Here is a 47,322-nt window from a genome sequence, read left to right as displayed (position 1 = left end):
CCGCAGAGCTTTTCTTTACAAGTATCTATTGATACACGACAATTAACCCCTTAACGTCCCGCCTTGTGGAGTGCTCCGGTGATATTGCTGTAACTAATAGCTATATTGATGCTACTGGCTCTGGAGATGTGGGAGACGTTGTTCTGCTAGCCGCAGATAGAGTAACGTTTAGTGGGCAAAATGATGTGGCCGTAGGCGCTTTCACTGGCATTACAGCTTTTGGGGAAGGGGTCGGTGGAAGTCTGCGCATTCGGGCAAATCATCTAGAAGTTCTAGACGGAGCTCGACTGGTTACATCCAGCTTCGGTTTGGGTAATGCTGGAAATGTAATTCTAGATATCAGCGATACAGTCCGTTTAAGTGGTATTAATGCCCGCAATGACTTGTCAGGTGGGATCTTTAGCACTATGGGAATTTTTAGTGATGGAGTAGCAGGAAATTTACAAATTAATGCAACCAACCTGGATGTTACTGATGGGGCTCAATTAGATGCTACAAATGCTGGCCCCGGTAACGCTGGTGATATTAGCTTGAATATTCGTGGAACTGCTCGCTTTGATGGGAGTGTAACCATCAACGGATTCTCTGTTCCTAGTGGTGTGTTTAGCAGTAGCAGTCTTTTTGGACAGCAAGGGACTGGCGGTAATGTGCGAATTAATGCTGCTAATCTTGAGGTCACTAATGGTGCCAGGCTTGATGTTTCAAGCTTTGGAAATGGGCAGGGCGGAAACCTGATTTTAGATATTCAGGAGGTTGCTATATTCAATGGGATAAATGCTACTGGAAATAATGCTAGTGGAGCATTTAGTAACTTCTTGGGTGATGAGGGCAGGGGTGGAAATGTGCAAATTAATGCCAATGGTTTAGAGGTTAGGAACGGGGCGAAAATCGACGTCACAGGATCAGGTTCTGGAAGGGCTGGCGATATTATTCTGAACATTGCAGAAACTGCTCGGTTTGATGGTGTGAATTCCGTGTGGAATTTACAAAGTAGTGGGGTTTTTAGTAGCTTTATTGGTTCTGGTGGGATAGGTCAGGGAGGAGATATTCAGATTTATGCTGCTAATCTTGACGTCACTAATGGAGCTCGAATTGATGGGTCTATATTTGGAGAAGGTGGTGGGGGAAATATTCGACTGCAAATCAGTGAGGCGGCTCGATTTGATGGAGTGAACCCCTTCCTGAGTGCATTGGCCAGTGGAGTTTATAGTCTTAACCTAGGGGGTGATGGGGTTGGGGGAGACTTGAAAATTGAGGCAAATAATTTGACAGTGACTAATGGGGCTCAAGTAAATGCTTCTAGCTGGAGCAATGGAGATGGCGGAAATATTCAAATAGAAATCACTGGTAGTGCGCGCTTTGAAGGTGTTAATCCTTTTGTTCCTCAACTTTCGAGTGGAGTCCTTAGCAGTGTTTCATCATCAGGGATGGGTACTGGTGGGGATATTCAAATTAGATCCAATAGCTTAGATGTCTTGGGTGGAGCAAAACTGTCTACAGAAAACCTGGGTAGTGGAGATGCTGGAAATATTGTACTTGTACTGCAAGGGCAGCTATTGGCTAATGATGGTACCATTGGCACCAATGCACAATTTGGATCGGGAGGGCAAATTGTAGCCTCTGCTAGAAATATTATTCTGCGCGGGGATAGTGACATTCAATCTTTTGTGCTGAGAGGAAGTGGTGGAGGGGGTAATATTGTTCTTAGGGCCAATTTAATCATTGCTTTGGGCGATAGTGATATTTTGGCTTTTTCTGTTGACGGTACTGGTGGTAATATATTCTTGGATACTCCTGCCTTTTTTGGCGAAAATTTTCAGCCTGCTCCTCAGCTCACCAGTTTAGAAGAACTGCTTGCTCTTGATGGTAATGGTCGGGTTGATGTTAACGCTACTGGAGCAATCGCCTCAGGCACTATCACTATTCCTGATGTGAGTTTTATTGAAAATAGTTTGGCAACCCTTGAAACAACGACCTTAGACACGGCTGCCCTGACTGCCGGCAGCTGCATTGCCCGCAGCGATGAAAGCCTAGGAGACTTTGTGGTTACTGGGGGAGATGGCCTACCCCAAGGCCCAGGGGATTTGCCAATTTCTGCTTATCCCACTGGCACTGTCCAGACTGTAGACAACACGACTGCTCTGCAAGAGCCCGATGGGGTCTACCACTTACCTGATGGTCGCCTGGTGCTGAGTCATCGTTGTCCCTAGTTTTGCTTAAGTCCCCCATCTACCACCTTGATCTGTGATGCCGTTACTCCATCCCTTCCTGGGTGCCCTGGTCCTGTCGCTTCCCTTAGCTGGCGTTGCTCAGGCTCAAACGGATACACCGCCACCGATTCTGCCCCTGCCAGATCCCACCGAACCCACTCGCCCTGTTCCCCTGGACCCGCCCATTCCAGATCCAGACCCGCCAGAGGTACCTCTACAAGTGCCTGACCAGCCCCAGCCCGAGCCCCCAATCGTGCCACCAGAGCTGGAAGAAACCCGCTTCCCGATCGAGCGCATCGAGGTGATCGGCAACACGGTTTTAGCGGATGACATTGCCGCCCTGGTGCAACCCCTAGAGGGCCAAGACTTGACCCTCAGTCAACTGCTGGACCTGCGTACAGCGATCACGGATCTCTATATCAATAGTGGCTATGTTACCTCTGGGGCCTTCTTGCCCAGTGGGCAAGATTTGAGTGATGGTATCGTACAAATTCAGGTGGTTGAGGGCAGCCTTGAGACCATTCAGGTGAATGGGTTGAGTCGCCTACGGCAGGGGTATGTGCGCGATCGCATTGCCCTAGCCACCCAGCCTCCCCTGAATATTTCCCGCCTGGAAGATGCCCTGAGACTCTTGCAAATTGACCCCTTGTTGGAGCGGGTGGATGCTGAATTAACCGCTGGTAGCCGTCCGGGGCAAAATTTGTTGATTCTAGATTTAGCGGAGGCCGATCCCTTCTCGTTGGCGTTGACGACGGACAACTCGCGATCGGTTAGCATTGGCTCGATTCAAGGGGAAGCCCAGCTGTTGCACCGGAACCTGCTGGGATTTGGTGATGCTGCCAGTGTGCGCTATGGCTTGACCGAAGGGCTAAATCTGTACGAACTGCGCTACAGCGTTCCTTTGAATGCCCGGGACGGCACCTTGCAAATGCGCTACGAAAACGCCGACAGCCGCATTGTCACCCCCCAGTTTGTAGATGCTGGCATTCGCAGCGACAGTAGAACCATGGGCCTTAGCCTGCGTCAGCCCCTCAGCCGCTCCATTAACCAGGAATTTGCCCTGGGTTTAGCCTTGGATCTGCGGGAAAGTCGTAGTTTTATTCTGGACGATATTCCCTTCTCCTTTTCCATTGGTCCTGAAAATGGGGTGGCCCGGGTGACCGCCCTGCGGTTTTCCCAAGATTGGCTGGCCCGAGATGTTCGGCGGGTGGTGGCAGCGCGATCGCAGTTTAGCCTGGGGCTAGATCTCTTCAATGCCACGGTCAATGACACCGGGACCGATGGCCGCTTCTTTAGCTGGCTGGGGCAGTTTCAGTGGGTGGAGCAGGTGTCCCCCCGGTGGTTATTGGTCAGCCGCGTCAACGCTCAACTTACCCCCAACTCCTTGCTACCCCTGGAGAGGTTTAGCGTAGGCGGGGTTGATACCGTGCGGGGCTATGCCCAAAACCAACTGGTTACCGACAACGCCGTGGTTGGCTCCGTCGAACTGCGGGTACCGCTCTCGGCCAATGTCAACGAACTCCAGCTGATTCCCTTTTTGGACATTGGCACCGGCTGGAATAACCAAACCGAAACGCCTAATCCCTCCATGCTGCTGGGCACCGGTTTGGGGGTCCAGTGGCAACCCATCCCAATGGCCAACCTGCGCCTAGCCTATGGCATTCCGCTGATTAACGTGCCCAACCGGGGCGGCTCCTGGCAGGAGAACGGGGTGTATTTTTCAGTGACCATGCAGCCGTTTTAAACAAGGGTAGGGGCAGACCCCCGTGTCTGCCCTGTAAAGCAATGTAGACCCAGCGCAAATGGCCCCAGGACAGGAATGGTAAGGGCGATGGAACAGACCCACCTGTCTGCCCCAGACTCAATACCCTGAAAAATTGCAGTTTTCTGTAATTTGACTGGCTGAATTCTGTGCTGATAATAAACAGTCAAGGCGCTATTTTAAGAGTCTGTTTTGCTGGGTATAAGTAGCCGGGGCTGATCAAACGTCACACCCGCCGCTGATTTTCTCCCGAAGGGAGACGCTCACGCGAACGACTCCGCTCAATCAGCTAGATCCTTTGTCCGACAAGGGATTGAGGGTTGAGCGAAGTCGAAACCCCTCTACAAGACAATTGAGCCTACCTACTTAGGCTCCGCTCTGCCTTCTGCCTTCCCCCTTCTGCCTTCCTCAAGGAGTCATGTTGCTTGACCCAACCTTCCCATCCCATAACCGACCCGGCGCAGTTGTTGCGGTGGTGGCATTGGCACCAGGCCCAGTGGCTCACCTGCGAGGCCGATCGCATTCGCAATGGCCTGCTGCAAGACCTGTTTGCGGTGCGGCGGCAGCTTGAGCTGCAAAGCGGGGAAAATGGCTTAGGTACGGTCGAGCAGTTATACGCTGATTTGGACGCGCTGGGGAATCGCCTCAGTTCTCCCTATGCCCAGGAGTCATTACCCCTGGCGATTCAGCACGCTTTACAGGACTGGCCCCCGGCCCTGGCCCTTAAACTGAACCTACCGACCGATTGGCCCGATGAACCGACAGAGCACATTAGCCTGTTGCTGTTAGGCTTAGACCACCTGCGGTACACCTTGATGGCTCAGGCTAGCCTGCCCCAGTCAATCTGTATCTGTTTGGTGGAGCAGACCACGGGCAAACAGCTGACCCTTGACGTGACATACGGTGACGCGGTGCCCCCCGGCTTGCTAACCCTATGGGAAGCGGAAGATTGGCTTTACCCAGTCGCTACGTTTGAAGTTCTTAGCCAGGGCCGGGTAAGTTATCGCTGCGAATCTAACACCCTTGAGTGGATTTTTGATTGGTAACTCACCTATTCTGGTGTTGAGCCCCAGTCACTGCATCTCCTAACCGCCATGACTCCTCCCCAACGCCAACAATTGCTGGTTGTCGATGACCACGATGCCGTATTACAGGGTACGGTCAGTGCCCTGAAACAAGACTATCCGGAGGCGGATATTCGCACGGTGCGCACAGCGGCGGAGGCGATCGCCAGTTTGACCACCGTCTTACCAGCCTTACTGGTGATGGATTTGTCGGTTCCACAGCGGACCGGGGAACCTTCCCAAGTGGAAACTGGGATTAGCCTACTGCGATCGCTGATGCAGCAGTACCCAGACCTCAACATTGTGGTCCAGAGTGCCCATGTGAAATCACTGGTACGGCTCAAGCCGGCGATCGATAGCCACCGGGGGGGCTTTACCATTGTCGACAAGAGCCTGCCCCTAAAAGAAATGCTGATTAAGGTGGACTGGGCCATGCAGGGGCTAATTTACACCCCCCGTGATATGCGCACCGGGCTAGAGGTAAAACCTGAATGGCTGCAAGTGTTGCAATTAGCCTTTATTGAAGGGCTGCAAGATAAGGCGATCGCCGAGCAGATGAATGTCTCAGAGCGTACCGTGCGCCACTACTGGACAAAAGTACAAGACGCCTTGGACGTGTACCCCGACGCCGGTAAGAATATCCGCATTCAAACCGAAATTCGCGCCCGCGAAGAGGGCCTGATTGACTAAATTTTTTCTATGCAGGTTGAGCTGTACCTTGGGCTAAGTTTTCAGAAATATACTGCGGCCATCATCGATCCCAGGATGCTGTTATCAACTTTGCTGCCCAACGGGAGCTATCGCTAGAACCCTGGGATCTTGACCACCCAAGCTATTCACAGGCGTGGCTCAGCCCCAGGCGGCCATCGGTTGGCGTTTTTCGGTAACCAACAGGACTCAACATTCAAATCCTGGCAGTTTTCGGCCATCCGGTTCAGCCTTTTCCACCATCAACCTGGCCTAACTCTGAACCCCTTGCCCATGCACCCTTGCATAGACTGAGGCTAAAGGTTCGAGAAAACCCACGGATCGAGGAGCAGAATCATGACTACCCTAACCCCAACCTTCGATAGCCCAACCACCAGCTGGCCAAAGACGATGCTCGTTAACCTAGGCCTGTGTGGTCGTCGCCAATATGCCCTGGTTCACTGCCTACGGGGGCTGAGCTACTTTCACCAAGGGGTTTATTCTCAGGCCATACGGTTTTTTAATCAGACCTTAGCCTTGATCGAAACTACGGCCCCTGTGCCCTTGCTAGAGGCGATTACCCTGGGCTATATGGGGCAGGCCTACGCTGTACAAAGTCAGTACTGGTTTGCCCTGGCCTGTTACGATGCGGCCTTGGATGTGTGCCACAGCCAGGACTCCCCGGCCCTGCGCTACTGCCAGATGAACCTGTTGGGATGGTTGGCCGATTTGTGCCTCTGCTGTGGCTATCGGGAGTTGGCCAATACCTACGCCGCTGAAGCCTTGCAACTCAAAAAGATGATATCGACCGGTGGCATACTCGATAAACCCGCACCGTATTCTGTTTTCCCCGCAGGGGAATCTCTCCCCAAGACTCTACCTGGATTTGATTGTTTAGATGCACCAGCGTTTCGTGGGCAATCAAAATCCGGCATGGTGTTGGCTGGCGATGTTTAAAGCAGCTTTCTAAGCGAGACGCGGTATTGACGCTGTCTCCCACAACGCCATATTCCAACCGCTGACTGCCCCCCAAGCTACCAACCATGACCGGGCCAGTAAAGATGCCAATCCGAATTTGGATCGGGAGATAACCTTGATCGCTCCACTGCTGATTGAGCTGGGTTAGGCGTTCTGCCATTGCCAAGGCACAGTCGACCGCCTGCTGGGCATCAGTGGCAATGGCGACGGGGGTGGTGCTTGGGATAGGTACCCCAAAAACAGCCATCAAGCCATCGCCAATGAACTTATTCACCACCCCATGGTGACGCTGCACCTCCTCCGTCATCGCCATAAAGTACTCATTTAGCCAGCCCATCACCTGCTGGGGGGACTGCTGCTCCGACAGGGTCGTGAAGTTGCGGATATCTGAGAACAAGATGGTGGCGGTCAGGGTTTGGGCCGGTAGTCGCCCCTCCTCCGTCAGCCGCTGGCGTTCGTCCCAAAGGGCTTGGGCAATTTCTGGAGAGGTTTGTTGTCCTAGCAGACGCAGCGTCATCATCTGTTGTTGCTGGGCTTGGCTCAGGCGCAGGCTGGTGGTGATAGTACTGGTGATCACAAAGGCGATCGCGGGAACCACCATGGGCACCCACACGGCCATGCCCATCAGCCCCACCCCAGCCCCCAGCAGACAACCTAGCAGGGCTGTACTGCCCAACACCGATATCCACAGACGTCGAGCCATCAAGGACCAGCCAATACCCAGCCCACCCCAGACGACAATCCAGCCGTATTCCAACCCCGGGGACCACACCTGTAGCAGGGGCCGATCATCGAGTACAGCACTAATAATTTGGCTCGTGGCATGGGCTTGAATCTCCACGCCGTATACCAAGCCAGGGTTCTCAGAACTGACCGCCGCCGAGTTGACCAAATCTTTGACGCTCAAGGAAGTAATGCCCACCAGGACAATGGCATCTTCGATCCAGGCGGGGTCAACGGCCCCAACCATCACCTGGCGCAGGGAGACTTGGCGAAAGGGGGTTGCACCACTGCGGGGATTAAGCAGCATCTGGTTACCGGCGGCATCAGCCCGGACATAGCCTCCGGTGTGGGGGTGCACCCGGGTCAGCTCGGTGGTGCCAAACCGCATCGCCTCTGGATCGCGATAGCCATTGTCCATCGCCAAGCCATACTGGGCCAAGTATTGTTCCGCCAGGCGGATGGCCAAGGCAAAGCGGTATACCCCGTCTGCCCCATACACCCCGAGCAAAATCCGCCGCACAAACCCATCGTCATCCAGGGGTAAATCCACAAACCCAATTCGGTCGGAGGGGAGGGTCTGAGGCGGAGCAACCGGATTGGCTAACACCTGCTCAATGCCCACGACGTAGGGGAAGTCTGCCCAGGCTTGAACTAACGCCCCGTGGCCAGGATTAACCGGGAAATCACGGTAAATATCGATGGCTACGGCCCTGGGTTGATGGCGATCTAGCCGGTGCAGCAAATCCGCTAGCACCTGGTCTGGCACCGGATAAGTGCCCAGGGCTTGGATATCCGCTTCGTCGATACCCACAATCAAGAAGCGGTCATCGGTGGGTTCTGCCGGACGCAGGCGGAGTAGGGTATCGAGGGTTTTTAGCTCCAGCCCCTGAAACCCTCCGGCCAGACGCATCAGCACCACCAAGGCCAATAGGGCTAGCCCTGGCCAGGTCGATGATCCGTAGGTTTCCAGTAGCCGTCGAAGTATTCTCATCATGGAGCAACCGGTTTAGTCTACCCCTAAAACCACTTGGAGTTGGCGGGGGGCGGTACGACAATATAGCCCGTCGTCGGGTCGCCCAGGACCCAACTTTGGGGAACGGCGGTGGCGGGTCCAGATAGACCAGTGGGCACCGGGCCAGCCCCCCAGTGCCACCAGTAGGCGGCTACATAGGCACAGGTGAGGCTATCGAGTTGGTCTTCCACCGCCTTCATCGCTTTACCCGTGGCGGGAATGGGGGGTAGATCGGTGGCGGCCAGGGGTAAGGTGGGTTCGAGGGTGGGTAGAATCTGGAGCTGCAACTGGCGCAGCTTTTCTAGCTCCGGGCGGCGCTGAGCCAGGGTGCCTTTTTTGTACTTGAGAATTCGACTCAGGCCAAATAAATGCACCGTCGCCGGATGGGGAAACACCTCTAGCTGGAAGCGACCTGGGGGCTGGGGGGCCGTCTTAGGGGCATGGCGAAACCCCCGCTCCTCTAAGGCTAGGCCAAAGGCGATCAGCTTTTCAGCAAAGGGGCGATCGCGATTGGCTGGATAGCAACCGGCGTCGTAGCGACCAAAGTATTTGTGGGCCAGGCGATCGGGCAGCCGCATCCCCGTTTGGTTGGGAATCAGGGTGGGGGCATCCACGGCAATCACCCCATCGGTGTCGGGGGCGGTCCAGCGATCGACCCAGGCTAGTACTTCAGGGGTGGTGTCGAAGCGATCCAGGTGGCTGAGCTGCAGGCCACTGTCCCCCAGGGTAAGGCAGCACACCCCCGTTGGCCCGGATTGCCAACCCAAGTCAATCCCTAAAAATCGCCTCACTTTTCCAGCCGCACCACGTACCACTGCATGGTTTCCCCAGGGCGTAGCTCTAGCTCACAGGCGGTATCCCGCAGGTGTTGGGCCTGTTCTGTAAGGTCGCTAAACCGTTGCAGATCTCTGGGTAGGTTATCCTGTCGTTCCGCCAGCAGGGCCGCCAGCTGGACCAAGAGCTCGTCAGGGGTCAAAAACACCTCGGCCTCACCGGGCATCAGCACTACAAACATATCCTCCTGATACATGATGTTGTCGGGCATGGGGAACTCCGGGTGGGGGGAAGAAAGGCAGAAGGTAGAAGGTAGAAGGTAGAAGGTAGAGCCGCTATGGTCAGTCAAAAAAGAATGACGGGAGATGTGACTTGGGGTTCACGGTAAACGGCAAGCGGTTTCAGGTAAGCCGTGCACCGTTTACCGTAGGTCGTGCACCGCTAGCTTGACAGCCCCCAGGAAGTGAAAATGGCCACAGTCTGCCAAAGATCATCCTAAACCGGGGAGAGCATCTGTGCATCAGACTGTGAATTTCCTTTGGGAATAGCACTAATCCCCTGGATCCGGTGGTAGGATAAAAGAAGTATTCACCGAAAACCCGACCGGTTTACCGGAGTTTTCGGGATCTAACCCTCCCCTAGACATGGCGATTTATGCGGTGTCTGGCCTGGGTTTTTCTGTGTTATCGCGACTCGTAATCCGCTCTGGTGCTATGGTTCAGACTCCGCTTAAATCAACCCCGTCAGCGTCTTCAGCAGAGGTGCAGAAGCGCTCTAAGCTCGAAGGCATTAAGGAACGCAGTAACTTTCTGCGCCAACCCCTGGCCAGTGAACTGCTGGAAGATACTACCCACTTTACCGAGGATGCGATTCAAATCCTCAAGTTTCATGGCTCTTACCAGCAAGACAACCGCGACAATCGGGTGAAGGGGCAGGAGAAGGACTACCAAATGATGTTGCGCACCCGCAACCCCGGCGGGTTTATTCCCCCTGAGCTCTATCTCACCCTCGATCGCCTGTCGGACCAGTACGGTAACGGTACCCTGCGGGCCACCACCCGCCAGGGGTTCCAGCTCCATGGGGTGTTGAAGCAAAATCTCAAGGCCACCATTGCCGCGATTGTTAAAAGCCTGGGATCTACCCTGGGGGCCTGTGGCGATCTGAACCGCAACATCATGGCCCCCCCTGCCCCCTACAAAAATCGGCCCGAGTATGCCCTGGCCCAGGACTATGCCAACCGGATTGCGGATTTGCTGCGGCCCCAAACTGAGGCTTACTACGAAATTTGGCTGGACGGGGAAAAGGCGGTTTCGGTGGAAGAACACCCCGATGTGGTGGCAGCGCGGCAGCGCAATGGTAACGGTACCCTGGTCCACGGCAGCGAGGAGCCGATCTATGGCACCCACTATATGCCCCGCAAGTTTAAGTGCGCGGTGACGGTACCTGGCGATAACTCCATCGATGCCTATACCCAGGATGTCACCCTGGTGGTGATGACGGATAAAAAAGGCAATCTGAAGGGGTTTAACGTGCTGGCGGGCGGCGGCCTAGGCCGCACCCATAATAAAGAGGAAACCTTTGCCCGCACCGCCGATGAAATTGGCTATGTGGACAAGGACGATGTCTATGACCTGATGAAGGCGATCGTGGCCACCCAGCGGGACTACGGCGATCGCTACAATCGCCGCCATGCCCGCATGAAGTACCTGATCCATGACTGGGGCGTCGATCGCTTCCGGCAGCAGGTGGAAACCTACTTTGGTAAGCCCCTAAAGGCGTTTAAGAAGCTGCCAAAATGGACCTTCTACGACTACCTGGGTTGGCAAGAGCAGGGGGACGGCCACTGGTTTGTGGGGGTGCCGATTGAAAATGGCCGGGTGCTCGATCGCGAAGGGTTGCAGCTAAAAACGGCCCTGCGGGAGATTGTCCAGCGGTTTAACCTGCCGATGCTGGTCACCCCCAACCAGAGCGTGCTGTTCTATGACATTAAGCCCGAGGACAAGGCCGCCATCCAGGAGATCTTGACCCGCTGTGGCGTGGTCAAAGAAACTGAGCTCGATCCCCTGGTGCGCTATGCCATGGCCTGCCCGGCTCTGCCCCTGTGCGGCCTAGCGATTACCGAGGCCGAGCGAATTATGCCCACCACCCTGGAGCGGCTACGGACCCTGTTAACTAAGCTGGGCTTACGGGACGAGCATTTTGTGGTACGCATGACCGGCTGCCCCAATGGCTGCGCCCGCCCCTACATGGCGGAGCTGGGGTTTGTAGGTAGTGGACCAGAGTCGTACCAGGTATGGCTGGGGGGCTGCCCGAACCAGACTCGACTGGCTCGCCCCTACATTGAGCGGATGCCGGATCGAGAGATGGAAACTACCCTGGAACCGCTGTTTGTGTTCTTTCGGGATGGCCGTAAGCAGCGGGAAAGCTTTGGCGACTTCTGCGATCGCGTGGGGTTTGAAGCCCTGCGTCAGTTCGCTAGCACCTATGACCCCGAGCAGTACACCCCTCGCCATACCAAGGAAGGGCGGCACCGGTTGAGCGTGTCCCACGATCTGTTTTTGACCCTGCAAGCCACCGCTGATAAAGAAGGGCGACCCATGGCCCAGGTGATGGCTGATGCCCTAGGGGTATATTTGCAGCAGCGATCGTAGGGGTCCCGTAGGGTGACCATCTAAGGAGATTTCCGAGCAAGATAATCCCGCTTGTTGTCAGCGATCGTAGCTTTCGTAGGGTGGGCATTGCCCACCACTCGGTAGAACGTTTCCTAGAGGTCACCTAATCAAAAGCCGGAGCCACTCGTGGGAGGAGTAGCTCCGGCTTTGTACTGGCGTTTTTTCACCCTGACTGAAATCTTGCCTGGGCAAACCGAATGTTTAGTTGGCTGGACGACTGCGATCAGGCAGTACCCATACCAGCATTGGGCAAACAACTAGGGTCATCACTGTGATCACAGCAATAATTTCGAGTCCAGAAGTCAATGTCGTATCCATCATGAGCCTATGCCTCCACAGGGCAGCGGTAGATTGGGCGTTCTCTTCAATAGGGTTCCCTGGCCTGGGTTAATCTACATCATTGACCGTAGGCTTTCCGGAAAAAAGAAAAACGTCGTTTTGTTGTGCTGTATCTATAGTTACAGTTTAGCGCGATAAATCGCTGGTGACGGCCCCATGGTGATGGTTCTATGACAGAGAGCTGATGTCTGACTTTTGTACTGGATGTTGCCACGGCTATAGGTAAACCATCTATTTATGCCTAAGTTTTTCCAGCTTCGATTAGCAGTAAATGAGGATATCACTTAACTCCATAAGCTTAAAAATACAACTTGGCGTCAAGCGATTGGCATCGCTGACCTCTGCCCTGGCACTGCTACTAGCTGCCTGCCAGACTCCCAACGGTTCTCAAGCGGGGGGAGAGATGACCGGAGTCGGGGCCAGCTACCCTATGATTTGCTGATTACCGGCACTGAAGGCTGGGAAGAGCTCCAGCGGAACTTCGCTGAGTTCCAAGCTGTGATGCAGGACATCCTGGAACTGGATGTGGAATTCTTTGCGGTCAGCGATCGCACTGTGGCTGCTGCCGCCGTCGCCGCTGACCTGTTAAGGACGCTGCCCCTAGAACACCAGGGCAGAACCCTGGGTTCTTGACATACTGTACTGACGCTCCAGCCACAGTTCTATCGTGCTGAATTAGCCCAGTTGTTGGCCCATCTAAATCAGCCAACCGAGCAACCGTCGCGATCGCAGGTGACGGCCGCTGCTGCGCTCTCTGGAACTACGGTAAAGCCGCCAACACTGACCCCCGCAATTCCGTACTGCTCCCGCAGCACCTGGTTAAAGCTAGCGATAATGTCGGGCAACTGCTGCTGTAATACCGACCGAATTTGATCGGCTTCAGGGGGTGGACTACCAACGGTTTCAACAGGCATAAGCTTTGGCGAATAGGTGACGTTTAAATTGTAAAGGAATGAGTAGACTGATACGGCCTCGGCTTCATGGCTCTACACATGAGCGCTAGATATCCAGGTCTTCTAGCTTGAGGCGAGGGCCGTGGGTTTCAATAAACTCACGCCGGGGGGCGACCCGATCGCCCATCAAAATCGTGAAAATGCGATCGGCTTCGGCGGCATCTTCAATTTCTACCCGCTTCATCATCCGGGTCTCTGGGTTCATGGTGGTATCCCATAGCTGGGTGGGCATCATTTCCCCTAAACCTTTGAACCGCTGCACACTGTAGTTGGCGTTGGCCGGAAACTCCTCAGCAATTAGGGTTTGCAGTTCTCGGTCGTTGTAGCAGTACCAGTGATTACGCCCCCGTTCCACCTTGTACAGGGGCGGACAGGCAATATATACATAGCCCTGATCAACCAACTCCCGCTGATAACGGTAGAAGAAGGTGAGCAACAGCGTACGAATGTGAGCCCCATCCACGTCAGCGTCAGTCATCAGGCAGATCCGGTGGTAACGTAGCTGAGAAGCATCGAACTCTTCTCCTTTTATGCCTAGGCCTAGGGCCGTAATTAGCGCCTGAATTTCGGTATTTTTGTAAATCTTAGCGTCGTCGGTTTTTTCGATATTGAGGATTTTGCCGCGCAGGGGCAGAATGGCTTGGAAACGGCGATCGCGCCCTTGCTTGGCACTGCCTCCCGCAGAATCTCCCTCTACGATAAAGATCTCTGACTCGCTAGGGTCACGGGTGCTGCAATCAGCTAGCTTGCCGGGCAGGGTAGAGGACTCCAGCACCGACTTACGGCGGACCAGTTCTCGGGCTCGGCGGGCCGCCTCGGCGGCGTTAAAGGCCTGGATCGCTTTTTCTAAAATGGCATCGGCCACATTGGGGTGAAAGTCCAGATATTCGGTCAGGGCTTCTCCCACCAGGGAATCGACAATGCCCCGCACCTCCGTGTTACCCAGCTTGGTCTTAGTCTGGCCCTCAAATTCTGGATCTGGCACTTTGACTGAGACAATCGCTGTCAGCCCTTCGCGAATGTTTTCTCCGGCCAGGTTAGATTCGCCGTCCTTACGCTTGTTTCGCTTGCGGGCAAAGTTATTGAGGGTGCGGGTCAACACCGCCTTGAGGCCCTCCAAGTGGGTGCCTCCATCAATGGTGCGGATGTTGTTGGCGAACCCCAGCAAATTATCAGAGTAAGCATCTGCACACCATTGCAGCGCCGCTTCCACCTGCACCCCATCCCGCTCGGCGGCAATGGTAATGATTTCGTCGTGGATCGCCTGCTTGTCTACATTGATGTAGCCCACATACTCGCTAATGCCGCCCGCATAGTGGTAAGTGGTGACCCTGGGCTGATCCGTCTTCAGTAGCTCTAGGCGGTAGTCGGTAAAGGTGACTTCGATGCCAGCATTCAGATAAGCCAGCTCTCGAAAACGACCGACCAGGGTATCGTAATCGAACTCGATACCAGTGGTGAAAATCTGGCGGTCGGGCAAAAAGGAAACAGAGGTGCCCTGGCGCTGCTCTTGGCTGGGGGCAACTTCTAGCTCCCCAATGGGCGCCCCCCGCTCGTAGCGCTGCTTGTGGACCTTACCCTCGCGCCATACGGTCACTTCCACCCATTCCGATAGGGCATTGACCACGGAGATACCGACCCCATGCAACCCCCCTGATACCTTGTAGCCGCCACCGCCAAACTTACCGCCAGCATGTAGGACGGTCATCACCGTTTCCAGGGCCGACTTGCCTGTGCGAGGATGGACATCGGTAGGAATGCCACGGCCGTCGTCGGTGACTGTGACAGAACCATCCGCATTTAGAGAAATTTGAATAGTTTTACAGTAACCCGCCAGGGCTTCGTCCACGGAGTTATCGACAACCTCGTACACCAGGTGGTGGAGACCCCGAGGTCCAGTGCTGCCAATGTACATGCCTGGACGTTTACGGACAGGTTCAAGCCCTTCCAGCACCTGAATCTGTTCAGCACCGTAGTTGGTTGTCATGCTATATGCTCCAAAAATGGGCTTAAAGCCCCATAACAAGCTTGCAGGTCAAAACACCTTAAAATTATATCACAAACCAGCCGTAGAGGATTCTAAGGCAACTTGAGATGAAGATTAACCGAGGGGTGGAACCTCTAAATTTTCCAAAATTAGCACTACCCCAGGAAACATCCTGGCCACATGGTTCAATTGTACCATTTTTGCTGGTAATTGGTGGTGCGACTGCTACGGGAAAGTCGGGATTGGCTTTGGCCCTGGCCCAGCGATCGCCAGGGGTGATTCTCAGTGCCGACTCTCGACAAGTATACCGAGAGTTTGACATTGGTACCGCAAAACCTTCCCTCCAGGAGCAGCAGCAAGTGCCCCACGCGCTGATCGACATTTGTGACCCCACAGAGTCCCTGACTCTGGCAGAGTACCAGCGCCAAGCCCAGGACTTAATTCAGACGATTCATCGCGATCGCGCCGTGATGCCCATGCTGGTGGGCGGCACGGGGCTCTACATCGATGCGGTGGTCAAGGGGCTGAGGATTCCCCCCGTCGCCCCCCAACCGGCCTTACGCCAGCAGTTAGCAACCCTGGGGCAGCCCCACTGCTATACCCTGCTACAAACCCTAGACCCAGTTGCCGCCCGCCGTATTCATCCCCATGACCCAGTCCGCACCGTGCGCGCCCTAGAGGTGTTTTACGTCAGCGGCCAACCCCTGACTACCCTGCAAGGGACCGCCCCTCCGGATTACCCCATTCTCTACTTAGGCTTAGACAGCGACCCAGACAGCCTGCAGCGCCGCATCGCCCAGCGCACCCAGACCATGATCGAAGTTGGGCTGAAGCATGAAGTGGCTACCCTGGCCCACAGGTACGGAACTGACTTGCCCCTACTGCAAACCCTCGGCTACGCCGAAATGCTACGCCACTTACAAGGGGATTATTCTCTGGCCGTGGCCCAGGCAGAGATTGTGCGCCACACCCGTCAGTTTGCTAAGCGCCAGCGCACCTGGTTTCGCAACCGCGCCACCGTCCAGTGGTTTGACGCTGACGCCGCCGATCTGGTGGATCAGGTGTGGGGAACCGCTTGCCAGTGGTTGGATGGCCATGCAACCCTCTAAGCCCCTGCCCCGGAGGAGCATAGCTCTATGGGTCAGTACTGCAAGAGGACCGTCACTGGAGCTTCGGGTAGCTTAGACCGCCCCTGCAAAGCCAACAACTCAATTACAAAGCCAAAGCCTGCTACGGTACTGCCAGTTTGAACGACCAGATCAGCGGTAGCCGCTGCTGTGCCCCCCGTGGCAATCAGGTCGTCGATAATCAACACCCGACTCCCGGCCGGAAACGCATCCTGGTGGAGCTCTAGGGTGTCGTTGCCGTACTCCAACTCATAGGTGGCCGAGTGAACCGCAGCGGGCAACTTGCCAGGCTTGCGCACCGGGGCGAACCCGACCCCCAACTTATAGGCCAGGGGCATGCCAAACATAAACCCCCGCGATTCGATGCCAGCGATATAGTCTGGCTGTAACCCCGCCACCTGCTCAGCAAACAGATCAATGCTGTACTGCATTGATGTGGGGTTGGCCAATAGGGGGGTAATATCGCGAAATAAAATCCCGGGTTGGGGAAAGTCAGGAATGTCGCGAATATGGGATTTTAGATCCATAGTTGGGAAGTCACAGGTCGCAGGCCGTAGCTATGCTACCACCTTAGGGCAGACACACCGGTCTGCCCCTACGCCCCATCACTCCTACCCTACGGGTAGACTCGGAGCGGTTTCCCCTCATCACCCCCCTCTCCGTTTGCCAACCTTTCCCTAGATCACGCCGCCCCGGGGAAATGATCAATCTGGGCATAGCCGCTAAACACCAGGCGATCGCCCTTTGTCTCTAGCCGGTTGACCCGCAGCAGCACCCCATCTAGGTCAAACCGCTCTAGATCCACCATGCGGTTGAGCACCATAGCCAATCCTTTGGTGAGGGTTGCCGATAGGGAACGCACCTCCTCTGGGATGCCTTCAGGCAGAAATTCAGCATCGGCAAAGATAATCCGCCGCCGTTTTTCCACGGTAATTTTGGCGGTCAGCTGCAAGGGCAGGTTCTGACGATTGGGCAAATCAGTTTTAGCGGCAATTTTAATCGCTTGGTCCGGCAACAAAGTCATTTGTAGATCGCGGAATGTCACCGGATCCCCTCCCGATAGGTTAGTGACCTGATCATCGGTCACCCCCTCCAGGTGCTGACGGACCAATTTAGCCTTAAAGGCCTGGTTGATAGCCGCCTCTGTGAGCACCACCTGAGCAATGGCCTGAGTCGGTTGGCGAAGACGAATTTTGCCGCCAATGGCCGCCCCCACATCAATGGCCACGGCATCGGTTTCAAACATCATTTCCGCCGCTTCAAATTCTTTGCGAATCACCAGCCCCTGGCCTTCCATGCGAAAGCTGTCGACCATACCCTGGAGCAGTTTACTGGGGGGAGAGCAGCGCACGGCTACATCCATTGACTCGCTCCGGCTAAACAGGTGACGCAGCGATTGGGTGACCACAGAATTGATCATCCGTTCACCGAAATCATTAGCTGCATTTGCCTGGAATCCAGTAAAGCCGCTAAACATAAAGGTTAATACCAACCCAACTTCCCTCTTGTTGTAACAAAATATGAAGCGTAGTGACAGAGTTTTTTGGTTAAAGAGGGCTAAGACTATCTATGGTAATCATAGGCTGGGGGGCAACAGCATCCACTGCGCTTCACCTAACCTGCGGGAATTCTAAATTACAGTACTCTGCGGCATCAGTCAGCCAACCCGTCCTAAGACCTGACACCCTCAGCCATAAGCTTGCTGGGCTACAGCTGGGCACAATCTGCAATTTTGAGTTGGCTACCCACGGCCACTAGGGTCGGTGCGGCGATCGCGGTTCGACTCCCCTCGCAGACCAAGGTAGAGATCACAGCATTGCCGCCATTGTCGGTGGTGGTATAGACCAACCCCGCATACCCCTTGAGCTCATCATTGGCTGGGGCAGCCACAACCACGGTGGTGCCATTGTCAGCCAGCTTAACGGCATAGCCATAGTCCGGGGCTGCATCCAGGTGATTAAACCCCAACTCGGCCAGGGAACTGGCGAAGCGAGCATGCTCTAAAAAATAATACTGTTGGGCTCGGCTTAAGCTGCCCACATACTTCAAGGCATTGGCCTGCCGAGCCCGGGTTGTATATCTCATGAAGCTGGGCCATACCAGGGCACTCAGCAGGCCTAAGATCACCACCACAATCATCAGTTCCAGCAGAGTAAACCCCTGGGACTGAGCCTTGCGATTAGCTATCCTGAAGCCGCCAAGGTAGTAAACGTTACCGAAGGTCATAGGAAATAGGGCCATTGGGCCATTGAACAATCAATAATGTGACAATCAAATCAGGACAGCACCAGGATGGCACTCCCTTTTACGCAATGTCACTGAAAAGACCGGATAGTAATCGTGAACTTTATCTGGGCTTTATGGACGCTCTGGCTAAATCCACTGATCGGAGTCTGGGGTAAATCATGACCAAAGAGCTATGTTAGACATTGGAGCTAAATCAAAGATGGTTGCCATCTACAGGGATACTTTGTTGCATACTGATGAAGCAAAGTGTCACAGGACTAAGCCCCAGACCATCAACTCATCAATACCGTCTAACCAATACTGTCGAGTTATTTCCGTTGAGCCTAACTAACGATTTGGACACCTTGGATTCATCTTCCCCAGAGACTGGCCGACCGCGAATCTTTATCACCGGTGCCAGCGGCTGCATTGGGCACTACATCCTGGAACTGTTGCTGCAAACTAACCGCTATGAGCTCTTTTTGCTGTTGCGCCACCCAGAAAAGCTGCGCCTGCCGGTGCAGGATAATCCTCAGGTGCATATTTTGCTGGGTGGGTTAGGGGATAGTGATCAGTACGCCGATCTGCTGCCCACCATGGACATGGCTATCTTGACCGCTGCCGCTTGGGGGGGGGAGCCAGACTATGTGTACAAGACCAATGTGGACGATAACCTGCACGTGCTGAGTCTGCTTGATCCACAGCGGTGTCAGCAGGTGATTTATTTTTCCACCGCTAGCATTTTGAATCAGCAGAGTCAGCCGCTGCCAGAAGCGGCGCAGCTAGGTACCGACTATATTCGTAGTAAGTACAACTGCCATCAACGACTGCCGGAACTAGCCATCTACGATAAAGTCACTACGGTGTTTCCCACCCTGGTGTTTGGCGGCGATAAGGACAAGCCCTACTCCTTTATTTCTGCTGGGCTGCAAGATGTTACCAAGTGGATCGGCTTGATTCGATTCTTTAAGGCGGATGCTGGCTTTCACTTTGCCCACGCCCAAGACATTGCCACCGTGGTCAATTATCTGCTAGAACATCCTTCCCAGGCGGGTTACCGAGAGTTTGTCTTAGGCAATCCTCCCCTGTCAGCCGATCAGGCGGTACAGCAAACCTGCGACTACCTGGGCAAGCGCATTTGGTTTCAAATTCCTCTCTATTTTTGGCTGGCGGATGTGTTGATCACCCTATTTCGGGTGCAGATGGCCCCTTGGGATTATTTCTGCTTGCAGTACCGTCACTTTGTCTACAAGGGGACGGTGAACCCGGCCACCTTTGCCATGGAGCCCTATTGCTCTACCATGGCAGACCTACTCCGGGTACACGGCATTGCTGAGGGGTAGTACGGAAAGGCAGAAGGCAAAAAGGGGAACTTCTGTATCCTAGGATCTCCACTTTTTAAGCATAGTTTTCGTAGGTTAGGTGGCGCGATCGCAGAACTCCACAAAACTGACTGCTGCAATGCCTTGGCGCTATTGCAAGCGAATTTGGTAGGGCATGAGCAAGTAGAGCCCCCTGGGATCGTTGAGGGTTTGCAGCAGGCTGACTTCGTCCCACACGTTGAGCAATTGGTTGGTGACAGGATCGGGGCTATCTGTGGTTAGCCAGCTGGTCCACTGGGTCTGGGTTGGCTGAGATACAAACAGGGTAAAAAACCGCTGCCAGTCGTCCGGTTCAGGATACTCCCGTAGACGCCAGTCATCATCTAAGTCGGCCAGGTCTGCGGCGATCGCGATCGCCTGACTCAACCCCCCCAGTTCATCGACGAGGCCCAGGTCCTGGGCGGCGGTACCAGACCAGACCCGTCCTTGGGCCACATCGGTCACCGTAGCCCGGGGCAGGTCCCGTCCGGCTTCCACCCGGTCTAAGAAGGTGTCGTAGATGTTGTCGACGGCGGTTTGCAAAATCGCCAGTTCCTGCTCAGTCTTAGGCCGCGTCGGTGAAAGAATATCGGCCAGTTCCCCAGTTTTGACCCCATCCCAGGAGACGCCGACCTTGTCCCCTAGCTCTTGCAGGTTCAGAAACAAGCTGTAGACCCCAATCGAGCCGGTAATGGTTGCTGGTTGAGCCACAATGCTGTCCGCCAGGGCCGAGATCCAGTAGCCACCAGAGGCAGCCACGTTGCCCATGGACACCACCACGGGTTTATCGGCCTCTTGCAGCAGTTGTAGCTCCCGCAAAATCACATCTGAGGCGGTGGCGCTACCGCCGGGGCTATTCACCCGCAGAACAACCGCCTTGACAGTGTCATCTTGCCGCAGTCGTCGGAGCTGCCGGGCCAGGGTGTTGCCAGCAATCACCTGGGGTTGGCCAAAGCCACCGCCGCTTTCACCGTCCACAATCGGCCCCTCGGCATAGACCACCGCTATCTGGTTGCTGGAGCGACGAGTCACCAGGTCATCGTCGATGGTGCGGGCATAGCGACCTAAGCTAATCTGGCGAAAGCTGGGAGCGTTGGGGCGATCATTGCGATCGCCCTCCTGCCCGGTAATGTCCCGCAAGGCTTCGATCACCTCATCTTCGTAGGCGATTTCATCCACTAGATTTTCGGTCTGGGCCGCTTCCCCAAATAAAAATCCCTGGCTATCGGCAATGGCTTGCAGTTGCTGGGGCGCTAGCGATCGCGGCTCAACTATATCCGTCACCATGGTCTGCCACACATCATCCAGCAACTGTTGAATTTGCGTGCGCTCCTCGGAGCTCATACTATCGGCAATAAACGGTTCCACCGCCGACTTGTAAGCCCCCACCCGGGTCACCTGCACCCCAATCCCCAAATTGTCCAGGGCCTCTGCCTGATACATCACTTCCGCATAGAGACCATTCATTTCCACGCTGCCCAGGGGGTTCAGGTACACCGTATCGGCCAGGGCGGCCAGATAATATTCCCGCTCACTCCAAGCGACGTCATAGGCCAACACAGGCTTATCCGCCTCTCGAAAGGCTTGAATGGCGGGGTAAAGCTCCATTTGATTGGCTAGCCCGGTGCCGACAGTGGCTCCCCCCTTAAGATATAACCCGGCAATGCGAGGATCCTCAGCGGCTGCCTCCAGGGCAGCCACCGCCTGGCGCAGGGATAGGGCCGTGGGGGTCGCTGGAGAGGCCAGGATCATTGACCGGGGATCGGCCAGGGCCGGACCATCGGAAATGGGTGTAGAGAGGTCATACACCAACAAGGTCTGGTCAGCGATGGTGGGCGGATCAGGGCCTCGGGTCAAACTGGCTAGCAAAACCCCCACCAGGCCCACAGCCCCCACCGTCAGCAAAAAACCCAACAGCATGAAAAATAAGATCGACCCGGTCAGGCTAGCCAGGGTGTATTTGATAAATTGGCGCATGGCCCTGTGGTCCTCAATGGCACTTACCGATAGACATCTGCATCTTCGGCATCATCATAAGCGTCGAGACTGTCTGGATCGGGAGGTTGGTTCATTTCGGCTTTAAAGCCTCGCAGGGTCTTCCCCAGGGCACTACCCAATTCTGGAATTTTCTTGGGACCAAAAATCAGGATGGCGACCCCAATCACAACAATAACCTCGGTCCAACCTAGATTAAACATGGCGATACGCGGCTTAAGAGTATGTTCACTATATACCGTCAACCCTGGGATTAGGATTTACACCGAGGCAGTGACTGGCTCGAAACGAAACCCCGCCTGACGGATGCGATCCATGGCCTGACCCAGGCGATCGCAGTCGGCAATCAAACTCACCCGAATGTAATTTTCGCCCCCAGGGCCAAAGGCATTCCCCGGGGTAACCACCACCCCAGTTTCTTGCAACACCTCCAGGGCAAAGTCCGTGGAATTAATGCCTGGTGGGCAGGGCACCCACAGGTACATGGTGGCCTGGGGCTTGGTCACCGCCCAGCCCAGGGAGGCAAATTGCTCAATTAAAAAGTCCCGCCGGGTAGAGTAGCGGGTTTGCACCTCCTCTAGGTAGCGATCGGGCAACGAAAGAGCCGTTTCTGCCGCCCGCTGCAATGCCGCAAAAATCCCATAGTCTAGGTTGGTTTTCAGGGTGCGTAACCCTTGAATAATGTGAGAGTTGCCCACCACAAAGCCCACCCGCCACCCGGCCATATTATAGGTCTTCGATAGGGTGTGAAACTCGACCCCCACCTCTTTCCCCCCCGGAATTTCCAGCAGGCTGGTGGGTTGGTAACCGTCAAAGGCCAGTTCGGCGTAGCACAGATCATGCACCAGCAAAATTTGATACCGCTGGGCAAAGGCCACCGCTTGCTCAAAAAAGGACCGGGGAGCGGTGGCCGCAGTGGGATTGTTCGGGTAGTTGAAAAATAAGGCTTTTGCTGAGCGGGCGACCGCTGGGGGAATGGTGTCAAAGTCAATCAGCCAGTTATTCTCTGGCTTTAGGTGCAAGTGATGAACCTTAGCCCCGGCAATCGCCGGCCCCCGAAAATGGGCTGGGTATGCGGGGGTGGGCACTAACACCACATCCCCTGGGTTGATGAACGCCATGGCCAGGTGGGTGATCCCTTCCTTTGACCCCAACAGGGGCAGGGCCTCAGCGGTGGGGTCTAACGGTACCCCGTAGCGACGGGCGTACCAGTCTGTAATGGCGGTGCGAAAGCTGGCAGTACCCTCAAAGGGAGGATAACCGTGATTACTGGCATCACCAATCGCCAGACGGGCCGCTTCTACCACCGGGGCAGGGGTAGGGCCATCGGGGTTACCCATGCCCAGGTCAATTAAATCTAACCCTTGCTCTCGAGCTCGGGCTTTGAGTTCATCAAGGCGGGCAAACACGTAGGGGGGCAGGGCGCTGAGGCGATCTGCGGGCGGTATCCAATCTAGGCTCATGGCTGCACCTCCGGGGCAACAGTAGCGGCAGAATCGGCCAACCGAGGCCGATCCCGCAGTTCAGGACAGAGGGGCGACACCATGGCTGCCACCACAGCGTCAGGGGTGACCACAAAAGGCAGATGGTGAATGTCAGACCCCTGGCGACAGGCAAATTCTGCCACCTGCTGCAGCTGCCGTAGGGAAATATCCCCCAAGCCTAAATCAGCTAGGGTCGTAGGTAGCCCCGCCGCCCCATAAAACTGAATTAGCTGTTGACGGGCAGTTGTGGCCAGGGCGGCCTTACCCGCCAGTTCTTCCAGGCGCAGCTGTACCAAAATGCCGTAGGCCACTTTCTCCCCATGCAGGGTGCCATGGCTAGCGGCTAGCTGGGTCAGCCCATTATGCACCGCATGGGCGGCCACTGTGCGGCATTGGGCACCCCCCACCCCACCGATCACACCAGCCAGTAACACCGTGGCATCTACCACCTGTTGCCAATCGTCTCCACCCCAGTCTCGGAGCGCTCCTGGGGTCTTTTGAAACAAAATATCCCGCAGGACTCGGGCCTGCTGCACCGCTGATACAATCAGGGTCTGCTGGGAAGCGCCGCTACTGACGGAGGCCTCGTACCACTTAGCCAAACCATCGCCAATTCCCGCCACCAGGGTACGGCGCGGGGCGGTGCGCACCAGGGCATAGTCTAAAATCAGCAGGTCGGGGCAGCGGGGCAGGGTCACATCGTATAAAAAAGCCCCCTGCTCGGAATAGACGTTGGATAGAGCTGTCCAGGCCGCACAGGTGGCCCCAGAGGTGGGCACCGTAACCACTGGGCAGCGAATCTGGTAGGCCAATAGTTTGGCCGCATCCAGGGCTTTGCCGCCACCGATGCCAATCACCACATCGGTGTGATCGGTGGTGGCCTGTCGCCGTAAGCGAGTTAGGGTGACTTCACTGCAATCGCTACCGTAGTGCGCTGTATGGGCGGCCAACCCCGCCTGCTGAAGGGCATCCCGCAGGGGTGCAGCCAGCGCCAAGCTGTGATTACCGCCGACGATTAACGGTCGTTGCCCTAAAGCCGCGATCGCAGCTCCCTGGGACGCCAAGATCTCTGTACCCCGCACCACCTGGGCTGGGGCAATGGTTAGGCTGGGTAAAGCAAACGTAGTCATAGATGGCCGTTGACAGGAACAGGGAGAGAGGTAAGCAAACCATGGGGAGTCCTAAGCATTCCCCTAGCTTTCATGGGTCGGCGATACCGCCGCCAGGGCCGATTGGTCCACATGGACCCGGTAGGCCGTGGCATTGTCACCTTTAGCAGCAGGCTGCACCTGGCCCACATAAACCAGCTTTGATACCCCCGGCTGGTCATGCACAATCACCCGAGCCCGAACCGTGGGAACTTGTCCAGGTAGGCCCAGCCGGTAAGGCTTAAACAGGTTACTGGCCGCCTGCTGCAGGGTAGCATCAAGGGCATCCGGGGTAATGGTGGATGGTACAGCAATCACAATTTTGCTGGCCCCAGAATCGTAGACCGTGGCATAGGATACGGCCCCCGGCACAACAGTCCGACTAAAGGGCTCAAAACTTAGCCCTAGCAACCCCACCGTCAGCACTATGGAAAACCCCGCCGCCCCCACCAGCCGGAAGCGGATTCCCCACTTCAGCACAAACGCTAGAACCGCTAAAGCAATTAGGGCCAGGGTGCCAAGAGCGGCCCACTGGGTGGCAACTAGAAATTCATCCGGAGTCGGCATGCTGGGTATGACTCTATAAGAAAGATAGATAGACTGATCAAGATATCGTAGATAGTAACTTCTATCTACAGTGAAGCTTGCTACAGTGGAGCTTGATAGGGCGATCCCAGCTTAGGACAGTCCCCTCTGCTCCGGTGTAGACCGTTACTTTTAGATCCTATCAGCTCCTCAGAGTAGATTCAGAGTAGATTTTCTGGGCATGGTGATCAATTGTCCGATTTATCTTCTGGGCCAGGCTAGTTGTAAAGCCACCCAAGACAAGGTAAAACTTGAAGCCGTAACACCATTTGATGGCGGCAGCTATGACGACAGGATTGATGCAGGATAGATGGGGGTTCACCACACGCCGCCGCTGGGGGGGTGGGGTGATGGGTGCCTTAATGGCCCTGTTGCTAGTGGGCTGTGGTCAACCTCGGGTCGCTCAGTGCAATCAGCTGGCGGATGTGGTCAACCAAACCCAAGGCTTTATGCAAGAGTTTGAGACTGAAATTCAAGCCTTTAGCGAAAGTGCTGCCCAGGTCAAAGACCTCGATGATATTAAGCTGGCGGCCAGTCAGTACACGTCAGCCGTCGATAAAGTGGTGGTTAACCTGAATGGGCTCGTGGATGATCTGGAGACAACCTCTCTCCAAGATGAAACCTTGGCTGACTTTCGGGATAGCTACATCGATGTTGTCGAAGGATTTAGTGAAGCCTTAGACGATGCTCGTCAAGCCATGGACCTGGTGGTAACGGCTGAATCAGAAGCCGATCTGCCCGCTAGAATCGAGGAATCTCAGGAGCAGACCATGAGAGCCGTGGCTGCCATTGAAGAGTTATCTCAAACAGAATCTCAGCTGATCAATGAAGTCAATGCCTACTGTGGGGCCGCCCAACCGGCAGAATAGGCTAAGGCCTTCGCCTCAAACTGAAGTACCCGCTAAAACAGTTACCCCATAACGGATTACCGCCTGTGCGGGAATGATGTTGGGTCCTGGTTAACTTGCGAGTCCTTATCCTTAATGTCGATTCTACTGGATGTCTACTCCAGATTATGGCTAACCTCTAAACGCTGTTTGGTATCGGCGACTGGCATAGTCACCATCATTGCCAGACAGTGACTACCGCCAGTTTTAGAGGCCAAGTGACAAGGGGTTTGCGTCCATCCTGGTCTACTTCCTGGGGAGTTTTATCGTTAATTCCTACAGATTCGGCGCTATTTTTAAAACCTGAAGTAGACTTAAGACAATTGGCCTTAGTTCGCTCAGATTGATTGATTTTTTAGAGATCAAACCCATACAGCCTTGACGTTATGAGTGAGGTACAGCCGCTCCCTTGCCACCCAGGGTTGGCTGGGTATTTCTGTACTTCACTGACATCAAGAACGCTGTATTTTGAGTTTCACCAGGATCTGAGCGATTAATGGCTCACCTGATTTGAACTCACTATATGTTTGGACACGTTGTTATATTGTGACCCATCAGTCCCAAGTTCCGCCCCAGCTCAGGCAGCATTTACTCGAGGCCATTCACCCCAGCCCTGCCGATCGAATTTTGTTTGACCTGGCCCTTAGCACGATGAAAATGGGCGGTCATCGCTACGGAGCTTTTTTGGATGCGGCCACGACGGCAGCTAAGCTAGCCATCTATAGCACCTTCATTGAGCAAGGGGAAAATATTCGGAAAACGGGTTTTCTTTACCATGTGGAACCCAAGCGGATCAAAGCGATCGTCAAAGAAATTGAGGCTACCCTAGCTGAGGGCCAAAGTCTGAAGGTGCTCAACTCCAAGGAACCTTACTACTTAATTGCCCTTCCCTTTCTATGGCAGGATAAATTTCCCTGTGGCGACGATCAACCCCGCGTTCGTATTCAAGGGTTGACCCCTGGAGAGCGCAAGGCGATCGAGGCAAAATTGCCGGAAGGGTCACCAAACGCCAGAATTTTAGACCAGGTAGAATTCAATGAATTAATTGAACTACTGCATGAGGTATCCCAGACTGATTTGCCCAAGGGGCAGCGAATGCCTTGCAGTGATGCCCTCATGTCCCATATTAAATTTCGCCTGCTGCATTCAGAAACGGTGATTCAGATTGACTCGCCTCTGGTGGATATTCCCCTGTTTGCCTTGGTCAGCGAGTCCTACTCGCCTAAGGGGGAACGGGCGCGGGTATTTGCCATGATTGACGATGTTGCCCGCTACTTTAATTTACTGCAAGCTTGGGTGCGAGAAGAGGAGGGGGTATTGCGAGGGGTGGAAGTCTTCGACATCGACCCCGATCGCCGACAGGCGGCTTTGGATGAACTGGATGAACTGCTCCGCAGTTGGGCCGACAAATACCATCAAGACCAAGGGTTTCCCATGGTCTTGCAGTTTGCAGCAGGTACCCGAGAATACGACTAAACCCATCAGCTGCCGTGGCAATGGGGCTAAAATGAGTAATATGTAACAAATTGTTAACTCATGGATGCTCCTGCTTCATCGTCTAAAGCTGAGTCAGTCGTGGTCATCGGTGCTGGCATCGGCGGATTGACAGCTGCTGCCCTGCTAGCACGGCGGGGCTACCGGGTACGGGTGTTTGACCAGGCGATCGTGCCTGGCGGCTGTGCATCGACGTTCAAGCGACGGGGGTTCACCTTCGATGTGGGGGCAACCCAGGTGGCCGGATTGGAGCCGGGTGGCATCCACGCCAGCATTTTTGCTGAGCTAGACTTGCCCCTGCCCCAGGCCACCCCCTGTGACCCGGCCTGCGCTGTCTTTTTGCCGGGGGAAGCTGAACCCATTCAGGTGTGGCGGGACTATTCGGCCTGGCAAGCCGAGCGGCAGCGGCAGTTTCCCGGCAGTGAGCCCTTTTGGCAATTGGTTCAGACCTTGTTCCAGCCCAGTTGGCGGTTTCAGAGTCGAGAGCCCGTACTGCCCCCCCGCAATGGCTGGGATCTATGGCGACTGGTGCGGGCGGTGCGGCCCGATACGCTGTTCACCCTGCCCTATACCTTTTCTACGGTCGGCCAAGTGTTGGACCGATTGGGCTTAGGGGGCGATCGCCGCCTGAAAACCTTTCTGGACTTACAGCTAAAGCTTTACTCCCAGGTGAGTGCAGACGAAACAGCCATGCTCTACGCCGCCACCGCCCTCAGTGTGTCCCAAACCCCCCAGGGTTTGTTTCACCTGCAAGGCAGCATGCAGGTGCTCAGTGACTATTTAGAAAAAGCCCTGGGACGGGATGGGGGACTGCTACAGATGCGTCACACTGTACAGCAGATTCACACCCAGCCAGGCCGAGTCATCGGGGTGACCGTACAGGACCCCAAAGGACGCACCTGGCTAGAGCCAGCCGACCACGTCGTTGCCAATGTGACCGTCCATAACCTTGTTAGCCTCCTAGGGGAGTCAGCTCCCGCCGGTTACCGTCGTCGCGTCCAGTCTCTCCCCCCCAGTAGTGGGGCATTTGTGCTGTACCTGGGGGTAACCGCTGCCGCTATTCCCGCCGATTGTCCACCCCATCTGCAGTTCCTTTACAACTATGACGGCCCCCTAGCCGAAAACAACACCCTGTTTGTCTCCGTCAGCCGCCCAGGGGATGGGCGCGCCCCCGAGGGCATGGCCACCATCATTGCCTCCACCTTTACCGATATTGCCCCCTGGTGGCAGACCCCCGACTACCCGCAAATGAAGCAGGCCTATACCGACGGGGCCATTCAGCGACTATCCAGCTATTTTGACTTAACCCCAGACCACCTGATCCATGTGGAAGCGGCTACCCCCCGTACCTTTGCCCACTTTACCGGGCGCCATCAAGGTAGCGTCGGTGGTCTGGGCATGCGGGTCAGCACCTTTGGCCCCTTTGGTTTTGCCAACCGCACCCCGATTCCAGGGCTTTGGCTCGTGGGTGATTGCACCCACCCTGGGGAAGGTACTGCTGGTGTGAGCTACTCAGCCCAAACGGTGGTACAGCAAATTACAGCGGGATAGATCGCCAAAATCTACGCAATCTTTAAGAATGTATCGTAGTTATCTCCGAAATTTTGCGGAAACATCTGTAGAATAATTTAGATCTCGGATTGTGCCGATTCAGCGCCCTAGACTAAGTCCAACTCAGGTTTGGAGTTGTCTTACAGGCAGAACTCTAACTTTGGGCTGGGGTTTGATTTAATTCAGGGGCACTCCCCCTCAGGGGTTGAGTTGGCCTCATCCTAGGCTGAGCATTGAACTCGCCGATCTAGAGATCGATTAGGTTTATGGGTGTCTAACCCATTGTGGTTTGCCCCTGCCCTCGCACACAATCAGGTCATCGCCATGAGCCCTTGGGATTCTCTAGACTCTTGGTCCAACTATTCCAGTCATCCCCCAGCCAACCTAGAAGAGGTGCTGTATCAACATTGGCAGCATTGGCGTCGGGTTGAGCAACCCCACCAGCTAATCGAGCGATTTCGCCAGTTGTTTTTAGATGTGGCCCACTATCCTGACAGCACGGTGGCCAATGTCTTAATCCAACTATCTTGCCAATCGACGGCAGACCGTGAATTTAAATATGTGCTGAATCGCTGCTGCTACACCCTGATTAACCCCTGGTACACAGAATCTCGCAACCACTGGGCGATTCCTGAGTTGGTGCAAATCTTTGACACCCTGCCCGAGTTCAACTCCCTGGAACCTGAAAATCAGCGTATTCAGGCGTTGGTTCGGGAGTTTGTGGCTAGCGAGCAATATGCGGCCCTCTGTCGTCTACAAAAGATTTTTAGTCGCCACAAAGAGCCAGAAATTGCCTCAACCCTGATGGCTGAGCAACCCTTGGGGTATCGCATTCGGCACTATCCCTTTTTGTACGACAGCAGCCTGCTGACCAAAGACAGCGGCCAAGAGCAAAAGCAAAACATTAGTGATTTACGACGCAAGACTGAAACCGACCTGGCCATTCGTCTCGCCCGCTATCAAACCCACCGGCAAGCGGCCACCACAACTGTTAAGGCAGTCAATCCTACACTTCTGGACGAACCCCGGTTAGAGCAGGCTCTCACCTACTACACTGGCAAAATTGATGGTCGCCGTAGCCATAGGGACCAGGCCCACTGGTTTGCGACCTACAGTAAAACGGTGCGCTCTTACCGAGACTTTAAAGATGAATTCGTGGACTACTTGATCAATCCCATTGCCTCAGCCGAGCCTAAATATAGCAATAACTACTTCACGCGCAACCTCCGCCAGTATCTGCGTGAAACCCTGGCTGAATTTGATGGACAGCCGCTGAATAGTTTTATTGTGGTTGAAACCTGCCGTCGATTGTTGAATTTCTTGGTGGTTGATAGTCCCAAACGTCCCGTGTTTCGTAACTTCTGCCACCTGGTGAACGATGTGGGCTATGCCTTGACCATGGGGTTGCTGCTGCGGGTCGTGCTGTTTTGTACTGCCGCTAAGCCCTGGCTGGAACGCTGCTTTTCGGTCCTATTCAATGTGCACGAACGCCGCTACTGCAAGGAAGTGCCCTGGCTAGTGACCAGCCTAGAACATGCTAATGTTGCCCTGATCACCAACTTTAGTGACGTTGGCTATCAGTTCTAAGCCCCTCTTACTCCAAGCGGGTTCCAGCGCAAGACAGGTATTTTCATGACCACACAATCCTCCCCTAGCCTGGACGCTGAAGCTTGGGAACGCCGCTACCAGGAGGGTACCACGGGCTGGGATTTAGGCCAGCCAGCACCGGCTTTTGTCACCCTACTGGCGTCTCCTCAGGCACCGCCGCCGGGGTCGGCGATTGTTTTAGGGGCCGGGCGAGGCTACGATGCCTTGTTATTTGCGCGTCATGGGTTTACGGTTACAGCGGTAGATTTTGCCCCGTCGGCTTTAGTGGCTCTGAACCAGATGGCTGCCGCGTCAGGGGTAACGATTAATCTGGTGCAGCGCGACATTTTTCAACTCCTGCCGGAGTTTCAGGGCCAGTTTGACTATGTGATTGAGCACACCTGCTTTTGCGCCCTGGATTTGGCCTTGCGGGATACCTACGTGCAGTTGGTGTCTGGCCTGCTGGCTCCCAAGGGGGAGCTATTGGCCGTTTTCTTTACCCACAACCGATCTGGGGGACCGCCCTTTGGCAGCAGCCCGACGGAGTTGCGCCAGCGCTTTAGCCCCCAGTTTGAGCTGACCACTCTGGAGCCTGTGGCCAATTCTGTCCCCGCCCGCCAGGGGGAAGAATACCTGGGTCGCTTCCAGCGGCCTGGCCTAGGCTATATACTAAAAGAGTAACTGTGACAATATGTAACATTTCTGAGAGATATCATGGCCCCGGTGGACTTAGACCAAATTGCTAGTCAACTTAACAGCAAAGACTCGAAGGACCGCATGTTGGCCCTGGCCTCTCTGCGGAATGTACCGGCGGACCAGGCGGCCCCGCTGATTAAGCGAGCACTTCATGACGAGAACCTGCAAATTCGCTCGATGGCGGTCTTTGCCCTGGGCATCAAGCCCGATGAAGAGTCCTTAGAGATTTTGACCAAGTTACTCAAAGCTGACCCAGACTACGGGATTCGGGCCGATGCGGCAGGAGCGCTGGGGTATCTGGAGGATCCCCGGGCGTTTGAAACGTTAGTGCGCGCCTTTTATGAAGACACCGACTGGTTGGTACGGTTTAGTGCGGCGGTGTCCTTGGGCAATTTGAAAGATCCCCGGGCCCACGATGTGCTGATGCAGGCGCTGAAAAGTGACGAAGCGGTGATGCAGCAGGCGGCCATTGCTGCCATTGGCGAAATTGGTGACATAGCTGCAGTAGAGGAGATTTTGACCTTTGCCCAGTCTGAGGACTGGCTGGTGCGTCAGCGCCTGGCGGAAGCCCTGGGCCATTTACCCAGTCCTAAAACCGAGCCCGCCCTACGCTATTTGGAAAAAGATGCCCATTTTCAGGTGGCGGAAGCGGCCAGAATTTCGCTGATTCGGCTCCAAAAACGAGGGTAAAATTGAAGGCCTAGGGACTATCCAGGTACTGGAACCGTCCCGAATTCCTGGGGCGACCTACCTTGAGTACCCTGACGTTATCTTCTCCACTGGCCCATTACTCGCTATGGTGCAAACTAAACTCAGGTTTCAGAGCTTTGAGGATTATCTGGCCTACGATGACGGTTCAGATCACCTCTATGAGCTCTTTAATGGAGAACTGATTGAAGTGCCCCCTGAGTCAGGCTACAACACCAGTATCGCGTTTTTCCTGGCGCTTCAGTTTGCCAATCTGGTTGGGCACTTGCGGGTTAGGCCCCATGGCCTGGAACTAGAGGTGCGGGGCGAACCCAAAAACCGTTACCCAGATCTAGCCATTATCCGTCCTGAGCATGTGGAGCTGCTGGCCCCGCGCAACACTATTCGTCTATCGATGCCGCCACCGCTGCTGGTGGTGGAGGTGGTCAGCCCGGGCGAGTTACAGTGGCAGCGTGACTACGTGGCGAAGCGCGCCCAGTATGAAGACCTGGGCATTCCCGAATACTGGGTTATTCACCCCGCAGACCAAACCGTGTTGGTGCTGGCCCAGGCAGGGCAGGGGTATGAGCCAGTTGGGACTTATGGCGGCGATCGCGCCATTACTTCTCCCCAGTTTCCAGAGTTGCACCTCACCCCGGCACAGCTTTTTGCCGCTGGGCAGCCGTAACGATATCCCCTTTCTAGGCAAGACGTAGAAAAGCCAAACATGATGTCCTGGAGCCACTGCACCAGCGTCACCCCAGCCATAAAGACAACGTTTGGGTTCTAGGTTCAACCAAGGCCGCCGGACTCGATAAGCGGAAATCCCTAGCGGCGAAACCCCAGGGCAAAGCGATCGCGCCCTGCCAAATCCTTGATAATGTCTACCCCCCAGTAGTCCCCCTGCTGGTGGAGTCGGGTCTGCACAGCGGCCCCCTGGCCAGCCATCATTTCCACCAGCCACAGCCCGCCGGGCACCAGATACCCTGGAGCCTGGTGAATCAGCGTCTGGATGGCCCGTAGCCCATCGTCCCCCCCATCCAGGGCAGCGGTGGGTTCATGGTCAATGACCTCGGGTTGAAGGGTGGGCAACACCGCCGAGGGAATGTAAGGAGGGTTGGAGACCACCGCCCTGAGCTTGCCCCGATAGGCGGTTAGCGGGGCAAACCAGGAGCCCTGGACTAGGGTGATGCGATCGCCCAGGTTATACCGCTGCACATTCTCCTTAGCCACCGCCAGGGCGGCTGGGCTGAGATCCACCGCCAGCACGCGAATGTGCGGCAGGGCTCGGGCCAACCCCAGGGCGATCGCCCCACTACCGGTGCCCAAATCAACCCATAGCCCCTGTTGTAGGTGGGCGGTGCGATCGCCCCCCGCTACCACCGCCTGCACCGCTATATCCACAATCAACTCAGTCTCGGGACGGGGAATCAGCACCGCCGTTGATACCGCTAGGGTCATGTCCCGCCAGGGGGTTTCGCCTACCAAATACTGGATCGGTCTGCGATCGCCCAGGCGTTGCTGCCACAGCCGATTCAGATCCTCCAGGCTCATCTTCAGGGGCACCTGGGGCTGATGCCGAAACTGACCCAGGCGCAGGGCCAGGCCATCTAACTCACTCACCGCCCGTAGCAGCCAGTCTAGTTCCTGGGGGTTGACGCCAGCCGTCGTCGCCTGGGTGCGGGCCATTTGCCACCAGTCCCACAGGGCTTGTCCTGACACGACCTGTGGCGATACCCTAGCTCGGCCCATGATCACAACCGTCCTCAGTCTCAATCGGCATGGTGATTCACCGTCCCCCTCATGTTTTTCCAGCCAGCATGGGCTCGACGTTATTATCCCCTACCCCTAGCCAATATCTAGACAAAGTTGCACATAGTGGGTAGTGGCTGGCGGCAGCAGTTGGGAGACGGTTAACCCCAGGAGACGCACCGGCTGCCCTGGGTCCAAGTTGTTCACCAACATGGTTTTAGCCCAATCCAACAGGGGGGAGTCTGGCCCAATGGGCTCCATCAGGGTACGGCTGCGGGTAATTTGGCGGTAGTTGGCGTATTTAATCTTCAAGGTCAGGGTATAGCCCTGGCGACGCTGCTCGGCCAGACGGGTACTCACCGCTTGGGCAATGGGCGCTAGGGCCGCTAACATTGCCTCTAGGGTAGTCAAATCCTGAGAAAAGGAGCGCTCGGCCCCGATGGACTTGCGGATGCGATGGGGGTTCACAGGTCGGTCATCCTGACCCCGGGCCACCCGGTAGTAAAACCGACCCACCTTGCCAAAACGCTGAACCAGGTCAGCTTCGCGCCACTGCCGTAGATCAGCCCCGGTATGGATACCCAGACGATGCATTTTGCTGGCCGTGACCCGCCCAATGCCGTGGAATTTTGCAATCGGTAAGGCGGCCACAAAGGACTCTGCTTGGTGAGGCCAAATCAGGGTGAGGCCGTCGGGCTTGTTTTGTCCAGAAGCCATTTTGGCTAAGAACTTGTTGAATGAAACCCCCGCCGAGGCGGTTAATTGGGTGGCGGCCACAATGTCTTGTTTAATCGCCCGGGCCAACCGCAGGGCCGAGGGGTCTTGCCGGTGGTTGGTGGTGACATCCAGGTATGCTTCATCCAGGGATAACGGCTCCACCAGGTCGGTGTAGCGGTAAAAGATGTCACGAATTTGTTGAGAGACCACCCTGTACACGGCAAAGCGAGGGGACACAAAAATCAACTCGGGGCAGCGCTGTTGGGCCACCCGGGATGGCATGGCGGAGTGGATGCCATACTGGCGGGCTTCGTAGCTGGCAGCAGCGACGGCTCCCCGCTGTTCGGGACGGCCCCCAACCACCAGGGGCTTCCCCCGATAGGCAGGAAAGTCTCGCTGCTCCACCGCCGCGTAGAAGGCATCCATATCGATATGGAGAATTTTGTGCTGTCCCATGGTTGATTCAAGCCGCCAACGCCAGAGAGCTCAGGATGACGGTTATACCCCCTTGGTCAGGGGGCTTACCCAACTGTCAACCCCAGGGGCAGAAGGCATGATCTAAGTATGACGGGTACTGTCCCAAACCGGGTAATGGTCATGACTGTCCTGAGACCAGAGCCCTATACCCAAGGGGAATATCCGGTACAAAGATTGTACGTGGTAAGGGAGTTGAGTTATGCCGATGACATCCTGGTCTACTTCATCCTGGCCTACCATGTGGGGGTTGACCGCCGCCCAGGCCCAACGAGATGCGATCGCGGCGGCCCTGATGCCTGTGGACCTGTCCCCCTCTGGGCGACTGCAAGTGCCTGCCATTGAAATTCAAGATACCGGAGATCGGTTAGTGGTCACCGCCTTTTTGCCCGGTGTAGACCCCGAGGCGGTACAGGTGCAAGCCAGCCGCCAATCGCTGACCTTTTTTGGTCAACGACAGTCGAAGTATCACAGCCTCCTCGGCTATGGCCTTGGCATTAACCATTTTCAGCAAACGGTGGCGCTACCAGCAAGGGTGAGCGATCGCCAGATGCAAGTCGCCTATCACCAGGGGGCAATCGTGGTTACCCTACCCAAAGCCAAAACCGGTTGGCCTACCTGGGCGTCGTCGCCAAACTTAGACAACTGGGGTGACACAGCCCGCCACCAAGGGCAACAGCTAGGCCACCGATGGCGACAATTCAAAGGCTGGTTAGGGCGTACCCTGCGCACCTGGGGCGATCGCTTGTTAGAAGAACCGTAACGATTCTAAAAGCTTGATTAGAAAGGGCAGCCCTCTGCAGCCATTGCTCCACACTAGAAAGGGTAATTCGTATGTTGACTTAATCTATCCATGTCTGATTTTGACGATTTTTTGAAGCATAAATACGCCTACGTTGCCATTGGCGAATTTAAGCCAGGCTGCTTTTCGGAGGCTCGCCAGCTTTACGAAAAAGCTGTTTCCACTTACACCAAAGGGTTTCAAGGGGCCTACCTGCTCCAGGAACCCGGCACCGATCGCGGTATCGCCATTATTCTCTGGGATAGCATTGAGGATATGGACGCCCATCAAGATACGATCTATGCCCAAACCCTGGCTAAGATTGCCCACCTATTCGAGACACCACCCGTCACCACCTTCTATGAAGTGTGCAGTGAAATTGGTCTGCCTCAGGTCTTAGCCACCGCCCAGGCCACCGCCAGTGCCAATTAACCTCAACCGCAATGGCGATTCTCCCCTGCAGCTCTGGCCCAGGGGAGATTTATGTCTGCTTGAAAGGGGCTGCCCGGTCTTCCCAGTTCCAGGTTACAGTTAGCAGTAATTGATCATTCCCCGTTTTTCTATGTCTGAACATGCCGGTGACATTTTACTTGTAGACGATGAACCAGGGTTGCGCGAAGCGGTGCAAGCCTATCTAGAAGATAGTGGCTTTACCGTCAGAGTCGCCAGCAATGCCAAAGAGGGTTGGGATTTATTGCAGCAAGCCACCCCAGATGTGCTCATTTCCGACATTATGATGCCCCAGGTAGATGGCTACGCCTTTCTGGCCCAGGTGCGGGATGACATTCGCTTCAAAGGGTTGCCAGTTCTGTTTTTGACGGCGCGAGGGATGACCAGCGATCGCATCCAGGGGTATAACGCTGGCTGTGACGCCTACCTCTCTAAGCCCTTTGACCCTGAAGAATTGGTTGCGGTGGTGGGAAACCTGATGGAGCGCCATGCCGCCCAAACCCCCGATACCGGCGATCTCCCCGACATTGCGGTAATGGCCCGGCAGATTGAAGAAATCAAAGCAATGCTGACCCAAAAGGGCGGCATTACCAAAGTGCCCTCCGATATTCGCATTGATCTAACCGCCCGGGAGCAGAGTGTCTTAGACCTGGTGGCCGAAGGGTTGATGAATAAGGAAATTGCCAGTCGTCTGGAAACCAGTGTGCGCAACGTGGAAAAGTACGTCAGCCGCCTCTTCGGCAAAACCGGCACCAACAGCCGCACTGAACTGGTGCGTTTCGCCCTGGAACACGGGCTGGTGACCACCTAGTACTCTGAGGCAGGAATGACTCACCTACTTCTGTCGGTGCAAACCTTTACGTAGAATGGGGTTCCCTTTCTGCCTTCTGCCTTCTGCCTTCTGCCTTCTGCCTTCCTGTACTAGTGGCATGTAAAGTACCAATCTAAGGCCAGGCGTCCCACCTGACAGCCCTCTGCTGTTTCCATCCGATGGAGATGGATAGGGGTGCCCTGCCCCAGGGCCGCCAGAGCTGGGGCATAGTCATACAGGTCTTGGTTAATCAGCGTCATCAAATCGGCGATGGTTACAGGTTCCTGATCGTAGCCTGCCAGCAACCTCACGACAGTCCCATGCTCTAGGGCTTCGGGGCTAGCTGGTAGCAGCTTGCCACTACTGAGATCAATCACCCAGCGATGGCTCTCGGTGGTCAGGGACATCAGCGATCGCAACTGTAAACTACCCCGCTGCCAACCGCCTCCTGGGGTTAGCACCTGAGCCGATAGGCCTCCCATCCACTGCATCAGCCGGGCCGAGGTTTGGGCCATATGCCAGCGCAGCCGGGGCCACACATCAGCCACTAAAACCGGTTCATGCACAAAGGTCTGCTTAAACAGACCGTTAGGCCCCACCACCCCACTGGCGGCCCCATAGGCCCGCTGCACCCAAGTTAGAGCAAGCTGGGTCGCCTCAGCCGCTGGCCCCTGGGACAAGCCGGATACCTGTTGCCCCAGGAGCCGCTGACCATAGCAGACCAAGAAATTATGGATCCATATTTCGTCGATAAAGGTGAGCCAGTCCCCTAGAATCCCAGGAGACGGTGTGCCACTATCGGGTAAGGTGTCGGCAAAATCATCTAGGGTAAACTCGCCCGTTGGCCCATCAATCCCTGCTACCCCCTGGGGGGCCACGCTTGTTGGGGGCGGGGTGACAGCTGTCATCGCCATCAGCAGGGCCTTAGCTTCTTGGGGGCCCATATCGGCTAAATACAGCCGCAGCCGCACTCTTGCTGGTTGCCAGGGCTGACCAGGAATCAGGGCGGTGATCTCGCTACCAGCCCCCAGCCAGGCCGTTAGCTCTGGTTGGGCTTGGCCCATCACCTGGACCAGCTGTTGGCGGAGTTGGTTAACCGACAGCGGTTGATTATCCAGGTCGTTGTCTAACAGACGCAAGGTGGCGTGTCCCGATAGATAGAGATGCGTTGCTGGAGCCTCTAGGGTGACCAAATCGATTGCCGCCTGGCCGCTCTCTGTGGTTAGCTCTAGTACCGGCACCAGACGAATAATTCGCAAGCTGAACTGGGCATCGGTGGCATAGACCCGAGCCCGCACCCCTTCCAGCAGGTGCATGGTTTCGTAGCTACTGCTGGCGATCAGCCACAGTAGGGTGGGGACCAGGTCCAAGAAGGGATGTAGGGTGGGGGGAGGACAAGGAGCCGCTGGGGTATGGGCCAGAACGTCTAGGAGCACCTCCACCTCTTCGCTGACATAGGGGGCCAGCTTGTCTGGGGTTTGGGGAATGTCAGCGGGCCAGCCCCCCGTCGGCGATCGCAGGCTAATCACCAGCTCGATCAACTGTCGCACCGCCGCTACAACTGCCGCCGACTGGGGCTGATCGAGCCTAAAGGAAAATCGCTGCGCCGCCAGTGGCACCATCCGACACACCGCTTGCTTTAAAGTCGCCACCGGGATAATCGCTCCACCCTCTGGCTCGGGTGACGGATCGACGACTGGGGCCAGGGCAGGGTTGACGACCAACGGCCAGGGCAATGATCGTACAGCTGGAGAAACCATAGGGACAGCCTGTGATGGGAGATGATGTGCACACACCTGCTTAGAGAGTGCCTAGGGCACGAGTCAAACCAACAGCCTGTTTGCAAATCTATGAAAACTCAGATCACCAAGCGACATAGGGTAACTTGGCTGCCGTCGCCCGAATGGCCTCTTCATTGGCCACTAACTGCCCACAGGCATCCCAGGTACCGGCTAAAAACGCCTGTCTCACCCCGGCAGGCATGGTGACGGCCACCGTGGTGGCCCCGTGGCTGACGGTGAGTTGGTTGAGATCCACCTGCATCGGGGTACCAGGGTCGGCCTCAAGGCCAGCTTGCAGTTGGGCGATCGCAGGGGTTTCAGCCGTTAAGCAGGGAATACCAATGGCGACACAGTTGCCAAAAAAGATTTCGGCAAAGCTTTCTCCCACCACTGCTTTAATGCCCCAGCGAGCCAAGGCCTGGGGAGCATGCTCGCGGGATGACCCACAGCCAAAGTTGCGGTTGACAACTAATACAGTGGCTCCCTGGTACTGGGGTTGGTCAAAGGGGTGCTCTCCGGCTAGGGCCGCGCGATCGTCGGCAAACACCTGCTCCCCTAGGCCATCAAAGGTGACACACTTAAGAAACCGAGCCGGGATAATCCGATCGGTGTCAATGTCATTGCCCCTGAGGGGAATTCCAGCACCCGCAATCTGTTTAACCTGTGACACGGCAGCCTCTCCTTAACTGAAACTGAAAAACTGAAATCAGCCGAAATGGTAGCGTATGGCCCTGGGTGGGGCGATCGCCGCCCAATGGCGCGAGATCCATCCTAACCTTCTCTGGGATCGGCTGAATAAAGAGCGGGGGCAACAGGTCTAGTACTCTGTGGCAGAAATAACCCACCCATCTGTCCCACCCACCTGTGCAAGGGTAAACCTTGGCATAGGGTAGAATCTCTCTTCTGCCTTTCCGTACTACGGGTGAGAGTGATACTTAACCGAAAGATAAACTTTGGTATCATCAGTAGCCAACAGATTCCTAGCGAGCTATTGTTAATAACAAGAGGAAAGCAATCCGTTAAACAACGTTTTCTCCCTCTTAAATCAAAAGTTCAGGTTTCGTTAAGCAGGAGGTTATTATCTCGTTAACGTCTGAATTTATCTCTCGAATTTCAGCAGCACTTTACTCCGTTGTTGATATTTCCTCCCCTTAATTGGTTGAGAGCTCTGCAGTAGATACCCAGAGACGCCACATCCTTAGACAAGGGTTCTTAAACGACGGTATCGAATCATCTCTAGAAAATCTAATCCCATTTGAGGAAGACTCAAACGATTAGGAGGATTGCTGTAAAGTTCAATCTGTTTCACAAGTTTCATGAATAGGAGGTGAGCTATTTCCCTTCTTGCTCAGATGATTCTAGTCCCCTCTACATAGGAGGTTACTATCTCGTTAGTGACTGAATCTATTCCATCAAAGACCAGCAGTACCCACTCGGTTGTTGATATTTCCTAATTCTAAACTCTTCGAGAGCTCTGTGACGATGCCCAGAGACGCAATCCACAAACGCGACATCACCGACACGACGGCATCAGAGCATCTCTAGAAAATCAGGACATATTTGAGGAAATCGCTCACATAAGCCAGTCTCAGGGCTGCTGTAAAGCCAAACATGTTGGTTTTACACTGGTTGAACACATTGATCCTAACATCCAGATACCTCAGTTGTATTTAACGACTGAGGTTATCTGGATATTAGGTCTTATGCTAAACACCAGCGGGCACTGCTTTTTCAGTAACTAAGGGGACTTCTGGATAACAGAACACCCCCGTAGGATGGGCAAAGCTTGCGTGCCCATCGACTGACAGCTCTACGTAGGGAACATCTTTCCTAGAGATCACCTAAGTTCTTCTGTACCTGCTCACTTAACCAAGTATTAAATAACTCATCTAACAATCGCTGGCGGGTGGGGTCATCTAGTCGGGCTGGTAAAAACTTTTCTAGCCGCACAATCACAAACCACTCCCCCATGGGGGTGGGGGGCCACAGTTGCCCAGGTTGGCTCACTGCCAGCACCCTGGCTAGGGCCGGGTGGGGCACCGCCAGCTCTACGGGGCCAATCAAACCGCCGGTTTGGGCTTCCTGGCCCGCTGAAAATTCCCGCGCCAGGTCAGCAAAGGGGTGACCATCGTCTTGGATGCGAAAGTAGAGTTCCTGGGCCAGTCCGGCCTCGCGGGTGCGAATCAGGGAATACAGCACCCGGTCCAGCTGCTGCTTGCGCTGCAAAAAATAGGATTCCACCTGGTTGCCCCAGGTGGCCTGCTTAAACTGCTGCAGTTTTTGGTGGCGCAGGGCCAGGGGACCCAGGTCGGTGGGGGTCAGTCCCCGTTGTTGCAAGAAGGCATTGACTTGGGTCTCGTTTGCCAGTTGATGGGTCTGTCTGAAGGTGGCGATCGCCTGTTCTAAAGCTGTTTCAGCCGTAATCGGCCCAGCCGCAACCGATAAGTTGTCGTCGGGTAAAGCCGCGATCGCCTGATCGATCACCAACTCTTTAATCACCGCTGGCAACAACCCATGGCGCCGTAGGGTGACCATCAGGTGATCGGCGGTGATAGGTTGATGGCCGACATGCAGCAACCCCTGATGCTCTGGGCTGGGGGAATCTGGGCTGGGGAAAAATGACTCTGACGGACTCAAACGCTCAACTCGCTCCCTGGTTCAACAATTTCAGCTTCCTCTCCCAACCTTACCCTATGGATACTCCTGCTACAATCCAGCCAGCCCCCTCGAACCAGTCCGGCGATCGCCCATGCCCCTTCCCCCTATACCTGTTGTTAACTATACCGACCTCACCTGCGCCCACCCCATGCGGCGACAGCAGGCGATACAAACCCTGGGCCAAGCCCTAGAAACGATTGGTTTCTTGATCTTAGACCAAGGCCCGGTGGCCCCAGAAGTGGTACGCCGGGCTCATCAAACCGCCGCCGAGTTCTTTACCCTACCCGACCGGATTAAGGGTCAGTATGATGCTGATCACTACCCTGGTCAGGGGGGCTTTTCAGGCTTTGGCACCGAGCAGGCCAAACACTACACCTGCCCCGACTTGAAGGAGTTCTGGCACGTTAGCTACCGTAGCTTTGAGCAAGCCCCTGCCCCCTGGCCCACTGAGGTTCCCCAGTTCCGCCCGATCATGACTCGGTTGTACCAACAACTGCTGGCCTGTGCCCATGGGTTGTTGGAAGCCTGTGCCCTTTACCTGGGGCAGCCGCAAAGTTGGCTGGCTGATATGGCTAGGGGTGGCAATACCATCTTGCGCCTAGCCCACTATCCGCCGATTCCACTGGGGGCACCTGCCGGTAGTTTGCGGGCGGCACCCCATGAGGATATTAACTTAATCACCCTGCTGTGCGAAGCGACGGCCCCTGGGCTAGAAATTTTGAGCCATGATGGTCGCTGGCTGCCGATTCAGGCCACCCCTGGTCAGATTGTGGTAGATACTGGTGATATGCTGCAAAACCTTACCAATGGCTTGATTAAAAGCACCACCCACCGGGTGTCGAATCCTCGCCAGGGTAATCAGCGGCGACTGTCGATGCCCTTTTTTGTCCACCCCCGCCCCGAAATTGATTTATCTCCCCACGCCGCTTTTCTAGAGCGCACTGGCGGCCAGCCCCGGTTCCCGACGATGACCGCTGAGACCTATCTGAATCAGCGGTTAGCTGAAATTAAGGTCACCCCAGTGGGCTAACGGGGCCGGTATAACCTCAGGCTTGCGGCTTCAGGGCTACTCCCTAGTATTTCGAGGCTTTGGCCGCTGCCCCAGTGACTCCATCAGGGGCAGCGGAGAGTCGTTCTGCCACCCGCAGCTTAGCCGATCGGGCTCTGGGGTTACTGTCTACTTCCTCCTGGGTGGCGATGATCGGCTTTTTGGTGATCACCGCCAGGTCAGGATTAGCTTTGAAGCTATGTTTGACCAGGCGATCCTCCAGGCTGTGGAAACTGATGATCGCCAACCGCCCACCAGGGGCCAGCCAGTGGGGGGCTTTTTCTAGCAGGGTTTTAAGCCCATCAAGTTCTTGGTTCACTGCAATCCGCAGGGCCTGGAAGGTGCGGGTGGCAGGGTGAATGCGGCCATAGCGGTATTTGCGGGGCACACAGGAGGCGATCGCCTCGGCTAGCTCGGTGGTGGTCTGAAATGGGCGTTGCTCGACCACTCGGCGGGCAATGCGACGAGAAAGGCGTTCTTCGCCGTAGGTGTAGATCAAGTTAGCCAGGTCCGTTTCGTCCCAGTGGTTGACGATCTCGGCGGCCGTCAAGTCCTGGCGTTGGTCCATGCGCATGTCCAGGGGGGCGGTATGGCGAAAGCTAAAGCCGCGATCGGGAATATCAAACTGGGCCGAGCTAACGCCCAGATCGGCTAAAATCCCCTGAAACCGCTGCTCCCCTGGGTCGAACTGGGAAAAGTTGCCGTGCCAGAAGCAGATGCGATCGCGGTATGCAGCCAAATGGGTTTGGGCGGTTGCGATCGCCGCTTGATCTTGATCTACGGCCACCAGGCGCACTGTCGGGTCCTGGGCTAGAATCAACCGACTGTGGCCGCCGCCGCCCACGGTGGCATCGAGATACACCCCCTGGGGCTGAAGATGCAATCCATCCACCACCGCTTGGGGCAGGACAGGAATATGGTAAAAGGCGGAATCAGTCATTATCTCACCCCCTAAAACGGAAACACTCGCGGCGCGATCAGCACCGTCAGGCCCCAAAACATGAGATTAAAGGGAATCCCCACCCGCATGAAGTCAGTGAACTTGTAGCCCCCTGGCCCATAGACCATCAAGTTAGTCTGGTAGCCGATGGGGGTACTAAAGCTGGCCGAGGCCCCAATCATGATTGCCACTGCAAAGGGCATAAAGTTCACCCCCAGGCTCTGGGATAGGGACAGGGCAATGGGAAACACCACCGCCGCCGCCGCATTATTGGTGATCACCTCCGTCAGCAGGCTAGTGATGGCGTAGATCGCCGCCAGGGACACCCAGGGATTATCCCCCACTACCCCCAACACCGCCATGGAAAAAGCCGCCGCCGCCCCAGTCACCTCTAGGGCTTTGCCCAAGGCCAGGGCCGCCGCCACCACCAGCAGCACCGACCAGTCGATGGCCCGAAACCCCTGCTGAAAGGAGCAGCATCCGGTCGCAATCATCAGTACCGCCGCCAGGGAAGCAGCATGGAGCATATCCATCCAGCCAAAGGTGGCCAGGGCTACCATCAGGATCAGAATGCCAAAGGCGATCGCCGCTTTGTCGTGGCGTAGGGGGTCGGAGTTGGGAATGGGGCTAACCAGGTAAAAATCGCGGGAAGCACGGCGTTCTTCCAGGAACGATGGGTTGGCTTCCAGCAGCAGGGTATCGCCGGGGCGCAGGCGAATGTCGCCGATCTTGCCCGGCAGGCGCTCGCCGTTGCGACCCACCGCCAGCACCACTGCTCCGTAGCGGCTGCGAAATTGGCCCTGGCGAATAGTCACCCCCACCAGGGGGCAGGTGTTAGACACCACGGCCTCCAACAGCGATCGCTTGGTACGGGGCGAATCGAGCTTAAACACCTGGTCGGTGGCGGGTTTCAGCCCCCGGATCTGGTTGAGATCGACGATCGAATCGACCATGCCCACAAACACCAACTGGTCGCGATCGCGCAGTACCTCCTGGGGGGTAACCACCGTCAACAACTGCTCTCCCCGCTGAATTTCAGTCAGAAATAGCCCCGGTAGGTGGCGTAACCCCGCCTGTTCCACAGTTTTCCCAGCCAGGGGACTGCCGTCTTCCACCACCATTTCCACGGTGTACTCCCGGGGGTCGTCGGTTTCGGTGATGGCGGGTTTGCGCTGGGGTAGCAGCCAGCGCTGGGCCAAAATCAGCATCAGGGTGCCAGCGATCGCGCAGGGCACCCCCACCGGCACCAGATCAAACATCCGCAGCCCCGGCAGGTCGGTCTCGGCAATCAGCAGCCCGTTCACCACCAGGTTGGTGCTGGTACCAATCAGGGTACACATGCCCCCCATAATTGCTGCATAGCTGAGCGGAATCATCAGCTTCGAGGGGCTAATCCGCAGCTTGCGGCACCAGTCGCCCACCGCCGGAATGAACATCGCCACAATCGGCGTGTTGTTCAAAAAGGCGCTCAGGCCCACCACTGGCATAATCAGCCGAATTAGGGCCTGGGTTTGGCCCTGGGGCAGGCCCAGCACCGTGCGTGACACGATATCCAGGCCGCCAGTCTGCTGCAAGCCCGCCACCACCAGGTAGAGCACCGCCACGGTAATCATGCCGGGGTTACTGAAACCGGCCAGGGCGGTAGGGGTATCGAGCACACCGCTGAGCATCAGCACCGCCAGCGCCCCCAAAAAAATCGCCTCCGCCGCCAGACTGGTGAGAGCGTTGAGTAAAAACGCACCCAGGGTAACGGCGATCGCCAGCCACCCTTGCCAGCTCAAAGCACTGGTCGATAAGGCAATTACCCCAGCGATGCCGAGGGTGACTACCCCGACAACGGTCAGACCGACCCCCACTCTACTGAACCTATTGCCCGCAGGGGAGAGGGCCAGACTAGTCCCAGACTGGGCCTGCCTCGAAAACAGTTTGTTTTCCATTCCAAATATATTTCAGTTGGATTTTGATTGAGCTTTGCATTAATAATGCAATTTATTATGCCTGAGATAATCACAGTTTTCCCACGAAGGCCATATCGACTGGCCTGAATTTATGTGGTGAGCCTGGGGCTAAACCCAGCTTCCTTAAGGAACTCTGGTGTGGTCTATCGAAAATTTACGCCCTTGGTATGGGCTGTTTCGACGGCTGAATCACCCGCTTAAGCCAGCAAGTTTCTGCGATATAACAGTGATTGCGAGGGACAATGGCAGAGTACAGAATCTATAACGCCCCATGGCAAAGGCAAAGAGCCCCAGTTTGGCTTCCAAAACAATTGAAATTTTAACGACCCAAAGCTTTTTGTTCGGTGGACTGGGGCAAGACCCGCTGCTCAGCGACCTCGCCCCTGACAGGTTGACCGTTGAAAAACTCTACTCTAACCGTCCGGTCTATACCGCCTTTCGGCCCCAAATCTGGCAGGAGCACCTGTACGTGGTTGTCAATGGCGGCCCAATAATTATGCGCAGCACCCCCCTTGACCGGGTGATAGCCCTCACCTACCCGGGTGGCTGCTTTGGTATGCGCAGCTTACCTGTGGGCGTTGGTGCGGCCACCCGGGCCTTCCCCAGCCTGGTGGAAGCCTACAAGACCACTAATGTGATCAAAGTGCCGGTGCAGGTGGTGCAGGATCTCTACGACCAAAATGAGATGTTTCGACAACGCTACACTCTTCTACTTGAGTTGCGCGAAAAGTTTCAGTACCACCTACTTAATTGCAGCACCTACCCCCCCCAGGCGGTGGCAGCAGTGCTGCGGGGGCTGATTTTTCAAGAGCGCAGCCTGGGGGGCCAGCCCCAGGGTAGTAAAACCGAATACAGGTTTGATCTGCCCATCGACCTGATTGCCCGCGCCTGCCAACTTAACCACCGCACCGTGGAACAAGTGCTGAAAGGGCTAACCAAAGCGGGTTATATCAAGACCGACAAACTGGCCGAGTCAGCCAACGACCTGGTAAAGGTGATCGACCCAGAGGGACTGAAAGAAGTCTACGGTGCCACCCGGGACAAGGTCTCCTGGTGGCCGCTGAAGTAGAGGAACCGGCTTTGACTATTGGTTGGGGAAGCACACTGCTGCATGGCGGGTAAATATGACCTAATGGCGATACATCCGGTAGAAACGGAGACTGCATCAAAGCACGTAGAGTACAACAATCAAGGGGATGCTAAATAGGGCGGCAAACAAAAGAGCCTGCTCTTACCGCTACCTGGGCGATGGGTTCCAGGTCGAGTGCCCCACCGGGTCGGGTCAACTGATGACCCTAAAAGAGGTGGCCCAAGATCTCTTGCAGCGGCTGGCGACACGGGCAAAGGGCTGGGGGCCAGCCAGCAGACGGGGTGGACAGCCCTGGTAGCCAAGCTGATTCAGGAGCTGAATGACGAGACCTTTTATGAGTCGTTGGGGTCGATGGCGTTGTTTTAGGGGAGAGCGGTGAGCGGTGAGCGGTGAGCGGTGAACGGTTTTTCACCTTAAACTTTGCATTTTGAATTCCGCGTAGCGGTACTAGACTGAGAGGTAGACGCTTAATGCAGAGCAATGAGATGACTCTAGAAGAGGCTGTTCTCCAAAATCTACGAGAACTTTCGCCAGATCAGCGCCAGGCGGTCTTAGATTTTGTTGAGTTCTTGCGCAGCAAAACGGCTTCACCCAAAGCGACCCCATCTCTCAAGGGTCTGTGGGCTGATCTTGGTGTAGATATTTCTGAAGACGACATATTTACAGCTCGCCAAGAACTGTGGGGCGATTTTCCCAAGGAGATAGCCTTTTAAGGCAATCTCTGGAAAACAATCTCCCAGTGGTGGGCAGTGCCCACCCTACCCTAGCGCTGGTCTGTGGATAACGTTGGGAACGTCTTTCCTAGAGATCGCCTAAGGAGCACTTTAAATGGTAGCGATATGGTAGCGATCGCGTTTGGCCGAGAGATCTGTG

41 protein-coding genes and 1 pseudogene are annotated in these 47,322 nt (G+C 55.6%); 22 read left to right on the top strand and 20 right to left on the bottom strand.

Annotated features, from left to right (window positions below; translation table 11 throughout):
- Positions 1–65 precede the first annotated feature (65 nt).
- The 4 genes from E1H13_RS16865 to E1H13_RS16850 all read left to right on the top strand — a co-directional run bounded on the left by E1H13_RS16865 (position 66) and on the right by E1H13_RS16850 (position 5,726).
- Positions 66–2,210, top strand: coding sequence for a hypothetical protein (locus tag E1H13_RS16865; protein ID WP_169614780.1), 2,145 nt, complete (start codon positions 66–68; stop codon positions 2,208–2,210).
- A gap of 37 nt (positions 2,211–2,247) precedes the next feature.
- Positions 2,248–3,954 carry a ShlB/FhaC/HecB family hemolysin secretion/activation protein gene (locus E1H13_RS16860; protein ID WP_169614778.1) on the top strand — a complete coding sequence of 569 codons (1,707 nt, stop codon included), beginning with the start codon at positions 2,248–2,250 and terminating at the stop codon, positions 3,952–3,954.
- A 443-nt stretch (positions 3,955–4,397) separates the two neighbouring features.
- Complete coding sequence (locus tag E1H13_RS16855; protein WP_169614776.1) at positions 4,398–5,018, top strand: hypothetical protein; 621 nt, start codon at positions 4,398–4,400, stop codon at positions 5,016–5,018.
- 48 nt (positions 5,019–5,066) lie between these two features.
- Positions 5,067–5,726, top strand: a complete 660-nt coding sequence (locus E1H13_RS16850) for a response regulator transcription factor (protein WP_169614775.1) — start codon at positions 5,067–5,069, stop codon at positions 5,724–5,726.
- A 787-nt stretch (positions 5,727–6,513) separates the two neighbouring features.
- Here the strand turns inward: E1H13_RS16850 and E1H13_RS16845 are convergent.
- The 3 genes from E1H13_RS16845 to E1H13_RS16835 are packed head-to-tail and all read right to left on the bottom strand — an operon-like array spanning position 6,514 to position 9,481.
- The gene (locus E1H13_RS16845) at positions 6,514–8,418 is read right to left on the bottom strand and encodes an adenylate/guanylate cyclase domain-containing protein (RefSeq protein ID WP_169614773.1); all 1,905 of its coding nucleotides are present in this window, start codon (positions 8,416–8,418) and stop codon (positions 6,514–6,516) included.
- 23 nt (positions 8,419–8,441) lie between these two features.
- Positions 8,442–9,227, bottom strand: a complete 786-nt coding sequence (locus tag E1H13_RS16840; RefSeq protein WP_169614771.1) for a DUF429 domain-containing protein — start codon at positions 9,225–9,227, stop codon at positions 8,442–8,444.
- Positions 9,224–9,481, bottom strand: coding sequence for a chlororespiratory reduction protein 7 (locus tag E1H13_RS16835; protein ID WP_169614769.1), 258 nt, complete (start codon positions 9,479–9,481; stop codon positions 9,224–9,226). Before E1H13_RS16835 ends, E1H13_RS16840 begins: the two co-directional genes overlap by 4 nt.
- Positions 9,482–9,923: 442 nt before the next feature.
- Here E1H13_RS16835 and sir point away from each other — a divergent pair, with 442 nt between their 5' ends.
- Both sir and E1H13_RS16825 read left to right on the top strand, forming a co-directional pair.
- Positions 9,924–11,861, top strand: a complete 1,938-nt coding sequence (sir, locus tag E1H13_RS16830; RefSeq protein ID WP_169614767.1) for a sulfite reductase, ferredoxin dependent — start codon at positions 9,924–9,926, stop codon at positions 11,859–11,861.
- Positions 11,862–12,656: 795 nt separating this feature from the next.
- Positions 12,657–12,854: a hypothetical protein gene (locus E1H13_RS16825; protein ID WP_169614765.1), complete on the top strand. Its 198-nt coding sequence runs from the start codon at positions 12,657–12,659 to the stop codon at positions 12,852–12,854.
- Positions 12,855–12,922: 68 nt separating this feature from the next.
- Here the strand turns inward: E1H13_RS16825 and E1H13_RS16820 are convergent, their stop codons facing one another.
- On the bottom strand, positions 12,923–13,135 hold the full coding sequence (locus tag E1H13_RS16820) for a hypothetical protein (RefSeq protein WP_169614763.1): 213 nt from the start codon (positions 13,133–13,135) through the stop codon (positions 12,923–12,925).
- 85 nt (positions 13,136–13,220) lie between these two features.
- On the bottom strand, positions 13,221–15,161 hold the full coding sequence (gene gyrB / locus E1H13_RS16815) for a DNA topoisomerase (ATP-hydrolyzing) subunit B (RefSeq protein ID WP_169614762.1): 1,941 nt from the start codon (positions 15,159–15,161) through the stop codon (positions 13,221–13,223).
- A 188-nt stretch (positions 15,162–15,349) separates the two neighbouring features.
- On the opposite strand from gyrB, the gene miaA reads away from it, so the two are divergent.
- Positions 15,350–16,270: a tRNA (adenosine(37)-N6)-dimethylallyltransferase MiaA gene (gene miaA / locus E1H13_RS16810; RefSeq protein WP_169614788.1), complete on the top strand. Its 921-nt coding sequence runs from the start codon at positions 15,350–15,352 to the stop codon at positions 16,268–16,270.
- 32 nt (positions 16,271–16,302) lie between these two features.
- On the opposite strand, the gene E1H13_RS16805 is transcribed toward miaA, so the two are convergent.
- The 3 genes from E1H13_RS16805 to E1H13_RS16795 all read right to left on the bottom strand — a co-directional run bounded on the left by E1H13_RS16805 (position 16,303) and on the right by E1H13_RS16795 (position 18,529).
- Complete coding sequence (locus tag E1H13_RS16805; RefSeq protein WP_169614760.1) at positions 16,303–16,815, bottom strand: adenine phosphoribosyltransferase; 513 nt, start codon at positions 16,813–16,815, stop codon at positions 16,303–16,305.
- A 155-nt stretch (positions 16,816–16,970) separates the two neighbouring features.
- The gene (locus E1H13_RS16800) at positions 16,971–17,765 is read right to left on the bottom strand and encodes a DUF2993 domain-containing protein (RefSeq protein ID WP_169614786.1); all 795 of its coding nucleotides are present in this window, start codon (positions 17,763–17,765) and stop codon (positions 16,971–16,973) included.
- A gap of 230 nt (positions 17,766–17,995) precedes the next feature.
- Entirely contained in the window at positions 17,996–18,529 is a 534-nt protein-coding gene (locus tag E1H13_RS16795; protein WP_169614758.1) for a type IV pilin-like G/H family protein, read from the bottom strand.
- A gap of 350 nt (positions 18,530–18,879) precedes the next feature.
- On the opposite strand from E1H13_RS16795, the gene E1H13_RS16790 reads away from it, so the two are divergent.
- On the top strand, positions 18,880–19,857 hold the full coding sequence (locus E1H13_RS16790) for an NAD(P)-dependent oxidoreductase (protein WP_240966687.1): 978 nt from the start codon (positions 18,880–18,882) through the stop codon (positions 19,855–19,857).
- A 129-nt stretch (positions 19,858–19,986) separates the two neighbouring features.
- On the opposite strand, the gene sppA is transcribed toward E1H13_RS16790, so the two are convergent.
- The 5 genes from sppA to E1H13_RS16765 all read right to left on the bottom strand — a co-directional run bounded on the left by sppA (position 19,987) and on the right by E1H13_RS16765 (position 25,069).
- Positions 19,987–21,852, bottom strand: coding sequence for a signal peptide peptidase SppA (gene sppA, locus E1H13_RS16785; protein ID WP_169614754.1), 1,866 nt, complete (start codon positions 21,850–21,852; stop codon positions 19,987–19,989).
- Between the two features lie 23 nt (positions 21,853–21,875).
- The gene (locus tag E1H13_RS16780) at positions 21,876–22,073 is read right to left on the bottom strand and encodes a twin-arginine translocase TatA/TatE family subunit (protein ID WP_169614752.1); all 198 of its coding nucleotides are present in this window, start codon (positions 22,071–22,073) and stop codon (positions 21,876–21,878) included.
- Positions 22,074–22,130: 57 nt separating this feature from the next.
- Positions 22,131–23,333, bottom strand: a complete 1,203-nt coding sequence (locus E1H13_RS16775; RefSeq protein ID WP_169614746.1) for an aspartate aminotransferase — start codon at positions 23,331–23,333, stop codon at positions 22,131–22,133.
- The gene (locus E1H13_RS16770) at positions 23,330–24,484 is read right to left on the bottom strand and encodes an iron-containing alcohol dehydrogenase family protein (protein ID WP_169614744.1); all 1,155 of its coding nucleotides are present in this window, start codon (positions 24,482–24,484) and stop codon (positions 23,330–23,332) included. Before E1H13_RS16770 ends, E1H13_RS16775 begins: the two co-directional genes overlap by 4 nt.
- Positions 24,485–24,547: 63 nt before the next feature.
- Positions 24,548–25,069, bottom strand: coding sequence for a Ycf51 family protein (locus E1H13_RS16765; RefSeq protein WP_169614742.1), 522 nt, complete (start codon positions 25,067–25,069; stop codon positions 24,548–24,550).
- A gap of 317 nt (positions 25,070–25,386) precedes the next feature.
- Between E1H13_RS16765 and E1H13_RS16760 the strand changes: the two genes are divergently transcribed.
- The 7 genes from E1H13_RS16760 (at position 25,387) to E1H13_RS16730 (ending at position 32,677) form a co-directional block, all read left to right on the top strand.
- Positions 25,387–25,956, top strand: a complete 570-nt coding sequence (locus tag E1H13_RS16760; RefSeq protein WP_240966686.1) for a hypothetical protein — start codon at positions 25,387–25,389, stop codon at positions 25,954–25,956.
- A gap of 564 nt (positions 25,957–26,520) precedes the next feature.
- Positions 26,521–27,450 carry a heterocyst differentiation control protein gene (hetR, locus tag E1H13_RS16755; RefSeq protein WP_169614739.1) on the top strand — a complete coding sequence of 310 codons (930 nt, stop codon included), beginning with the start codon at positions 26,521–26,523 and terminating at the stop codon, positions 27,448–27,450.
- Positions 27,451–27,510: 60 nt separating this feature from the next.
- Entirely contained in the window at positions 27,511–29,019 is a 1,509-nt protein-coding gene (gene crtD / locus E1H13_RS16750) for a C-3',4' desaturase CrtD (protein WP_169614737.1), read from the top strand.
- A 324-nt stretch (positions 29,020–29,343) separates the two neighbouring features.
- Positions 29,344–30,606, top strand: a complete 1,263-nt coding sequence (locus E1H13_RS16745; RefSeq protein ID WP_240966685.1) for a hypothetical protein — start codon at positions 29,344–29,346, stop codon at positions 30,604–30,606.
- A 45-nt stretch (positions 30,607–30,651) separates the two neighbouring features.
- A complete protein-coding gene (locus E1H13_RS16740; RefSeq protein ID WP_169614736.1) occupies positions 30,652–31,287 on the top strand; it encodes a methyltransferase domain-containing protein in 636 nt (211 codons plus the stop codon).
- A gap of 33 nt (positions 31,288–31,320) precedes the next feature.
- On the top strand, positions 31,321–31,992 hold the full coding sequence (locus tag E1H13_RS16735) for a HEAT repeat domain-containing protein (protein WP_169614734.1): 672 nt from the start codon (positions 31,321–31,323) through the stop codon (positions 31,990–31,992).
- Between the two features lie 106 nt (positions 31,993–32,098).
- A complete protein-coding gene (locus E1H13_RS16730) occupies positions 32,099–32,677 on the top strand; it encodes a Uma2 family endonuclease (RefSeq protein ID WP_169614732.1) in 579 nt (192 codons plus the stop codon).
- Positions 32,678–32,817: 140 nt separating this feature from the next.
- Here the strand turns inward: E1H13_RS16730 and prmC are convergent, their stop codons facing one another.
- On the bottom strand, positions 32,818–33,741 hold the full coding sequence (gene prmC / locus E1H13_RS16725; RefSeq protein ID WP_169614730.1) for a peptide chain release factor N(5)-glutamine methyltransferase: 924 nt from the start codon (positions 33,739–33,741) through the stop codon (positions 32,818–32,820).
- A 96-nt stretch (positions 33,742–33,837) separates the two neighbouring features.
- Positions 33,838–34,914 carry a DNA polymerase IV gene (gene dinB, locus E1H13_RS16720; RefSeq protein ID WP_169614728.1) on the bottom strand — a complete coding sequence of 359 codons (1,077 nt, stop codon included), beginning with the start codon at positions 34,912–34,914 and terminating at the stop codon, positions 33,838–33,840.
- A gap of 220 nt (positions 34,915–35,134) precedes the next feature.
- Between dinB and E1H13_RS16715 the strand changes: the two genes are divergently transcribed.
- From E1H13_RS16715 to E1H13_RS16705, 3 genes are all read left to right on the top strand, one after another.
- Positions 35,135–35,695 (top strand): Hsp20/alpha crystallin family protein, encoded by a 561-nt coding sequence (locus tag E1H13_RS16715; protein ID WP_169614721.1) that lies wholly within the window; start codon positions 35,135–35,137, stop codon positions 35,693–35,695.
- Between the two features lie 90 nt (positions 35,696–35,785).
- Positions 35,786–36,145 carry an antibiotic biosynthesis monooxygenase gene (locus tag E1H13_RS16710; protein WP_169614719.1) on the top strand — a complete coding sequence of 120 codons (360 nt, stop codon included), beginning with the start codon at positions 35,786–35,788 and terminating at the stop codon, positions 36,143–36,145.
- A gap of 130 nt (positions 36,146–36,275) precedes the next feature.
- On the top strand, positions 36,276–36,974 hold the full coding sequence (locus E1H13_RS16705) for a response regulator transcription factor (protein WP_169614717.1): 699 nt from the start codon (positions 36,276–36,278) through the stop codon (positions 36,972–36,974).
- Positions 36,975–37,084: 110 nt separating this feature from the next.
- On the opposite strand, the gene E1H13_RS16700 is transcribed toward E1H13_RS16705, so the two are convergent.
- From E1H13_RS16700 to E1H13_RS16690, 3 genes are all read right to left on the bottom strand, one after another.
- Entirely contained in the window at positions 37,085–38,734 is a 1,650-nt protein-coding gene (locus E1H13_RS16700; RefSeq protein WP_169614716.1) for a hypothetical protein, read from the bottom strand.
- 103 nt (positions 38,735–38,837) lie between these two features.
- Positions 38,838–39,425 carry a 3-isopropylmalate dehydratase small subunit gene (gene leuD, locus E1H13_RS16695; RefSeq protein ID WP_169614714.1) on the bottom strand — a complete coding sequence of 196 codons (588 nt, stop codon included), beginning with the start codon at positions 39,423–39,425 and terminating at the stop codon, positions 38,838–38,840.
- 1,160 nt (positions 39,426–40,585) lie between these two features.
- Complete coding sequence (locus E1H13_RS16690; RefSeq protein ID WP_240966684.1) at positions 40,586–41,392, bottom strand: peptidylprolyl isomerase; 807 nt, start codon at positions 41,390–41,392, stop codon at positions 40,586–40,588.
- Positions 41,393–41,504: 112 nt separating this feature from the next.
- Between E1H13_RS16690 and E1H13_RS16685 the strand changes: the two genes are divergently transcribed.
- Positions 41,505–42,443, top strand: a complete 939-nt coding sequence (locus tag E1H13_RS16685) for an isopenicillin N synthase family oxygenase (protein ID WP_169614712.1) — start codon at positions 41,505–41,507, stop codon at positions 42,441–42,443.
- Between the two features lie 43 nt (positions 42,444–42,486).
- On the opposite strand, the gene rsmH is transcribed toward E1H13_RS16685, so the two are convergent.
- Positions 42,487–43,401, bottom strand: a complete 915-nt coding sequence (gene rsmH / locus E1H13_RS16680) for a 16S rRNA (cytosine(1402)-N(4))-methyltransferase RsmH (RefSeq protein WP_169614710.1) — start codon at positions 43,399–43,401, stop codon at positions 42,487–42,489.
- An 11-nt stretch (positions 43,402–43,412) separates the two neighbouring features.
- Entirely contained in the window at positions 43,413–45,338 is a 1,926-nt protein-coding gene (locus E1H13_RS16675) for an SLC13 family permease (RefSeq protein ID WP_169614708.1), read from the bottom strand.
- A gap of 292 nt (positions 45,339–45,630) precedes the next feature.
- Here E1H13_RS16675 and E1H13_RS16670 point away from each other — a divergent pair, with 292 nt between their 5' ends.
- The 3 genes and pseudogenes from E1H13_RS16670 (at position 45,631) to E1H13_RS16660 (ending at position 47,162) form a co-directional block, all read left to right on the top strand.
- Positions 45,631–46,428, top strand: a complete 798-nt coding sequence (locus E1H13_RS16670; protein ID WP_169614706.1) for a Crp/Fnr family transcriptional regulator — start codon at positions 45,631–45,633, stop codon at positions 46,426–46,428.
- A 163-nt stretch (positions 46,429–46,591) separates the two neighbouring features.
- Positions 46,592–46,815 (top strand): annotated as a pseudogene (locus E1H13_RS28040) (hypothetical protein); the annotation flags it as partial.
- 104 nt (positions 46,816–46,919) lie between these two features.
- Positions 46,920–47,162: a DUF2281 domain-containing protein gene (locus tag E1H13_RS16660; RefSeq protein ID WP_206070615.1), complete on the top strand. Its 243-nt coding sequence runs from the start codon at positions 46,920–46,922 to the stop codon at positions 47,160–47,162.
- Positions 47,163–47,322 lie beyond the last annotated feature (160 nt).

It is taken from the genome of Nodosilinea sp. P-1105, assembly GCF_012911975.1.
Taxonomy (GTDB): domain Bacteria; phylum Cyanobacteriota; class Cyanobacteriia; order Phormidesmidales; family Phormidesmidaceae; genus Nodosilinea.
The sequence above is the reverse complement of the archived record's forward strand: the minus strand, read 5'-3'. Positions and strand labels throughout refer to the sequence as shown.

What these genes read in the sequence shown, in the direction of transcription:
- E1H13_RS16860 (WP_169614778.1), top strand. Translation starts at nt 2,248, where the DNA reads ATGCCGTTACTCCATCCCTTCCTGGGTGCCCTGGTCCTGTCGCTTCCC.
- E1H13_RS16850 (WP_169614775.1), top strand. Translation starts at nt 5,067, where the DNA reads ATGACTCCTCCCCAACGCCAACAATTGCTGGTTGTCGATGACCACGAT.
- E1H13_RS16845 (WP_169614773.1), bottom strand. Translation starts at nt 8,418, where the DNA reads ATGATGAGAATACTTCGACGGCTACTGGAAACCTACGGATCATCGACC.
- E1H13_RS16835 (WP_169614769.1), bottom strand. Translation starts at nt 9,481, where the DNA reads ATGCCCGACAACATCATGTATCAGGAGGATATGTTTGTAGTGCTGATG.
- sir (WP_169614767.1), top strand. Translation starts at nt 9,924, where the DNA reads ATGGTTCAGACTCCGCTTAAATCAACCCCGTCAGCGTCTTCAGCAGAG.
- E1H13_RS16820 (WP_169614763.1), bottom strand. Translation starts at nt 13,135, where the DNA reads ATGCCTGTTGAAACCGTTGGTAGTCCACCCCCTGAAGCCGATCAAATT.
- gyrB (WP_169614762.1), bottom strand. Translation starts at nt 15,161, where the DNA reads ATGACAACCAACTACGGTGCTGAACAGATTCAGGTGCTGGAAGGGCTT.
- E1H13_RS16805 (WP_169614760.1), bottom strand. Translation starts at nt 16,815, where the DNA reads ATGGATCTAAAATCCCATATTCGCGACATTCCTGACTTTCCCCAACCC.
- E1H13_RS16800 (WP_169614786.1), bottom strand. Translation starts at nt 17,765, where the DNA reads ATGTTTAGCGGCTTTACTGGATTCCAGGCAAATGCAGCTAATGATTTC.
- E1H13_RS16795 (WP_169614758.1), bottom strand. Translation starts at nt 18,529, where the DNA reads ATGGCCCTATTTCCTATGACCTTCGGTAACGTTTACTACCTTGGCGGC.
- sppA (WP_169614754.1), bottom strand. Translation starts at nt 21,852, where the DNA reads ATGCGCCAATTTATCAAATACACCCTGGCTAGCCTGACCGGGTCGATC.
- E1H13_RS16780 (WP_169614752.1), bottom strand. Translation starts at nt 22,073, where the DNA reads ATGTTTAATCTAGGTTGGACCGAGGTTATTGTTGTGATTGGGGTCGCC.
- E1H13_RS16775 (WP_169614746.1), bottom strand. Translation starts at nt 23,333, where the DNA reads ATGAGCCTAGATTGGATACCGCCCGCAGATCGCCTCAGCGCCCTGCCC.
- E1H13_RS16770 (WP_169614744.1), bottom strand. Translation starts at nt 24,484, where the DNA reads ATGACTACGTTTGCTTTACCCAGCCTAACCATTGCCCCAGCCCAGGTG.
- E1H13_RS16765 (WP_169614742.1), bottom strand. Translation starts at nt 25,069, where the DNA reads ATGCCGACTCCGGATGAATTTCTAGTTGCCACCCAGTGGGCCGCTCTT.
- E1H13_RS16760 (WP_240966686.1), top strand. Translation starts at nt 25,387, where the DNA reads ATGCAGGATAGATGGGGGTTCACCACACGCCGCCGCTGGGGGGGTGGG.
- crtD (WP_169614737.1), top strand. Translation starts at nt 27,511, where the DNA reads ATGGATGCTCCTGCTTCATCGTCTAAAGCTGAGTCAGTCGTGGTCATC.
- E1H13_RS16745 (WP_240966685.1), top strand. Translation starts at nt 29,344, where the DNA reads ATGAGCCCTTGGGATTCTCTAGACTCTTGGTCCAACTATTCCAGTCAT.
- E1H13_RS16740 (WP_169614736.1), top strand. Translation starts at nt 30,652, where the DNA reads ATGACCACACAATCCTCCCCTAGCCTGGACGCTGAAGCTTGGGAACGC.
- E1H13_RS16735 (WP_169614734.1), top strand. Translation starts at nt 31,321, where the DNA reads ATGGCCCCGGTGGACTTAGACCAAATTGCTAGTCAACTTAACAGCAAA.
- E1H13_RS16730 (WP_169614732.1), top strand. Translation starts at nt 32,099, where the DNA reads ATGGTGCAAACTAAACTCAGGTTTCAGAGCTTTGAGGATTATCTGGCC.
- prmC (WP_169614730.1), bottom strand. Translation starts at nt 33,741, where the DNA reads ATGGGCCGAGCTAGGGTATCGCCACAGGTCGTGTCAGGACAAGCCCTG.
- dinB (WP_169614728.1), bottom strand. Translation starts at nt 34,914, where the DNA reads ATGGGACAGCACAAAATTCTCCATATCGATATGGATGCCTTCTACGCG.
- E1H13_RS16715 (WP_169614721.1), top strand. Translation starts at nt 35,135, where the DNA reads ATGCCGATGACATCCTGGTCTACTTCATCCTGGCCTACCATGTGGGGG.
- E1H13_RS16710 (WP_169614719.1), top strand. Translation starts at nt 35,786, where the DNA reads ATGTCTGATTTTGACGATTTTTTGAAGCATAAATACGCCTACGTTGCC.
- E1H13_RS16705 (WP_169614717.1), top strand. Translation starts at nt 36,276, where the DNA reads ATGTCTGAACATGCCGGTGACATTTTACTTGTAGACGATGAACCAGGG.
- E1H13_RS16700 (WP_169614716.1), bottom strand. Translation starts at nt 38,734, where the DNA reads ATGGTTTCTCCAGCTGTACGATCATTGCCCTGGCCGTTGGTCGTCAAC.
- E1H13_RS16685 (WP_169614712.1), top strand. Translation starts at nt 41,505, where the DNA reads ATGCCCCTTCCCCCTATACCTGTTGTTAACTATACCGACCTCACCTGC.
- rsmH (WP_169614710.1), bottom strand. Translation starts at nt 43,401, where the DNA reads ATGACTGATTCCGCCTTTTACCATATTCCTGTCCTGCCCCAAGCGGTG.
- E1H13_RS16675 (WP_169614708.1), bottom strand. Translation starts at nt 45,338, where the DNA reads ATGGAAAACAAACTGTTTTCGAGGCAGGCCCAGTCTGGGACTAGTCTG.
- E1H13_RS16670 (WP_169614706.1), top strand. Translation starts at nt 45,631, where the DNA reads ATGGCAAAGGCAAAGAGCCCCAGTTTGGCTTCCAAAACAATTGAAATT.
- E1H13_RS16660 (WP_206070615.1), top strand. Translation starts at nt 46,920, where the DNA reads ATGCAGAGCAATGAGATGACTCTAGAAGAGGCTGTTCTCCAAAATCTA.